At 53.1% G+C, this 57,671-nt stretch carries 47 protein-coding genes and 1 pseudogene (2 of these 48 cut by a window edge); 24 read left to right on the plus strand and 24 right to left on the minus strand.

Annotated features, from left to right (window positions below; translation table 11 throughout):
* On the plus strand, window positions 1–336 hold the 3' portion of the coding sequence (locus H6G13_RS09940; RefSeq protein WP_190483052.1) for an amino acid ABC transporter ATP-binding protein. It extends 444 nt beyond the left edge of the window; only the last 336 of its 780 coding nucleotides appear in the window; the start codon falls outside the window, past its left edge; its stop codon occupies window positions 334–336.
* A 152-nt stretch (window positions 337–488) separates the two neighbouring features.
* Here H6G13_RS09940 and H6G13_RS09945 read toward each other — a convergent pair whose 3' ends face one another.
* Complete coding sequence (locus H6G13_RS09945; RefSeq protein ID WP_190483053.1) at window positions 489–1,166, minus strand: type 1 glutamine amidotransferase domain-containing protein; 678 nt, start codon at window positions 1,164–1,166, stop codon at window positions 489–491.
* 195 nt (window positions 1,167–1,361) lie between these two features.
* Between H6G13_RS09945 and H6G13_RS09950 the strand changes: the two genes are divergently transcribed.
* Window positions 1,362–2,108: an HpsJ family protein gene (locus H6G13_RS09950; RefSeq protein ID WP_242028246.1), complete on the plus strand. Its 747-nt coding sequence runs from the start codon at window positions 1,362–1,364 to the stop codon at window positions 2,106–2,108.
* Between the two features lie 16 nt (window positions 2,109–2,124).
* On the opposite strand, the gene H6G13_RS09955 is transcribed toward H6G13_RS09950, so the two are convergent.
* The 7 genes from H6G13_RS09955 to H6G13_RS09985 all read right to left on the minus strand — a co-directional run bounded on the left by H6G13_RS09955 (window position 2,125) and on the right by H6G13_RS09985 (window position 9,362).
* Entirely contained in the window at window positions 2,125–2,886 is a 762-nt protein-coding gene (locus H6G13_RS09955; protein WP_190483055.1) for a polysaccharide deacetylase family protein, read from the minus strand.
* A gap of 110 nt (window positions 2,887–2,996) precedes the next feature.
* Window positions 2,997–3,701: an FHA domain-containing protein gene (locus tag H6G13_RS09960; RefSeq protein ID WP_190483056.1), complete on the minus strand. Its 705-nt coding sequence runs from the start codon at window positions 3,699–3,701 to the stop codon at window positions 2,997–2,999.
* 178 nt (window positions 3,702–3,879) lie between these two features.
* On the minus strand, window positions 3,880–4,758 hold the full coding sequence (locus H6G13_RS09965) for an alpha/beta hydrolase (RefSeq protein ID WP_190483057.1): 879 nt from the start codon (window positions 4,756–4,758) through the stop codon (window positions 3,880–3,882).
* A 360-nt stretch (window positions 4,759–5,118) separates the two neighbouring features.
* Window positions 5,119–5,463, minus strand: coding sequence for a DUF1815 family protein (locus tag H6G13_RS09970; protein ID WP_190483058.1), 345 nt, complete (start codon window positions 5,461–5,463; stop codon window positions 5,119–5,121).
* A gap of 424 nt (window positions 5,464–5,887) precedes the next feature.
* Window positions 5,888–6,103: a DUF2839 domain-containing protein gene (locus H6G13_RS09975; protein ID WP_190483059.1), complete on the minus strand. Its 216-nt coding sequence runs from the start codon at window positions 6,101–6,103 to the stop codon at window positions 5,888–5,890.
* A gap of 73 nt (window positions 6,104–6,176) precedes the next feature.
* Window positions 6,177–7,760, minus strand: coding sequence for a helicase C-terminal domain-containing protein (locus H6G13_RS09980; protein ID WP_199305835.1), 1,584 nt, complete (start codon window positions 7,758–7,760; stop codon window positions 6,177–6,179).
* A 27-nt stretch (window positions 7,761–7,787) separates the two neighbouring features.
* Window positions 7,788–9,362: a pentapeptide repeat-containing protein gene (locus tag H6G13_RS09985; protein WP_190483060.1), complete on the minus strand. Its 1,575-nt coding sequence runs from the start codon at window positions 9,360–9,362 to the stop codon at window positions 7,788–7,790.
* 95 nt (window positions 9,363–9,457) lie between these two features.
* Between H6G13_RS09985 and H6G13_RS09990 the strand changes: the two genes are divergently transcribed.
* The gene (locus H6G13_RS09990) at window positions 9,458–10,297 is read left to right on the plus strand and encodes a prephenate/arogenate dehydrogenase (protein ID WP_190483061.1); all 840 of its coding nucleotides are present in this window, start codon (window positions 9,458–9,460) and stop codon (window positions 10,295–10,297) included.
* 45 nt (window positions 10,298–10,342) lie between these two features.
* On the opposite strand, the gene H6G13_RS09995 is transcribed toward H6G13_RS09990, so the two are convergent.
* Both H6G13_RS09995 and H6G13_RS10000 read right to left on the minus strand, forming a co-directional pair.
* On the minus strand, window positions 10,343–12,172 hold the full coding sequence (locus tag H6G13_RS09995; RefSeq protein ID WP_190483062.1) for an ATP-binding protein: 1,830 nt from the start codon (window positions 12,170–12,172) through the stop codon (window positions 10,343–10,345).
* A gap of 230 nt (window positions 12,173–12,402) precedes the next feature.
* On the minus strand, window positions 12,403–12,609 hold the full coding sequence (locus H6G13_RS10000; RefSeq protein WP_190483063.1) for a type II toxin-antitoxin system CcdA family antitoxin: 207 nt from the start codon (window positions 12,607–12,609) through the stop codon (window positions 12,403–12,405).
* Window positions 12,610–13,003: 394 nt separating this feature from the next.
* On the opposite strand from H6G13_RS10000, the gene lepA reads away from it, so the two are divergent.
* From lepA to H6G13_RS10015, 3 genes are all read left to right on the plus strand, one after another.
* On the plus strand, window positions 13,004–14,809 hold the full coding sequence (gene lepA / locus H6G13_RS10005; protein ID WP_190483064.1) for a translation elongation factor 4: 1,806 nt from the start codon (window positions 13,004–13,006) through the stop codon (window positions 14,807–14,809).
* A 490-nt stretch (window positions 14,810–15,299) separates the two neighbouring features.
* Window positions 15,300–16,289 (plus strand): UDP-glucuronic acid decarboxylase family protein, encoded by a 990-nt coding sequence (locus H6G13_RS10010; RefSeq protein ID WP_190483065.1) that lies wholly within the window; start codon window positions 15,300–15,302, stop codon window positions 16,287–16,289.
* Window positions 16,290–16,386: 97 nt separating this feature from the next.
* Window positions 16,387–17,775, plus strand: a complete 1,389-nt coding sequence (locus H6G13_RS10015) for a UDP-glucose/GDP-mannose dehydrogenase family protein (RefSeq protein WP_190483066.1) — start codon at window positions 16,387–16,389, stop codon at window positions 17,773–17,775.
* A gap of 90 nt (window positions 17,776–17,865) precedes the next feature.
* Here H6G13_RS10015 and H6G13_RS10020 read toward each other — a convergent pair whose 3' ends face one another.
* Both H6G13_RS10020 and H6G13_RS10025 read right to left on the minus strand, forming a co-directional pair.
* The gene (locus H6G13_RS10020) at window positions 17,866–18,519 is read right to left on the minus strand and encodes a MotA/TolQ/ExbB proton channel family protein (RefSeq protein WP_190483067.1); all 654 of its coding nucleotides are present in this window, start codon (window positions 18,517–18,519) and stop codon (window positions 17,866–17,868) included.
* Between the two features lie 234 nt (window positions 18,520–18,753).
* Window positions 18,754–19,536 (minus strand): DUF2993 domain-containing protein, encoded by a 783-nt coding sequence (locus tag H6G13_RS10025; protein ID WP_242028247.1) that lies wholly within the window; start codon window positions 19,534–19,536, stop codon window positions 18,754–18,756.
* 913 nt (window positions 19,537–20,449) lie between these two features.
* Between H6G13_RS10025 and H6G13_RS10030 the strand changes: the two genes are divergently transcribed.
* Both H6G13_RS10030 and lptC read left to right on the plus strand, forming a co-directional pair.
* A complete protein-coding gene (locus H6G13_RS10030; protein WP_190483069.1) occupies window positions 20,450–21,094 on the plus strand; it encodes an NYN domain-containing protein in 645 nt (214 codons plus the stop codon).
* Window positions 21,095–21,187: 93 nt separating this feature from the next.
* On the plus strand, window positions 21,188–22,360 hold the full coding sequence (gene lptC, locus H6G13_RS10035; protein ID WP_190483070.1) for an LPS export ABC transporter periplasmic protein LptC: 1,173 nt from the start codon (window positions 21,188–21,190) through the stop codon (window positions 22,358–22,360).
* Here the strand turns inward: lptC and cobS are convergent.
* Complete coding sequence (gene cobS, locus H6G13_RS10040; RefSeq protein WP_190483230.1) at window positions 22,344–23,087, minus strand: adenosylcobinamide-GDP ribazoletransferase; 744 nt, start codon at window positions 23,085–23,087, stop codon at window positions 22,344–22,346. The two genes, lptC and cobS, sit on opposite strands and share 17 nt — an antisense overlap.
* Before the next feature lie 341 nt (window positions 23,088–23,428).
* Between cobS and H6G13_RS10045 the strand changes: the two genes are divergently transcribed.
* From H6G13_RS10045 to surE, 6 genes are all read left to right on the plus strand, one after another.
* The gene (locus H6G13_RS10045) at window positions 23,429–23,884 is read left to right on the plus strand and encodes a hypothetical protein (RefSeq protein WP_190483071.1); all 456 of its coding nucleotides are present in this window, start codon (window positions 23,429–23,431) and stop codon (window positions 23,882–23,884) included.
* 287 nt (window positions 23,885–24,171) lie between these two features.
* The gene (locus tag H6G13_RS10050) at window positions 24,172–25,860 is read left to right on the plus strand and encodes an NAD(P)H-quinone oxidoreductase subunit 4 (RefSeq protein ID WP_190483072.1); all 1,689 of its coding nucleotides are present in this window, start codon (window positions 24,172–24,174) and stop codon (window positions 25,858–25,860) included.
* 292 nt (window positions 25,861–26,152) lie between these two features.
* Entirely contained in the window at window positions 26,153–28,519 is a 2,367-nt protein-coding gene (locus H6G13_RS10055; protein ID WP_190483073.1) for an ATP-binding protein, read from the plus strand.
* A gap of 8 nt (window positions 28,520–28,527) precedes the next feature.
* Window positions 28,528–30,957 (plus strand): response regulator, encoded by a 2,430-nt coding sequence (locus tag H6G13_RS10060; RefSeq protein ID WP_190483074.1) that lies wholly within the window; start codon window positions 28,528–28,530, stop codon window positions 30,955–30,957.
* A 531-nt stretch (window positions 30,958–31,488) separates the two neighbouring features.
* On the plus strand, window positions 31,489–32,346 hold the full coding sequence (aroF, locus tag H6G13_RS10065) for a 3-deoxy-7-phosphoheptulonate synthase (RefSeq protein WP_190483075.1): 858 nt from the start codon (window positions 31,489–31,491) through the stop codon (window positions 32,344–32,346).
* A gap of 9 nt (window positions 32,347–32,355) precedes the next feature.
* Window positions 32,356–33,045: a 5'/3'-nucleotidase SurE gene (gene surE / locus H6G13_RS10070; RefSeq protein ID WP_190483076.1), complete on the plus strand. Its 690-nt coding sequence runs from the start codon at window positions 32,356–32,358 to the stop codon at window positions 33,043–33,045.
* 105 nt (window positions 33,046–33,150) lie between these two features.
* Here surE and H6G13_RS10075 read toward each other — a convergent pair whose 3' ends face one another.
* Window positions 33,151–33,768 (minus strand): TetR/AcrR family transcriptional regulator, encoded by a 618-nt coding sequence (locus H6G13_RS10075; protein WP_190483077.1) that lies wholly within the window; start codon window positions 33,766–33,768, stop codon window positions 33,151–33,153.
* 420 nt (window positions 33,769–34,188) lie between these two features.
* Between H6G13_RS10075 and H6G13_RS29390 the strand changes: the two are divergent.
* Window positions 34,189–34,625 (plus strand): annotated as a pseudogene (locus tag H6G13_RS29390) (Hsp20/alpha crystallin family protein).
* A 217-nt stretch (window positions 34,626–34,842) separates the two neighbouring features.
* Window positions 34,843–35,193, plus strand: coding sequence for a hypothetical protein (locus H6G13_RS10085; protein WP_190483078.1), 351 nt, complete (start codon window positions 34,843–34,845; stop codon window positions 35,191–35,193).
* A gap of 297 nt (window positions 35,194–35,490) precedes the next feature.
* Here H6G13_RS10085 and H6G13_RS10090 read toward each other — a convergent pair whose 3' ends face one another.
* Window positions 35,491–36,783: an ATP-binding protein gene (locus H6G13_RS10090; RefSeq protein ID WP_190483079.1), complete on the minus strand. Its 1,293-nt coding sequence runs from the start codon at window positions 36,781–36,783 to the stop codon at window positions 35,491–35,493.
* A 104-nt stretch (window positions 36,784–36,887) separates the two neighbouring features.
* Here H6G13_RS10090 and H6G13_RS10095 point away from each other — a divergent pair, with 104 nt between their 5' ends.
* Together H6G13_RS10095 and H6G13_RS10100 are read left to right on the plus strand one after the other, a co-directional pair.
* Window positions 36,888–37,211, plus strand: coding sequence for a TMEM14 family protein (locus H6G13_RS10095; RefSeq protein ID WP_242028249.1), 324 nt, complete (start codon window positions 36,888–36,890; stop codon window positions 37,209–37,211).
* Window positions 37,212–37,329: 118 nt separating this feature from the next.
* Window positions 37,330–38,208 carry an SPFH domain-containing protein gene (locus H6G13_RS10100; RefSeq protein WP_190483080.1) on the plus strand — a complete coding sequence of 293 codons (879 nt, stop codon included), beginning with the start codon at window positions 37,330–37,332 and terminating at the stop codon, window positions 38,206–38,208.
* Window positions 38,209–38,422: 214 nt separating this feature from the next.
* Here the strand turns inward: H6G13_RS10100 and clpB are convergent, their stop codons facing one another.
* Both clpB and gloA read right to left on the minus strand, forming a co-directional pair.
* Window positions 38,423–41,104 (minus strand): ATP-dependent chaperone ClpB, encoded by a 2,682-nt coding sequence (gene clpB / locus H6G13_RS10105; RefSeq protein WP_190483081.1) that lies wholly within the window; start codon window positions 41,102–41,104, stop codon window positions 38,423–38,425.
* Between the two features lie 189 nt (window positions 41,105–41,293).
* The gene (gene gloA, locus H6G13_RS10110) at window positions 41,294–41,731 is read right to left on the minus strand and encodes a lactoylglutathione lyase (RefSeq protein WP_190483082.1); all 438 of its coding nucleotides are present in this window, start codon (window positions 41,729–41,731) and stop codon (window positions 41,294–41,296) included.
* Between the two features lie 131 nt (window positions 41,732–41,862).
* Between gloA and ltaE the strand changes: the two genes are divergently transcribed.
* Entirely contained in the window at window positions 41,863–42,903 is a 1,041-nt protein-coding gene (ltaE, locus tag H6G13_RS10115; RefSeq protein ID WP_190483083.1) for a low-specificity L-threonine aldolase, read from the plus strand.
* Window positions 42,904–43,041: 138 nt separating this feature from the next.
* Window positions 43,042–44,040: a cysteine synthase A gene (locus H6G13_RS10120; protein WP_190483084.1), complete on the plus strand. Its 999-nt coding sequence runs from the start codon at window positions 43,042–43,044 to the stop codon at window positions 44,038–44,040.
* A gap of 135 nt (window positions 44,041–44,175) precedes the next feature.
* On the opposite strand, the gene H6G13_RS10125 is transcribed toward H6G13_RS10120, so the two are convergent.
* The 6 genes from H6G13_RS10125 to H6G13_RS10150 all read right to left on the minus strand — a co-directional run bounded on the left by H6G13_RS10125 (window position 44,176) and on the right by H6G13_RS10150 (window position 51,568).
* Window positions 44,176–44,598, minus strand: coding sequence for a RidA family protein (locus tag H6G13_RS10125; protein WP_190483085.1), 423 nt, complete (start codon window positions 44,596–44,598; stop codon window positions 44,176–44,178).
* A gap of 374 nt (window positions 44,599–44,972) precedes the next feature.
* On the minus strand, window positions 44,973–46,427 hold the full coding sequence (locus H6G13_RS10130; RefSeq protein WP_190483086.1) for a polysaccharide biosynthesis/export family protein: 1,455 nt from the start codon (window positions 46,425–46,427) through the stop codon (window positions 44,973–44,975).
* A 66-nt stretch (window positions 46,428–46,493) separates the two neighbouring features.
* Complete coding sequence (locus tag H6G13_RS10135; protein WP_190483087.1) at window positions 46,494–48,725, minus strand: polysaccharide biosynthesis tyrosine autokinase; 2,232 nt, start codon at window positions 48,723–48,725, stop codon at window positions 46,494–46,496.
* A 206-nt stretch (window positions 48,726–48,931) separates the two neighbouring features.
* Window positions 48,932–49,564, minus strand: coding sequence for a hormogonium polysaccharide biosynthesis acetyltransferase HpsU (hpsU, locus tag H6G13_RS10140; RefSeq protein ID WP_190483088.1), 633 nt, complete (start codon window positions 49,562–49,564; stop codon window positions 48,932–48,934).
* A complete protein-coding gene (locus H6G13_RS10145) occupies window positions 49,557–50,573 on the minus strand; it encodes a glycosyltransferase family 2 protein (RefSeq protein ID WP_190483089.1) in 1,017 nt (338 codons plus the stop codon). Before H6G13_RS10145 ends, hpsU begins: the two co-directional genes overlap by 8 nt.
* A 38-nt stretch (window positions 50,574–50,611) precedes the next feature.
* On the minus strand, window positions 50,612–51,568 hold the full coding sequence (locus H6G13_RS10150) for a glycosyltransferase family 2 protein (RefSeq protein WP_190483090.1): 957 nt from the start codon (window positions 51,566–51,568) through the stop codon (window positions 50,612–50,614).
* A 373-nt stretch (window positions 51,569–51,941) separates the two neighbouring features.
* On the opposite strand from H6G13_RS10150, the gene deoC reads away from it, so the two are divergent.
* From deoC to H6G13_RS10170, 4 genes are all read left to right on the plus strand, one after another.
* On the plus strand, window positions 51,942–52,622 hold the full coding sequence (gene deoC, locus H6G13_RS10155; protein WP_190483091.1) for a deoxyribose-phosphate aldolase: 681 nt from the start codon (window positions 51,942–51,944) through the stop codon (window positions 52,620–52,622).
* Between the two features lie 137 nt (window positions 52,623–52,759).
* A complete protein-coding gene (gene recO / locus H6G13_RS10160) occupies window positions 52,760–53,743 on the plus strand; it encodes a DNA repair protein RecO (RefSeq protein ID WP_242028250.1) in 984 nt (327 codons plus the stop codon).
* Between the two features lie 36 nt (window positions 53,744–53,779).
* The gene (locus H6G13_RS10165; protein ID WP_190483092.1) at window positions 53,780–55,267 is read left to right on the plus strand and encodes an MFS transporter; all 1,488 of its coding nucleotides are present in this window, start codon (window positions 53,780–53,782) and stop codon (window positions 55,265–55,267) included.
* A gap of 78 nt (window positions 55,268–55,345) precedes the next feature.
* On the plus strand, window positions 55,346–56,503 hold the full coding sequence (locus H6G13_RS10170; RefSeq protein WP_190483093.1) for a glycosyltransferase family 4 protein: 1,158 nt from the start codon (window positions 55,346–55,348) through the stop codon (window positions 56,501–56,503).
* Window positions 56,504–56,568: 65 nt separating this feature from the next.
* Here H6G13_RS10170 and pheT read toward each other — a convergent pair whose 3' ends face one another.
* On the minus strand, window positions 56,569–57,671 hold the 3' end of the coding sequence (gene pheT, locus H6G13_RS10175) for a phenylalanine--tRNA ligase subunit beta (protein ID WP_190483094.1). It continues 1,339 nt past the right edge of the window; the window shows 1,103 of its 2,442 coding nt (coding positions 1,340–2,442); its start codon lies beyond the right edge, outside the window; it ends in the stop codon at window positions 56,569–56,571.

Raw genomic sequence — 57,671 nt, forward strand, 5'->3', positions numbered from 1 at the left:
GCGCACAAGTATCCGGGGCAGCTCTCAGGCGGTCAGCAGCAGCGAGTTGCGATCGCACGTTCCCTAGCCATGCAGCCCAAAGTCATGCTCTTTGATGAGCCCACCTCCGCTCTCGACCCAGAAATGGTGCGCGAGGTCTTAGATGTAATGCGATCGCTGGCCGACTCGGGCATGACCATGGTCTGCGTCACCCACGAAGTTGGCTTTGCGCGGGAGGTGGCCGACCGAGTAGTGCTGATGGATGGCGGCTACCTGGTAGAAGAAAATACCCCCAACGAGTTCTTCAGCAATCCTCAAGAAGAGCGCACCCAGCGTTTCCTGTCACAGATTCTCTAGTGTCTCCCTCAACTAGCTCGTATTTAGCTTCCAGTCGTGTGTTGGGCTTCCAGCACACGATTTTTTTATTCGCCTTTTTTATTGGCCTACTAAACGTTAGGGCGTGATTGATCGCGCCCTAACCCCTGATGTTAAGCCCAGAAATATCAGACCTACTTCAACGCTTGAATGAGTGCTTTGGCTGCTGGCTCTGACGAGGCCGGGTTCTGGCCTGTGACCAGCCGCCCGTCCACCACCACCTTAGGCTCAAACTTAGCCCCACCAGAAAACTGCCCGCCCAGTTCAACCAACCGCGTCTCCAGCGCAAAGGGCACCACCTGATCGAGGTCTACGGCAACCTCTTCCTCATTTGTAAACCCTGTCACCTGCTTGCCCTTGAGAATCGACTGTCCTTGATCGTCTTGGGCTAGCACCAGAGCAGCAGGCCCGTGGCAAACAGCTCCAATCACCTTGCCCTGCTGGTAAAACGCTTCTACTAAACGAGCATTGCCCTCATCAGTGGCCAAGTCCCACATTGGCCCATGCCCGCCCGGAAAGAAAATAGCGTCATATTCCTCTGGTTTCACTGCAGACAGAGCCACCGTTTGGGCCAATAGGGCCTGGGCCTCAGAATCCTGCTCAAAACGTTGGGTCGCCTCTGTCTGGAACTCAGGTTCTGAGCTTCTGGGATCTACAGGCGGCTGTCCGCCAGCGGGAGAAGCTAGCGTAACGGTTGCTCCCGCATCAATAAAGGCATAGTAGGGGGCTGCAAATTCCTCCAGCCAGAATCCAGTTTTGTGACCTGTATCTCCCAGTTCAGCATGAGAGGTCAGCACCATCAGAATGTTCATAGGATTTTTGGCCTTGCTATCTGAGGTGATTGTAGCGATCCTGACGCGCGAAAAGCCGCTCCCCTCTCAGAGTCAAAAACACCAAAGACCAACTTTATTTCCAGAAGCGTGATGATTTGACCTAACACAGGGCAGAATGAGTAACTGTAACTTACGCCTAACGGTATGACGTCGGAATCAGCAGCCGGTAGTTTTATGTCCCCCCTTGCTGCCATTGCCCTCAAGCTAGTGGGCATTGTCACCATTGTTTCAGCCCTGCTGGACTATTTGATTTTGCTTATTCCCCCCAATCTGACTAACCCGCAGTGGCAGCTAGCCACCACGACTCAGATTGTCGATCGGGGGATTGTGCCCCTAGTGGGCATTGCCCTGCTGCTAACGGGTTTTTGGATTGATAACAGCGTAGGCCGGGCTGTGCGAGGTCGCAACCTAGTCACTGATCTGCGCTTTTGGGCCTGTCTTTTGGGCAGCTTCCTAGGTCTGGTCTACCTGATTCTGGCGATTCTGCACGTCAATAATGTGCGGCTTACCAGTCAACAAGCCCTAAGCCAAGTTGGCAATGAGGCCAATCAAGCTACCACTCAGCTAGAGCAGCAGCTTTCCACCGAACTCACCCAGCAGCAAACCCAGCTCTCGGCTCTACTGGAAAACGAAACCCTACTGCAGCAGGCCATTCAGTCTGGACAGTTGCCCCAAGATATCGAGCAGTTTAGGAACAACCCAGAAGCGCTGAATCAGTTTTTGCAGCAGCGGGCAGACGAGGCCCAACAGCGCCTCCAAACCGAAATTGGCTCACGCCGACAGCAAGCCGAGCAAAGAGTTAGAACCGAAGCCTGGAAGTCAGGTCTGCGCATCTCACTAAGCAGCTTGATTTTGGCCATTGGCTACTCCGTCATCGGCTGGATTGGCCTACGACGGTTAATGAGCCTAACCCGTTCCTAATACCAGCCCTCTGCCTTCAGCCTTTACTTTCCCCGGCCTCATCATCGCCTTCCCTCCGCTTCAAAATCGAAAGGGCACAGCGATCGTACAGTTCCGATAGCGATACGACTTCATACCCCTGCTCATCTAACAGCCGCAGCAGCACCGACAGCACCTGGGCTGTTTGTCGGGATCGCTCTGCTGACCCCCCATGCAGCAGCAAAATTGCCCCCGGAAAGACAAACTGAGACAGATACCAAAAAGTGAAGGTGGGGTCGTTGGTGGGCCGGAACGTATCAAAGGGAATCATAGAGGCCAGGGCAAAGCGTGACTCATACCCTGGGGTAAGCTGCAGGTGGCTGAGCATGGCTTGGTTGTAAAGGCCGCGACCGGGCCGATACCACCGTAAAGGCTGCTGAAATCGATCGGTAATGCGATCGTGGGCCTCTCGAAAATGGGCCGTAAAAGCATTGGGATAGAGCAGGGCCGCTGTAGTGTCGGCAGTGCCGTGGTTCGCCAATTCGTGACCTTGGGCCAGCGCGTCTTGAAATACTGTACTGCCCGAATTTAGATGGCTGGAAATGATGAAGAAGGTGGCGCGGGCCGAGTGAAGGGCGCTTTGGTTATGGACTGCGATCGCATCTAAAATTTGCCGGGTAGAGCGATCGTCAGCATCGCCAGGAGTGGGAACATCGTCAATCGTCAGTGCGACAACCCGTTCCTGAGTCGGCAAGAAAAAAAGCCCATCCGGAAACAAGCGAGAAACTTGCAGCAGCAAACTTTTTTGAGGCAGAAGCATAGCACCCCGCGAGAAAACCCCTGGCAGCAGACCAGCTATAAAGGCTCGACTAGGATAGGGACGCAAACCCTGCACTGAAACAATGAGCCTGACTATTAATGCTTACCTACTCAATTATGGCGAGAACGGTGCCGAATAAACCGGAGGGTTTCCTCAAAGACGAAGGGAGGAATTTCTGCCTCCTCTGCACAGGAAAACGCTTCGATAATACTTTCATGATCAGGCAGCGTTTCAGGCAGCTGAGTCTGTTTGAGGTGAGACAACACCTCCGGATCAACCGGCGGCAATTCTTGTCCCGAATTGCAGGCAAAGAAGGTAAACGTCATACTGCCCAAGCGCACACGATCCCCGTCTTGAAGAAATAGGGGGTGCCGAATCCGCTCGCCATTGACGAAGGTGCCGTTGGTGCTGCCCAAATCAGTTATATAAAATCCATCGTCTCGATACTGAATAGCAGCATGACGGCGAGACAGACGTTTATCTCTAACGGATAGGGAAACTTGGCTGGTGTCGCGACCAATGACCCAGATATGCTGCGGCTGTACCAGGATCTGCGACTGCCCCTGCAGCAGGTTAGTCATTAGAAAAGCCTGACGGTCGAGCACCACACCCTGAATGTAGTTGAAAAGCCCCAACTGCCCCGGAATTTTGGCCCCTGTTTGCTCCAGTGCCAAAATCTCGTTTAGGAGGTCTCGGTGTCGTTCGTACAGCCTGGAGAACACCTGGAAAAGCTCCAACCGCTTCTGCAGTTCTCGATCTTCAAAGGAGTCTTTCAAGGACAAAGAATACTCGTAAAGACTGTGGGGATCCAGCATTATAGCCACTGCACACTTTCGATCATTATTCCAGTATTACGCGATTCCAGAAGGCACAAAGGATGCTCTTCACACAAGCTTCGGTAAAGTCTAAAGGAAAGACTTAGTTGAACCTATAGCAAATATCTGTCGTGGGTTCGCGATAGATCATACCTTGGGTAGAGTATACCCAGGTCAGCTAGGCCTCACACAGAAACTTTAGGAGTTCTCGGTTAACAACTTGGGGGGCCTCCTGCTGGATCCAGTGGCCACATTGAGGAATTTGCCGCAGCTGTAGGGGAGCTGTGACCAGAGTCGCCAAGTTATCTAGCAAGGCCTCACTAAAGAAAGTGTCTTCTTCTCCCCAGAGCACCAGAGTTGGTATGTCGATTGGCTCGATAGGAGTGCCCCAGCCCTTCATCCAGGTTGGCAGAGACAGCAGCTGGCGGTAGTAGTTAAGGGCAGCTGCGATCGCGCCCGGCTTGCCCAGCGCAGCCTGGTAGAGTTCTGCGTTTTGAGCGGAAAAAGCGCCCTTACGAACTGCCTGATTTTGAAAAAAGGATCGCACAAATCCCGGTAAATTCTGCTCAATCATCCATTCTGGAAGTGCCGGCAGCTGCAGCGCCACCAGCCGCCAGCTACGCCGCAGCTGATCTAAGTTGCTGACCAGCAACCTGCGAAACTGCTGAGGATGGGCCCCATTGAGAATAGCGAGCCGACTGACTGACTCCGGCATTGTCTGAGCCAAGTGCCAAGCAAGCGTGCCTCCCCAAGCATGGCCAATAATGTGGGCACGGGAATAGCCAAGCGACATCATCAGCCCCAGAATATCCTGACTGAGCGTGTCCAGGTCGTATCCAGTAGCAGGCTTTTCCGAGTCGTTGCAGCCCCGCAGGTCGGGCACAACAACCCGAAACTGCCGAGACAGCGCCGGAATTTGAAATCGCCAAGAATACCAAAACTCCAGCACACTGTGCAGCAAAATCACTAGCTCCCCTTCCCCCTGGGTCACATAGTGCAGCCGGACATGATTGGTTTCAACGTACTGGTGGTGCCACCCAGAAAAAGCCGTTGTCATCGAGCCCACAATCCCTAAGGTCTACCTTCAGGCCCTCTACTCCCAGGTGACCTGCTACCCTGTTTTGTGGCACTACAAGTTCCAAAGTCTAGGTCTTGAACGGCAGCATGAAGCTAGAGCACACCGAATCAACCCTTGAAGTTAGCAGACCCAAAGCAATGCCAGAGTGTAATCTAGGATACCCTATCAACCTGGCAAAAGTGACAGGACTCTGTCCTGCTCTAAAAACTATCTTGTAAAGGCTTTCTATTCTAAAGCTTGGGCCTCTGCAAAACACACCAGTCTGGCCCAAAAACACTTTTATAGGCTAAAAACTACCAAAGCTTCACTTCCCTGAGCCATCTACCCTGGCAGGATCTGCTAGACCGGGTGCAGGAGAGACTGCTGAGAGTTGGAAGGCTTGATCTGATACTTTACTAGATTAGCCAGTTCCTGGAGCTGGTTGATGGCTTCAGCCCCCTCTAGCTTCATCAATTCGCGGTCATCGCGCATCTCAGTCCAAGTGATCCCGTAGTCAGAAACCAAGAACCGAATCAAATGGTCGTCTCCTAGACTGACCATGAAGGAGGCGCTATTCATTTGGCCGCCACAGGTATAGCAGGAAGCCAAATAGCCTCTGTTTTCCAAAACAGTTGCCAAAGCCTGAAGGTTCATTACCAGGTCTTGGACAAACTGCCTATGTTGCTCTGCCAATCTGACAAACATACCCAATTCTCCTCTACACCACACCCTATTGTAAGGGCAATTATTAACAATCTCTTAAGGTTTTGCAGTGAACAGTATGAAATTCTGCGAAACAATGAATGGATCTATCCTAGCGAGCGAATTCAAAAATGAGCAGGCTCGTGAAGGAACGTGAATGCAACCCCTGGTTTCTAGACCTTTCTACAGCCAGCTAACTTGGTTTTCCTGACGATTTGGCAAAAAGTGAGGCTAAATGGCTAATCGTCAGGCACAGTCCAACCAAAGACCGGATTTGCCTAACGGTAGTGCGAAGTTCTAAAAGCTGCAGTAGCCAGTCGAACACTTTTAGCGGTCAGGAACTCAGAATAATCCTTTTTTGGCCTCTTTTGGTTAGGGAAGCCTCACAAGCGAGTAGCTTAGCTATCGGCAGGACTAATCAGGGTACTTAGTCGGCCAATTCCCACCAGCCCAATCCTGGGCCAACAAAGCGTAGCGTAATCCAGAAGCCGATGGTTAGTATGATGGCTATCCAGGTGGCCTGGGTCGTCCAACGCACAAACTGCTCAGATTGCTTCTTAGTAATCGGCAGCATTGGCAGAATCGGCTGATCTTTGCCGTATTCTTCTCCGAGCTGCTCCTTACGGCGCTTAGCTTCCCCCATAAGGGTTTTAAATCTCGACGCTACTCCTTCATACTACCTTGTCTGAAGGGGCTTAACTCTTGCCTGAGGGAGATTACTCGGGATCAAACAACCAGTTTTGGTGTAGGTGGCGAGTACAGACAGCCGGTCCCAGCGCCTCTAAGATCTGATGGCCATAGCTGCGGTAGTGGACTCGAGTATCTAGTAGAGCCACGGCTCCCTGAGATTTCCGTACTGAAGCAAGGGCTCTCTGGAGCTCGTTGAGGGCCGTTGGCAGCAGGTACAGGCGAAACCAGTCTTGTCGTTTGCCCTTGTAGTAAGCAACCCGTCCGGCCACTAGGGGGTTTTCTAGAGACGGAATGGGCAGGGTGGTCATAATTAACAGGGAGGGAGCTGGCAGATGGCTCTGCTGGGCCTGCCAGAATGACCAGCCAGTGACCAGAATGCTGTGGGGAGCTAGCTGGGTTCGCTCTACCTGCACTCTGGAGCCAAACTCGGCCGCTAAAGTAGCTCCTAGCTGCGCCTTTAGCGGAGAGTCTCCAACCAGGATGACAGTAAAGCCTGAGGTAGGTGCATTGAAATAAAGCAGCTGCCGAATCTCTGAGTGCAGTACAGTCTGAAACTGCGGCGTGTTGGGCAGAGGCAGGTGATCGGGCAGGTAAAGCTGAATCAGCTCATTTTGCCGATCGGGGGAGAACTTGAGACAGGTCATCTCGCCCAATCCTAGGCGTTGTCGGTAGGTGCCTGCTTGGGCATCTTGGTCGAGGGCTGCGCCCATCAGCACCAGCGACTGCTGCTCCCAGATAGGCTGCAGTAGAGGGGCTAGGTCGATAGGGCTACAATGTAGGCAAAATTGCCCTTGGGAGCGGTTGAGGGAGAGCCACAGAAGACGCTCTGCGATCGCAAACTGCTGCCAAAACCGCTGCCAATTGACGGGCATGGCTGCCGCTGCCTGTACTGGCTGAGGATGGTGCCCAACCAGTTCCTGGTACAGCGCCTGCAGCAGCGTCTGTTCTGGATTGTCCAGCAGGTGGCACTGGTAGGGGTTCTCAGGATGCTGAAAAGCAATGTGAGTGAGCCGCACCCGAGTATCTCGAATAAAAGTCTGCTGATCGGGGTAGGCCAGCGCCAGCGCTTCCCAGTCGGCAGCGCCAATGGCGATGGTTAGCTGCGATCGCACCCAGTCTTCCAGGTCATCTACACCATCTAGCAAGGTCGGTATACCCACAGGAAAAGCAGTCTGTGGGCCTAGGCGATCAGCCAGCCAAGCTTCAGGGGAGGTAATCAGCACCCCAGTAAAGTGGGGATCGGGCCACCGATCTCCTACCTGCACAGATTTGTAGGTAGGCACCCACTCACGTATCCGGGGCAGGTCGATCATGAGCAGCTGCTGACGGATCAGGTCGGGAACCACTATCACCACAGGCCCTGGCCAAAGCAGCGAAGACATGAGATAGCCTAGGCGGTAGCGCCCGTGGTAAGCAGCAACACTGCCTGTCTGCAGCAGGGCGCTGCGATCCAGCCGAAGCGCCCGGGCAACTAGACGAGCCAGGGTGAGATGATGCGGCCAGACAGGTTCGTCCTGCTGTCGCAGAAAGGCTCGCAAGTGCTGGTGAACTTCAGCTTCGATCACGGGTTTGATCCGGGCTTGGGAGGTTGACTTCCCATTTTGACACATGCCGCCTTGTCTCTGGGGTAGATCAAATCACTGAATAGCTTGAGAAGTCACGGTTTCAGGCGGCCGACATCCTTTAAAGAAAGTGAGTACGTCAGAGAGCAACGGCAGTTGAATCGACAGTTCAGGCGCTGCCAGTAAGGGCTCCTCCTGGGAAAGCGAAGGCCGCAGGCCAAACCGAGGATTTTGATAAATGTCTAGCCGTTGATTACTAGAGTTGATGAGTTCAATTTGGATAGGGGCTTGGAAGAAGGGATCGCCTTCCCCAGCAGCAGGCTGGGCAGCGGCTATCGCTCCTAGCCGCTGAGCGGTAATGGTTAAGGCTCCACTAATGGGGCTCAACATGGGTCGGCTCAGACTGTCTTCAGGATGGTCTGCCAAATACTGCTGCAGCTGCTTGAGAACATCTAGAATGCTGTGCTGTGCCGTTTCTCTATCTTGGAAAGGAAAGGCTGCACCGTAAGCCAGCGCAGGCAGCAGCATATCGTGGGCACTGGTATAGGTCTGCACAGTCTTGCGACTAGTGACTTCTAAACTAGGAGGCGATTCGAATAGGGGGCTGAGGGTAGAGAGCTGGTAGCCAACAGCCGCCAGAGTTTGATGCGCTGCCGTAGACAGAGGGCTATCAATGGTGATCCGCACCTGGGCGGGAGAGCGATTAAAGAATCTGTCCAGCTTCTCCAAAGCCCCAAACTGGATGGTTCGGCTTTGATCGCCATTGGGGCTAAGGTCGATCCACTCGCAAATGGTTTCGTTTGAGAAAGTCAAGCTGTAGCGCACTGTACCAAACAGCTTAGCCCCCGTTAGAGTCGCTCCAGACAAATCTGATCCTACCCAGGTAGCCTGCATCAGGTTGGCATGGGTCAAATCTGCGTGCACCAGCACTGTATTTACCAAGTTGGCACCCTCCAGAGAAGCCCCTGTTAAGTTGGCTCCACTGAGTTTGGCATCGGTGAGGTCGGCATCGCGTAGATTTGCGCCGCTGAGATCCGCCCACCGCAAATTTGCGCCCTTGAGATTAGCGCCCCGCAAATCGGCCTGGCTCAGGTTTCCCTGGCGCAACTCCACGTCCTTCAAGACTGCGCCATTGAAGTTAGCTCGGCTGGCATCTACCCCGTTTAGAATGGCCTGAGTGAGGTTGGCTCCCGCCAAAACGCTGCCCCGTAGATCAGCGCGAGTCAGGTTGGCATAGTGAAGATCGGCCCGGTCTAGATGCGCTTCCCGCAGGTCGGCCTCACTGCAGTTGGCAGACACTAAACGACCCTGGCTTAAAGTAGCTCTGACCATCTCAGCCCGGATCAACGAGGCCCCGGTTAAATTGGCGCTGGTCAAAATCACTCGAATGAGGTTGGCAACGTTGAGCTTGCTGCCGCTCAAATCAGCGTGGCTTAGGTTGGCCCCACTCAGGCGAGTAACGTTGAGTTGTGCCCCTTTAAAGTCGCTATGGTTCAAGTTAGCGCTGCTGAGATTAGCCACGTTTAAAGAAGCATCCTGCAGGATGATCTCAGAAAGATTGGCCCCAATCAGGCTACATTCATTCAGGTTGGCTCCGGTAAAGTCCCGGATACCCTGAGCATATTTGCCAAGCAGTTCTTGTCCGTTCATGATGCAGATTCTAGCCAAGGACTCGGCAATAGCTGAAGATGAAGGGATGGGGTTTTGACCATAGCACGAGTCTCCCTGGGGAGGAACAGTCAGCCATGAGGATTGGAATTGTAGGGTTAGGGCTAATTGGGGGATCTCTAGGGATCGATTTTAGCCAGCAGGGCCATCAGGTAGTTGGAATTGGCAGACGCTCTGAAGTTTGCCAAGCTGCTCTGGAGCGCAAGGTGGTTCACCAAGCTGGTTGCGATTATAGTCTGCTCAGCGGGGTGGATGCCGTTTTCGTTTGCACGCCAATTGCTGCGATCGCACCCACAGTAGCTGCGATCGCACCCTACCTAAACCCGCAGACTGTCGTTACCGATGTCGGCTCAGTCAAAGCAGCCATTGTCGATGCTGCTACCCATCACTGGCCTCGATTTGTCGGCGGGCACCCAATGGCTGGTAAAACAGAAGTCGGGCTAGAAGCCGCTGAGCTAGGTCTCTACGTCGATCGGGCCTATGTCCTCACTCCACTGACTCAGACCCCTGCTGATGCCGTAGAGACTGTTGCTGGTTTGGTCAAAGATCTCCGGGCCAAACTGTACCAGTGTTCCCCTGAGATCCATGACCGGGCCGTGGCTTGGATATCGCATTTGCCGGTCATGGTCAGCAGCAGCCTGATTCAGTCTTGTCTAAGTGAGCCTGACGCAGAAGTGGCTCAGCTGACTCGGGCACTGGCCAGCTCAGGGTTTCGAGATACCAGCCGGGTAGGAGGCGGGCCGCCGGAGCTGGGCCTGATGATGGCCCGCTACAACCGGAACTCAATTTTGCAGAGCCTGCACGGTTACCGGAACCAGCTAGACCAGGTAATCGCTCTAATCCAGGCTGAGGACTGGGAGGGGGTACAGCAGCACCTGCGCCAAACGCAGGCAGCCCGGTCTGAGTTTGTCTCGTAGGACTAACGCCAGATCTAACTTTAGGACTGCCTAGCTGAATTTGGGCTAGGAGACCGGCTGAAGCGGCTCTGTCGAAACCACAACGGGCTCTTGATAGAGCAACACCGTAAAAGTGACAGTCGATCCCAAGCCCTCGCCCATGCTGATGAACTGAACAATGCCCCCCATTGCCTCCACCAGCTTCTGGGAGATCGCCAGACCCAGGCCTGTGCCGCCATACTGACGGGTGCGCTCTCCATCCACCTGGCTGAAGGTCTGAAATAGCCGATCCTGTTTCTCCAGAGAAACACCAATGCCTGTATCAGATACGCTGACCTTGACCTGTCCCGGCCAAGTTTTATCCTGGAAGGTCATTTTTTGAGGCTTGATCTCAGCCGTAATTCTGACTTCTCCAATGTGGGTAAATTTAATAGCATTGCCCACCAGATTCAACAGCACTTGGAGTAGTCTCTGGTAATTGCCGTTGAGAACAATTTCATCTCGGGTTGGGGGCAGCAGGATGTTGAAGTCTAGATTCTTTTGCTCGGCTTGAGGTCGGATAAAGTTTTCGACATCGTTCAACAGCTCACGCAGGCTAATCGGCCCCATCTCGATCTTCATCTTGCCAGCTTCAATCTTGGCAATATCGAGAACGTCGTTGATTAGGTTCAGTAGGTGAATAGCCGATTTGTGGGCTTCTTGAATAAATTCTTCCTGCTCAGCAGGGTCGTCAGCCATGCCGTCTAACACCAGCTTGAGGAAGCCGATCATGCCGTTGAGAGGGGTTCTCAATTCATGGGAGGTATTGGCCAAAAACTCACTCTTTAGTCGGGAGGCTTCTTCGGCCTGCTTGCGGGTTTCCTCTGCCTGCCGCCGAGCCTCTTCCAGCTCCCGGTGCTTTTCCACTAGGCGAGCATTGGCCTGCTGCAGTTGAGAAGCCAAAGCATGGCTCTCCCCAAAGAGGCGAGCGTGGGCGATCGCAGTACCAACCTGGTCGGCCAGTTCGTTGACCAGATCTAGCTCAACTGCCGACCAGGTTCGATCAGCTGGGGCAAACAGCAGGATCAGGCCATTGATTTGCTCCTGGTAGCGAGTTGCGATCGCAAGCAGACTAGATCGGCCCTCGGGTTGTTCTAGCTGGGTAGTGACTGGGGAGGGGGTTGCGATCGCACGTCGCAAATGAGGCCAATCTGCCAAATGTAGGACCTGACCCTGCCAGGAGCTAAGCTGATCAGACTGGCAAAACTCTGCCGCTACCGTCACGCTACCGGCCGTTACTTGGTAAGCACAGACCCAGCACCGCTCTACTTTAAACAGCTGACCTAGTCCATCTACCGTCTGCCGCCAGATCGTCTCTAGATCCAAAGTTCGGCGAATGTTTCGCGTAATCTGGCTCAGCTGAATTGCATATCCCTGTAGCTCCGAGCAGGTCGATAATGTCTGCCAATCTGAGGAGGCCTCTGCAGCACTTGTCCAAGCCGACACATCTTCCAGCGCATAAGCCAGTGCCACGACGCACCGAGATCCCGACTCTACGCCGATGACAGGGTTAAGAATCCAATGAGCTGCCACCCCCCCTTTCTTAAGAGCAATGCGGGCCGCGAATTGGCCCTGCTCAGCCGTCGTCCCAACCTGGTGTAGAGAGCTTTCAAAGACAGCAGTCTCTGCTTGACAGAGAAACTTGACCAAGGGTTGACCGATCCAAGACTGAAAAATTCCCTGCTGCCTAGAGGGTAATAAAGGGCTAAATGCAGACAGAACAATCCCCTCTCGATCCAGCGTCAGAACAAGCAAAGGCTCATCCAAGGCAGCAGAAATCGATCCGGAACCTTCATCCACATGAGTTTCCTGAGAGAGGACGTGAATCGGGGAGTCGGAACTGACAGACCGAGCCATGAAACCAAATCCAAAATGATTGAAGCGGATAGAAGGATTTTCAGGAACTCATGAGATTCGTAGGCATAGCGCCAGAGTTAACTCTCGTTGCCAGCCCATCATCAGACAGGGTTTGAAATAACTAGGCATGACCCAGCCTTTCAAGCCACCCATGTCACCCCTAGCGTACCCTCAGACTACTGAACAAGTTAACTTAATAAAGCTCCATTAGGAATTTTGCTGAAGTCAGGTTAATCGTTCCATTCCCCTTTGGGAGGAATTGTCGGGTTGCGCTGGAGCGAGCGGGCCAACTCATCTTCTCGTTGTCTGCCGCCTTTCAGCCATTGCCTCAGAGCTACTTCAATCACCTTGCTAGGATCGGATGTGAGGTGGCTCACCTCCTCAAGCAGTTCTCGATCTAACTGAATGGACAGATCTACCTTGTCGTCAGTTGTCATTAGGGTTGTCCTTGGTTCGCAAGCTGAGGTGGGTTTACTCAACGGGTTAGTTGCTCAAAAGTCAGAGCGTGCAATGCTATTGGCGTTTAAGCCGGGCCGACTGGGGCCAGAAACCCCTGCAGCCCTTTCCAGCAGCAAAACACGCGCCTAGCAAAGCTTCTTCATATTCTATGATCCTAAATAATAGGCGGTCATTAACCCTTTGTCCTTGAGATTGGTTGGTCAATCGGGAATAAATTAGAAATACAGAGCACACTGGGGTAGTGGTGAACCGCCCTAACTGCGGTCAGCCTCTGCCAGCACAATCTTGGCTTACCGACAACCGCCAATACAGCTGAAGACATCGCATTACAATTAGTTAAGTTCCAAGTTTTTCCGCCTGGGTACTGCTTTTATGACCGACGTTCCCGTTTCTCGCATCCGCAATTTCTCCATCATTGCCCACATCGACCACGGCAAATCGACCCTGGCCGATCGCCTGCTTCAGCGTACCGGCACCGTCAGCGATCGGGACATGAAAGAGCAGTTTCTGGACAGTATGGACTTGGAGCGGGAGCGGGGGATCACCATCAAGCTTCAGGCCGCTCGCATGAATTATCAGGCGCAAGACGGCAATACCTATGTCCTCAACCTGATCGATACGCCCGGCCACGTCGACTTTTCCTACGAAGTATCGCGCTCTTTGGCAGCCTGCGAAGGGGCCCTGCTAGTGGTAGATGCCTCCCAAGGAGTAGAGGCCCAAACCCTGGCCAACGTTTACCTGGCTCTAGAGCACAACCTCGAAGTCATTCCAGTGCTGAACAAAATTGATCTGCCTGGTGCCGAACCTGAACGAATTAAGCAGGAAATCGAGGAGATCATTGGCCTGGACTGCAGTAATGCCGTCTTGGCCTCTGCCAAACAAGGCATTGGCATTGATGAGATTCTTGAGGCCATTGTATACCTCACACCCCCCCCTCAAGACACTGTTGATCAACCCCTGCGAGCGCTGATTTTCGACAGCTACTACGACAGCTACCGGGGTGTCATTGTCTATTTTCGGGTCATGGATGGCACTATTCGCAAGCGCGATCGCGTGCGGCTGATGGTTTCAGGCAAAGAGTATGAGATCGATGAGTTGGGCGTCCTCTCTCCTAATCAGATCCAGGTGGAGGCGCTTCATGCTGGAGAGGTAGGGTACCTGGCAGCTTCCATTAAATCGGTAGAAGATGCCCGTGTCGGCGACACCATCACTCTGGTTAAACATCCCGCACCCACTCCCCTTCCCGGTTACGTTGAGGCGAAGCCGGTGGTGTTTTGCGGCCTCTTCCCCACCGATGCTGACCAGTTCGAGGAGCTGCGCGAAGCTTTAGAAAGGCTGCGGCTAAGCGATGCTGCCCTACAGTATGAACCGGAAACCTCCAGCGCCATGGGCTTTGGCTTTCGCTGCGGCTTTTTGGGCCTGCTGCACATGGAAATCGTGCAGGAGCGCCTGGAGCGAGAGTACGATCTCGACCTAATCACCACTGCGCCTTCCGTTATTTACAAAGTGACCACAGTCCAAGGTGAGGATATCTATATTGATAACCCCAGCACCTTGCCCCCGCCGCAGGAGCGGGAAAAGATTGAGGAGCCCTACGTTAAGGTCGAGATGATTACGCCTGAGGAGTTCGTCGGTACGCTCATGGAACTTTGCCAGAGCCGCCGGGGAGACTTTAAGGACATGAAGTATTTGACCCAGGGCCGCACGACCCTAGTCTATGAGCTGCCCCTAGCTGAGGTAGTCACTGACTTTTTTGACCAGATGAAGTCCCGTAGTCGGGGCTATGCCAGCATGGAGTATCACCTGATTGGCTACCGAGAAAATCCGTTAGTCCGGTTGGACGTTTTGATCAACGGGGATCGAGTCGATCCTCTGGCCACGATTGTTCACCGGGATAAGGCCTACTACGTCGGTAAGGCTTTGGTGGAAAAGCTAAAGGAATTGATTCCCCGACACCAGTTCAAAATTCCCCTGCAGGCTTCTATCGGCACCCGCATCGTTGCTAGTGAAAGCATTCCGGCTTTGCGGAAGGACGTGCTAGCCAAGTGCTACGGTGGCGATATTTCCCGTAAGAAAAAGCTGCTGCAGAAGCAGGCAAAGGGTAAAAAGAGGTTAAAAGCCATCGGTACGGTAGATGTACCCCAGGAAGCCTTTATGGCAGTGCTAAAGCTGACTTAGCCTCATTAACGCCAGAATTGCCTCTGTATAGACGCAATTCTGGCAACAATCCGGAAAATCGCTTCAGATCCAAGCTTATATTAGGGAAATTTTAAGATTGAGTGAGGAACCCAGAGCTGGCTCAACGGCTCCACTGGGTTCAGATATTCTTTTGAGAGTTTGACTTGCAGCTAAGGCGAATGGATTAAAAGCACTGGTCTAGACAAGGGATCTCGTCTTATGAATTTTTTACTTATTTAAAGAATCTGTGAAGTTTAGGAGCACAGCTAGGGCTGTAACCAAGATTATTTTGCCCCAACCCCTTGTAATAGCAGGGTGCCGCCTATACTTGGTTTCTGGCAGAGCGGCTTAGATCTTCTAGGAACACAAAAGCTGTTTTTAGAATCTCTTAGGTTATCTTTACAAAAAGCAACCACAGCGTACTCTCACATCCCTCAAACAGCCTACAGGGCGAAGTTCGGACAGCAGTACTGTACGAGGTAAGGTATCTATGCGAATTTTGGTAACTGGCGGTGCGGGTTTTATTGGCTCTCACCTAATCGATCGCTTAATGGCCAATGGGCATGAGGTGGTCTGCCTAGACAACTTTTATACAGGTCACAAGCGCAATATTCTGAAGTGGCTTGATAATCCTTATTTTGAATTGATTCGTCACGATATTACTGAACCGATTCGGTTAGAAGTTGATCAGATTTACCATCTAGCCTGTCCGGCTTCTCCAGTTCACTACCAGTACAACCCGGTTAAGACCATCAAGACTAACGTGATGGGGACTCTCAATATGCTGGGTTTAGCTAAGCGGGTCAAGGCCCGCTTCCTGCTGGCGTCAACCTCAGAGGTGTATGGCGATCCGGAGGTGCATCCCCAGTCTGAAGAGTATCGGGGCAACGTGAATCCAATTGGTATTCGCAGCTGCTACGACGAGGGCAAACGGGTTGCTGAGACCCTGTCCTTTGACTATCACCGCCAAAACGATGTCGAGATCCGAGTGGCCCGCATCTTCAACACCTACGGCCCTCGCATGCTGGAGAACGATGGTCGAGTTGTTAGCAACTTTGTGGTGCAGGCGCTGCAAGGCATTCCCCTAACGGTATATGGAGAAGGGTCGCAGACTCGCAGCTTCTGCTATGTCTCCGACCTAGTTGAGGGGTTGATTCGTCTCATGGAGGGGGATCAGCAAGGGCCAATCAATTTGGGGAACCCTGATGAGTATACGATTTTGCAGCTAGCCCAAACGGTTCAGGCTATGGTCAACCCAGATGTGCCGATAAAGTTCGAATCGTTGCCCCTAGACGATCCCAAGCGCCGGAAGCCGGATATCACTCGGGCTCAATCTTGGTTGGAATGGAACCCGACTGTTCCTCTATCAGAGGGGCTCAAACTCACGATCGAGGATTTTCGAGCGCGTTTGGGAGAGCGGGTTGTTGCGCAAGGGACAAAGACCGGCTCTTTGGGCTCATCGCAGCTGCCCTTAGCTTAGAAAGGTGCCCCTAGAGAGGCCTACCCCTCCTGGGGAACTTTTCTATGAATGTTTTTCATCCATCTGTACTGTCCAATAGCACTAAGGATTAAGGTTTATGCAAGTATGCGTTATCGGAACAGGTTACGTAGGACTGGTGACGGGTGTTTGCCTGGCTCATGTTGGACACGATGTGATTTGTGTCGACGTTAACGAGGAAAAAGTAAAGCTCATGCAGTCGGGCCAGTCCCCAATCTATGAACCGGGCCTGTCTGACCTAATGAAATCTTCGATGGCGGCCGGCCATCTAGAATTCACAACCGATCTCAAGTATGGGGTTGAGCAGGGAGAGGTGCTGTTTATTGCGGTTGGCACTCCTGCCCTACCTACAGGCGAGAGCGACACTCGTTACGTAGAGGCAGTAGCCCGGGGCATCGGCAGCCATTTAACCGGCAACGACTATAAAGTGATTGTCAATAAGTCTACGGTGCCCATTGGCTCTGGAGACTGGGTGCGGATGATTGTTCTAGATGGCGTGGTCGAACAGCAAAAGACGCTAGTGACCGCAGGCGGTGGTGCTGTTGAAGCCCCACCCAAGGTACCCCAGTTTGACGTGGTCAGCAATCCTGAGTTTCTGCGTGAAGGATCGGCTGTCTACGATACGTTCAACCCCGATCGCATCGTTCTCGGCAGCAATAATCCGAGGGCGATTGAGGTTATGCAGCGGCTCTACGCGCCAATCGTGGCTCGCACGTTTGCTGATAATCCGGCTCTGCCTCCGGTGCCAGTATTGACGACGGATCTGAGTTCGGCGGAAATGGTGAAGTACGCTTCTAACTCATTTCTGGCCACCAAAATCAGCTTTATTAATGAGATCGCTAACATTTGCGATCGCGTTGGAGCCGATGTCACTCAAGTAGCCCAGGGCATTGGCCTTGACTCCCGAATTGGCCACAAGTTCTTGCAGGCGGGCATTGGCTGGGGCGGTTCCTGCTTCCCGAAAGACGTTGCAGCCCTAGTTCACACCGCTGAAGACTATGGCTACGAGAGTCAGCTACTCAAAGCCGCCGTTGAGGTCAACGACCGCCAGCGGCTAGTTGCCCTAGAGAAACTGCAGCAGGTGCTGAAGATTCTCAAAGGCAAGACCATCGGCCTGTTAGGTTTGACCTTCAAGCCCGACACCGACGACATGCGAGATGCGCCCTCTCTAATCTTGATTGAGCAGCTCAACCGACTGGGCGCAAAGGTAAAAGCCTACGACCCAATTGTGGCTCAAAGCGGCATGCGTCACGGCCTGACCGGAGTCAACGTCGAGACAGACCCCGAAATGATGGCTGACGGCTGTGATGCCCTAGTGCTCGTGACAGACTGGCAGCAGTTTAAGACGCTAAACTTCCCCCGCATGGCTCAGCTAATGAACGCTCCTGTCATCATTGACGGCCGCAACTTCCTTGACCGGGCTGTTCTTTTAGAGGCTGGCTTTCAATACCTGGGCATTGGCCGCTAACACCTAAGCGCTATCAAGTGCATTGGCAGGGACGAAGGAATCCTTCGTCCCTGCTTTTTTAGTATTGAATTAGTTGAATTTAGTGTTGCACTATCGCAGCCGATCCGAGTATCGCTCTGGATCTACAGCAACGCCGCGAGAAAACTGACGTCGGTGAAGAATTTCGAGCTTGCCACCCACTTCTTGAATCAAGGCCCGCTGGCGACGGTAGAGCCCCTGGAACAGATTAGCAAACAGCAGCGTGACAATAGCTACAACCAGCCCTGCAGCCGTAGAGATCAGGGCCTCACCAATGCCCAGGGTAACCCCGCTGCTGCCCGGTATGTCCCCTAGCTGCAGTGATGAAAGAGCCTGAATCAGACCCAGAACCGTTCCCAAGAGACCTAACAGTGGGGCAACTCCTACCACCGTCTCCAGCGCAGTTTGAAACCGCTTGAGCAGAGGGAGTTCTGCCTGGGCGGCACTTTCTAACGCCAAACGAAATTCCTCGGGCGTGGCTTCCCCTAAAGCTAGGGCCGCTAGGCAAATACGAGCAATCGGAAGTTGGCTGTGCTGTTTCAGTCGAGCCAGGGCTGCCGAAGGATTTTGGGAGTAATTTTCAAGCAGCTGCCTCACCACCGATTGCTGCTGACGCAGCAGTTTAGCCCAAAACCAGCAGCGCTCAAAAACCAAAGCTGTTGCCAATAGGGAAAACAGCAGCAGCGGCACCATAACGATACCGCCCGCGACAAAAAACTCAGGCATAGAAGAGATTCCGACGGATTAAGTGCGCCCCAAGGCCATGAACACTATAGCCGAGCTATGGGTGAGCGCAACTTGTACGGCAGGAAGAGTTAGGACGTTTTAGAAACAGTTATTGCCACAGGCTTTGTGGCAATAACTGTTAGAAAGCCTACTTAAACGAGGCATTCGACAAACTAGCGCTTATCTCAAGGCTGCTGGTCAACGTAATGGCTGCGGCCAAACTAGAGCAGGGCGCTACGGTATGCCTGGGAAATGGTCAATTTGAGCATAACCGCTGAAAACAAGCTGTTTACCTTGAGTTTCTAGTCGGTTGATCCGCAGCATGACCCCATCAAGGTTAAACCGCTCAAGGTCGACCATCTGGTTGAGCACTCCAGCAAAGCCCAGAGTCATCGTCTTGGAGAGGCTTTGAAGAGCCTCGGGAATGCCTTCGGGCTGAAACTGGGGATTGCCAAATAGAATGCGTCGCCGCTTCTCAACCTGAAGAGTCGCTGTAAACTGCAGCGGCAGATCCTTTCGATTAGGCAAGTCTGTTCGGGCAGAAATCGCAACCTGCTGCTGCGGCTGCAGCTCAAACGTGACATCTCGGAAGCTGACAGGTTCGCCCCCAGAAAGCCGGGTGAGTTCGGGCTGATCAACATTTTTCAGCCGCTGCTGCACTAGGTCGGCCTCGAAAGCCTGGTTAATTGCCGCTTCAGTCAAAACCACTTGAGCAATCGCCTGCGTGGGCTGGCGCAAGCGAATCTTACCTCCCAGCAAAGCTGCCGCATCAATGGCCACAGCATCCGTCTCGAACATCATCTCCGCTGTTTCAAACTGCTTGCGGATTACTAGCCCCCGCCCCTCCATACGAAAACTGTCGATCGTGCCCTGCAGAAGTTTGCTAGGGGGCGAACACCGCACGGACACATCCAGCCAATCGCACTTGGAAAACAGATGGCGAATAGACTGGGTCGCGACCGAGTTGATCATTCGGTCACTGAAATCATTGGCCCCCGCTGGCTTAAATCCGGTCATTCCGCCGAGCATGAAGGTAAACGCCTATCTCGCTTCATCCTCTATTTGTAACAAAACATGAAGCAATTTGACAAAACTTTGCTGTCTACTCCTTAGAAGCATAGCAGCAGGAGGAGAAACAGGCCCCTACTGCTAGCAAAACTTGAGCGCTGGAAAAGCCCTTGACAGAGGGGCGTTTCGGGGTCGGTTTTAGCTTTGAAAGGGTGAGGCAACCCTGGGGTTTCTATCTCATATTCTCTATAAGGAGTATAGAAAACAGATCACGTTAACAAAGCAGATAGCTCCTACGAAGGCACTCAAGCCATCTGCAAGGGCCAAAAACTCTCTGCCAACCTCTACAGCAATTCAACAACCCGCAGAACTCGGCAGTTTGTGTAGGTCTTTAGGCTCGGCAGGTGCAAAAGGATTAAACAAATGAGGAGAATGATTAAAAAAGAGAGATTTGCTAAGAGAATGTTCATGCAGCTTTAGACAAGAAAGGAGAAATTTACGATCTATCCGACGAAATATTTCTGTTCTTTTCAACGGCATTAAAAGTTGTCTAAGACGCTGTAGTTTTACGACTTAGCAAGGCTTTGACCCGCGCTTCACAAATTTATGTTTTCCCTTAGAAAAGAGGATGCTTCTTTTAGGGGATGTTATAAAAAGCTTTAGTTATCAACCTTTGAGGGCTCGGGCTTAGACCTGTCAGGCGGCTGAAATCGTTTGTTTACTATCAATCTTTGAACCTTGGTCTGCCTCTCAGCAGCCGGAAGTATCCCGGAAACTTCAAGGTGATTTTACCTAATATATGATTGAGACAGCATTGGCAGGCCGACGTCTTCAATTCTTGATTTATGGCTTCGAACCCCAGTGATAAAAAACGCTTTACTCAAACGGTCACACAACGCACATAACAAAGGAGACTATTAAAATGCTTAACCATCATTCTGTTAACCACCACTCTGCCTTGAGTGAAGATGCCGTTTTTACCCCTGAGCAGGTCTTAGACAACCGGGGCCGAGTAGGTATTTTCATTGATGGTTCTAACCTGTTCTATGCTGCTCTGCAGTTGGGTATAGAGATTGACTACACTAAGCTACTGTGCAAGTTGACCTCAGGGTCACGCTTGTTTCGCTCCTTTTTCTATACTGGCGTAGACCGAACCAATGAGAAGCAGCAGGGCTTTTTACTGTGGATGCGGCGCAACGGGTATCGAGTAATTGCCAAGGATCTGGTACAGCTGCCCGATGGCTCGAAGAAAGCCAACCTAGATGTTGAGATTGCCGTTGATATGATGGCCTTAGTGAAGTACTACGATACGGCTGTGCTGGTTAGCGGGGATGGGGATCTGGCCTATGCTGCCGATGCTGCCAGCTACCGGGGAGCCCGAATTGAGGTGGTTAGCCTGCGCTCGATGACCAGCGATAGCCTGATTAATGTCTCGGATCGCTACATCGATCTGGAAATGATTAAAGACGACATCAAAAAGACCCCTCGTAACTCCACTAGTAACTACACCTACCGTCCGCTCTCTACCCTAGGTATTCCTGGTGAGCTAGAGGAAGAAGACCTTTAAGCCCTATCGGTTGACTGTGCGAGAGTGTCTGGCTGAGTGCCATGGGGATAGCTAAAATCGACTAGGATCGGCTGGACATTACTGGCAGGAGCAATGGCAAAGGGGTATCGGCTAGCCGTAGCACTGCTGACGTTAGCAGTCATTTTGGGGAGTGTACGGGCCTGCCAACTGGTTCGTCAGTCGGGACAGCCTGTGGGAGAGGCTCAAGAGGACATTGATCCTGGAGAGGTGGGCCTGACTTTGCGGGATGTGACTCTGGAGCAGCCTGATGAAACGGGGCAACTGCTCTGGCGGGTCAAGGCCAAGGAAGTAACTTATAGCCCTGACCGGGAAGTGGCTCAGCTTAAGGAACCGGATGGGGAGCTGTTTCAAGACGGCGAAATTATTCATCGGGTGCAGGCCGATCAGGGTGAGATTCGAGAGAATGGCAAGGTCGTTTTTTTGTGGGGCAACATTGTTGCCACTGGGGTTCAGAACCAGGCGGTGCTGAGGGGCAATGAGCTGGAGTGGCGGCCCGATGAGGATATGTTGGTCGTGCGCGATCGCATCACGGGCACCCACCCCCAGTTGCGAGCTGCTGCCCAGGAAGTGCGGGTCTACAACCGAGAAGCGCGAATGGAGCTAGAGGGCAACGTCGTTGCCAACACGGTGGTTAAAGACCCGCAAGCTGAGCCCTGGCTCAAGCTGCAGGCCGATCAGATGGTTTGGTTTTGGCAGCAAGAGCGGGTTGAAACCGACCGACCGCTACGGGTTGAGCAGTTTAAGGCGAACAGTATCACAGATGTTGTGACGGGCCAGCGCGGCACAGTAGACCTGGCCCAGCGAATTGTCACCCTAAATCAGAATGTGGCCCTACAGCTGCTGGAATTTCCGCTCCAGGTCAACAGCGATGTGGCTGTCTGGAATGTCGCTCAGCAAACGGTGCAAATTGACTCGCCTGTGCGGATGATTCAGCCGCGCGAGCAGGTGGTGGTCACGGCTGACCGGGGCCAAATGGATTTGGGTCAGCAGACCGTTCTTTTGACTCAAAATGTCAGAGCCCAGGGAGAGCGCAACCAATCCCAATTGACGACTAACCGCCTAAGCTGGAATGTTGAGGACCAGACGATTGTGGCCGAAGGCGACGTGAACTATCAGCAAGGCGACCCTGCAGTTCAGGTGACTGGCCCTCGTGCCGTTGGCCAGCTGCGCGATCAGACGATTGTGGTCAGCGGTGGTCGTGTAGTCACTCAGATTTTGCCCAATGGGACTATTGAACTACCGTAGCCAGACAGAGCAGCAGCGCCTCAGTCCACTCTACGATTGCGCCGTAGGTGTCGCCCGTATGGCCGCCTAGCTGACGGTTGAACCAGGCTCCGGTGAGCGTTGTGATCGCAATCCCCCCCAGCACCAAACCCACCCCCAGCGGCCACTGGGCTGGATTGAGCCTCAGGTAAAGGCCGCTGAGCGCCAGCAGGGCCCCGCTGCTCGGCAACAGATCCCAGGGCAGGCGCAGGTGAGGCTTGTGAAAAGCGCCCTTACCCGCCGGCCTCAGGTAGGGGTAGCAGCCGATCGCCACGACCTGTCCCCAACGCCCCCAGCCAGCCACCGCCATTAGCACCAGCCAGCGGCCTTGGGCCAACTCTGCCAGAGCCAGAGTCTTGAGGCCAAGAATAATGACTGCCGCCATCGCGCCAAAGGCCCCAGTTCGGCTATCGGCCATCACGTCTAACCGCCGCTGCGGATCTTGCACAGCTAGACCATCAGCAGCGTCCATCGCACCATCGAGGTGTAGGCCCCCGGTCAAGGCTAGCCAGCTAGCCACGATCAAAGCGCTGCGGGTCAACACGGGCATTTGGGCAGCCGCTAAAAGGCCGTCTCCAGCCGCTAGCAGTCCGCCAATGGCTAAACCCACTAGGGGCGCATAGCGGGCAATACCCCTAAACTCAAGGGGCCAGTCAGCCGGAACAGGGAGACAGGTATAGAATGCGATCGCAGCCGCTCCCCGCAGCATTCCTTGAGACAGTCTTTGAGAAAGCTTTTGGGACAGTTTTTGAGGCAGTTTTTTAGAAGGGTTTTTGGGAGGATTCGGGCCAACTGGGTGAGTAGGTTTTATCGCCAACGGACTGCTGCCTCCGCAACACTGCCTAAGTTCAGGGGGAAAACCAGAGACTTTCTGTATTCTGCCGGAACGTACGTCAGGTCAGGCACTGCCAGGATTAAACCGTATTCCAACCCACAAAAAAGCCCTATCAGATCGGATCAATCCAATTAATATCGAGTATCGTGGGAAAAGAGCCTGTTGGGGGCGAGGCTACTACCCGCCCATCACCTAACGTTACCTGGCTAAAGACCATGAACCACGAGTATCACGGAAATCTTGGTTTGCCTGCTCCTTGTTTGGTGGACGTGGGCACCGTTGTCAACAAAAACGACATGCTCAGACTGTTGCAGGATCTTGGCCAGGTTCGCTACATCCACACCCAGGATGAACGGGTCATTAGCAAAGGCGAAGGCTACATCATGGAGGTGTTTGCCGACCCTCAACAGTCTACTCTGGTTGCAAACCGAACTCTTTACCTCAACGTATTGAGCTTTGACTGCCTAGAGATGGGGCAGATCGACGACAACCAAACCCACTTTGATTTAATTCAAGACAACCGCCGTCTTCGCCTGGTTCCGCTGTCCAATCCACTACAGGATCAGACGGGCCGTAATCTCAACGTCGCTGCTTTTGAAGCGATAGTTGCAGAGGCCTTGTCGGCTAGCTGGGATGCTTGCCTGGATGATGAAGGCAACTTCCCCGACTAAGCTCTATAAGTTTTTACAATCTAGCCGTCAAGCTGTCAATCCTCTAGTAGGGCATTTTGCTGACTTGAGTTAGGCACTGGCGTCAACCTCGCAGCTCGCTCTGCAAAGAGTAAGCCGCAGCGTACAGCTTAAATGGCCTGCTGCGGAAGAATCTGCTGCCAAATCTCCGCTAGGTGCGAAGTGAAATATTTACCTTATTCATACCAAGGCCGGGTAAATATTTATGAATAATTCCACTCACGGAGGAGTATGATAAGGCTAATTCCAAGCCTTAAGTATTTTTGCTCATGTTTTCGGACGGATTTCCCTGGCTCACCGCGATTGTCCTGCTGCCCCTGGTAGCCGCGTTGCTGATTCCTGTGCTGCCCGACGAGGGAGGTAAGCGCCTACGATGGTATGCACTCGGTGTAGGTATTGTGGATCTGGCCCTGATGGCCTATGCCTTTTTCACCCACTACGACCCCAGTAATTCCTCGTTTCAGCTAGTAGAGAACTATGCCTGGGTACCCCAGATTGGGTTCAGCTGGGCAGTTTCGGTCGATGGTTTGTCTGTTCCGCTGGTGCTGCTAGCTGGGCTGGTGACAACGCTCGCCTTGTTCTCAGCCTGGCAGGTTGACTACCGGCCTCGGCTATTTTACTTCCTCATGCTGGTGCTATACGCTGCCCAGATTGGGGTGTTTGTAGCCCAAGATATGCTGCTGCTCTTCATCATGTGGGAGCTGGAGCTGATTCCGGTATATCTGCTGGTGTCAATCTGGGGCGGCCAAAAACGCCGTTATGCAGCAACTAAGTTTCTTCTTTATACGGCGGCTTCTTCATTATTTATCTTGGTGGCGGCTCTGGGTCTGGCCCTTTATGGCGATGGCCCCGTTACCTTTGACATAGTAGAGCTGGGTCTAAAGCAGTATCCGCTGCTGTTGGAAGTTTTGCTCTACGGCGGACTGCTGGTAGCCTTTGGGGTCAAGCTAGCAGTTTTTCCGATGCACACCTGGCTGCCCGATGCCCACGGTGAAGCGTCTGCCCCAGTATCGATGATTCTGGCCGGGGTACTGCTGAAGATGGGGGGTTATGGGCTAATTCGCCTGAACTTAAATCTACTCTCCGACGCTCATGTCTACTTTGCTCCCGTCCTGGTCATTTTGGGCGTGATCAATATTGTGTATGGAGCCTTAAATTCCTTTGCCCAAACCAACATGAAGCGGCGACTGGCCTATTCGTCGGTTTCCCATATGGGGTTTGTGCTGCTAGGGATTGCCTCCTTCACCGACCTAGGGATCAGCGGAGCAATGCTGCAGATGATTTCCCACGGTCTGATTGCAGCGGTGCTGTTTTTCCTGGCTGGTGTGACCTACGATCGCACCCACACTATGGCTATGCAGGAGATGAGCGGTGTTGGGCAGGCAATGCCCAAGGTGTTTGCCCTGTTTACCGCTGCGGCAATGGCTTCCCTAGCGCTTCCCGGTATGAGTGGCTTCGTTAGCGAACTGGCAGTTTTCATGGGCCTGGCTAACAGCGATGTCTACAGCACCGGCTTTCGGACGGCAGCGGTGGTGCTGTCGGCGGTCGGTCTAATTCTTACGCCCATCTATCTGCTCTCCATGCTGCGGCAGGTGTTCTTTGATACCGGAGCTGCGCCAGTTTGTGATTTGGGTAAGGGCGGTGCTGCTGGCGTGATTACTGAGGACATGGTTTGTTTTGGCACCAGCTGCGTATTACCTGAAGACGCCGACTTTACAGATGCTAGGCCAAGAGAAGTCTTCATTGCCGCCTGTTTTCTGGTGCTGATTATCGGCATTGGGTTTTACCCTCGGTTGACAACTCAGGTCTATGATGTGACCACTGTGGCACTCAACACCCAAATTCGCGAGTCTTACGGCGAGGTAGCTCAGAGCAGCCCTCAACTCTATGCTCGTGTCTTTGCCGTGCCGAACCTGAGCGGATCTGAAGTGGCCACAATTTCCGGAGTGGCTCGGTAATCTAACTGTGAGTTTGAATGGCAACCTCAAAGCGGTCTCGATTACGAGGCCGCTTTTCTTGTGCGACGAACAGCTCAAATTTGCCCGTCTGCTAGTGCAAAAGCCCCCAAACATCTAAGCTGCAAAGCTTTTAGATAGCAGCCTGGGATGCCTCAGCCTGGAAAAATTCTTCAAAGAAAATCAGCACATTCTATCAGGTGGGGAGACAGGGTTTGGGATTATGCTCAAGAAATGGCGGCTGCAGATGTTAGCCCACTGAATTTCGTCCATTGCCCGCTGTTCGTCCAACTCTATGCCTATAAACGGTTCTCCAACCGGTTCTAGCCCTTCCCCTAAAACTGAGAGACTATACATCGAAGAGCAATACCGCAGCCTGTTTGAAAATGCTCCAGACGGCATTTTTCAAACAGATTTTGAAGGGCGCTATTTACGGGTTAATTTGGCCCTAACCCGTATTTATGGCTATTCCTCAACGGCGGCGCTGCTGGCCGCTCAACCCAATTTGAGTGGGCAGCTATATGTCGATACCAGCCGCCGAGACGAATTTGTGGCGCTGATGTCTTGTCAGGATGTGGTGCAGGATTTTGAATCCCAGATTTATCGCCACGACGGCAGCACTATCTGGATTGCGGAGACGTGCCGGGCTGTGCGGGATGAGCAGGGCCAACTGCTTTACTACGAAGGTTTTGTCAGAGATATTAGCGATCGCAAGTGCGTTGAAGACGAACGCAAGCGCGCCGAGATTGAGTGTAAGGGGATGCAGGCTGACTGGGAGAGAACTGCTGCGGCGCTGCTGCAAAGTGAATCCCGCAACCGGGCCATGCTGGCAGCGATTCCGGATCTCATGTTTCAGGTCAATAGCCAGGGTATCTACACCGACTACCTCAATAAAGATCCAAAGGCCGATCTGCTGCCCACCGATTTTCAGCCCCTTGGTCAGCACCTCTCAGAGCATTTGCCAATAGAAGTAGCCCAGCGCCACCTCCATCACTTGCGGCAGGCGTTGAGTACCGGACAAACCCAGGTTTACGAGCAGCAGTTTCAGTTTCACGGCAAGGCACACTCTGAGGAGGTGCGGGTAGTGCAAAGCGGGGAAAGCGAAGCCCTGTTTATGATCCGCGATATCAGCGAACGCAAACAGGCGGAGCAGGCCCTCCTGCAAAAGCATCAGGAACTGATGGATACGCTAGCGCAGCTACAGCAGGCCAAGCAGGCAGCAGAGGTGGCTAACCAGGCTAAAAGTGCTTTTCTGGCCAATATGAGCCATGAGCTACGCACCCCACTCAACGGTATTTTGGGCTACACCCAGGTGCTGATGCGCGATCGCACCTGCACTCCCAAGCAGCTAGATGGGGTGCGCACCATTCATCAGTGCGGCTCCCACCTGCTGACGTTGATCAACGACATTCTCGATCTCTCTAAAATTGAGGCCCAAAAAATTGAGCTGACCCCCCAAGAATTTCACCTAGGGGCTTTTTTGGAAGATGTTGCCAGCATTTGTCTAATTCGAGCCGAGCAGAAGCGGCTACAGTTTATCTACAAACCGGTGGGCACCCTGCCTGAGGGCGTTCGTGCCGACGAGAAGCGGCTGCGCCAGATTTTGCTCAATCTGCTGAGCAATGCTGTGAAGTTCACTGTGCAGGGCCAAGTCACCTTTCGGGTTACCGGTCTGCAGCAGGCAGATACCTGGATTGAAGATGAAGCGGTAGATGCAGAGCGGACACCGCTTTACCGGCTGCGGTTTGAAGTAATCGATAGCGGCATCGGCATTGATGCCGATCAGCTCGTTCGCGTTTTTCAGCCCTTTGAGCAGGTTGGTGATTATGCCCGAAGGGCGGAGGGCACGGGCCTTGGGCTGACCATCACCCAACGGCTAGTGGCGCTGATGGGGGGCACCCTGCAGGTTGAAAGTCAGCCAGAGCAGGGCAGCCGGTTCTGGTTTGAGATCGATTTACCAGGGCATGTAGGCACGCTCGCGCCACTCCTAACCGGGTCTAGCCAAGACATTATTGGCTATGAAGGCCCCCGCCACACGATCTTGGTTGTCGACGATCGCACCGACAACCGCGCTGTCGTGCTGGGTCTGCTAGAGGCACTGAATTTTCGCCTGATTGAGGCCGAAAATGGCGTCGAAGGTCTGTCGAAGGCGGTAGAGTACCGCCCCAATCTAATTATTGCTGATTTGGTAATGCCTATAATGGACGGGTTTGAAATGACCCGCCGCCTCCGCAAGCTAGAGGGCTTTGAGCGCATTCCTATCATTGCCTCCTCAGCCAGCGTGTTTGAGTTTGATCGGCAGCGGAGTCAGCAGGCAGGCTATGACGACTTCTTGCCCAAGCCTATTCAGGCTGAAGAGCTGTTGAACAAGCTAGCAATCTACCTCAATCTGGTTTGGGTGCGAGAACAGGCTTTGGAAAAACCAACCGAAACCACGGACTTCTCAGTAAACCCCGCCGAGATTGTCATGCCTCCGGTAGCCGAACTGCAAGACCTCTTTGCCGCAACTCAAATTGGTCATATTGAACGCATTATTCGGGAGGCCAACCGTATCAAGGCACTGGGCACTAGCTTTGCCCCTTTTGCCGATCAGGTCTTGTTTTTAGCTGATCAGTTTGATGATGTTGCGATCGCTCAGCTGCTTGAACCGTATTTTTCCTGAACCTCGTCATGAATTTTTCTGCCAAACCTCAAATTCTGATTGTGGATGACTATCCCACCAACATTAAAGTGCTGTCAGATCTGCTGATTGAGTACGGGTTTGAGGTATTGATTGCGCGAGATGGGGAAAATGCTCTGCAAAAGCTGCAGCGAATCTTGCCCGATCTGATTTTGCTGGATGTGCTGATGCCTGGCATCGATGGTTTTGAAACTTGTCGCCAGCTCAAGGCCCAGGCCACAACCCGCGACATTCCTATAATTTTCATGACCGCTCTAGCCGACCCAATAGACAAAATCAAGGGGCTGACGCTGGGGGCGGTTGACTACATCACCAAGCCCTTTCAACAGGAGGAGGTGCTTGCCCGTATCAACTCCCACCTGAAGCTGCGGCATCTGACCCGACAGCTAGAGCAGCAAAATTCCCGGCTGCAGGAAGAGATTCGCTCTCGCCAAATTGCCGAGTCAGCCCTGCGTGTGTCAGAAGAGAAATTTGCCAAAGCTTTTCGCTCGAACCCTAGTCCCATGATGATCCTGACCCTGGAGGAGGGCCGAGTCACCGATATTAACCAAAATTGCTGTAAGGTTTTAGGCTGCCTGCCCGAGGCCGTTTTGGGCAGAACCTTTGATGATCTGCACCTATGGGGGAGGGAGGATTGCGATCGCTTCCTAGCCGATCTGCGCGAAAGTGGGGCCATGCACCGCCAGGAGTACCAGTTCTACACCGTGACTGGCGATGTTCGCAGCCTGCTGATCTCCGCCGAAGTGATCCAGGTGCGAGAGCGGCTTTGCGTTCTGACAATGGCGCTAGATATCACGGACTCCAAGCAGGCCACCGCTGAACTGCAGCAGGCCAAAACCACCGCTGAACTCGCCAATCAGGCCAAAAGCCAGTTTTTAGCCAATATCAGCCATGAACTGCGAACGCCGCTAAACACCATTTTGGGCTATACCCAACTCATGGCTCGCGATGCAGCGTTAACGATGGAACAGCAGGCAAGTCTCAACATCATCAGTCGCAGCAGTGACCACCTACTGACCCTGATCAACGATGTTTTGGAGATGACCAAGATTGAGTCGGGGCAGCTCAGCCTGCGCCCCACAGACTTTAATCTCCACAGCCTGCTCGATGCCCTTTCCGAAATGCTAGAGCCTAAGGTGCAGGCTAAGGGCCTGCACTTAATCGTAGAGCGCAGCCCCGATGTGCCGCCCTACGTGTGTACCGACGCGACAAAGCTGCGGCAGGTACTGATCAACATTGTCGGCAACGGCATTAAGTTTACAGAGTCGGGCCGGGTCAGTTTGCGGGTGTCGGTGAGCCAGCCTGATCCTCAACTGCCTAACAGCTCTCAGCTAACTTTGCGCTTCGAAGTCGAAGATACCGGACCCGGCATTGCTACCGACGAGATTGACCTGCTGTTTGATCCCTTTATCCAAACAGAGAGCGGGCGACAGTCGCAGGAAGGAACCGGCTTAGGGCTGCCGATCAGCCAGCGGTTTGTGGAGCTTTTGGGGGGAGCCATTCAAGTTAACAGCGTAGTCGGAGTCGGCTCAACCTTTAGCTTTGAAATTCCGGTAAAGCGGGCGGCAGCACCAGAGACAGGCGGCAGCCCAGGAGTAGGGCAGCGAGTAGTGGGCTTGGCGGCAGGGCAGCCCACCTATCGGCTGCTGGTGGTAGAAGATCAAACGGCCAACCGTCAGCTCTTGGTCCAACTCTTTTCAAAGGTGGGCTTTGAGGTGCAGCAGGCAGTAAATGGGGAAGATGCGATCGCACAGGCCCAGATCTGGCAGCCTCACCTGATCTGGATGGATGTGCGTATGCCAGTGCTAGACGGCTACGAAGCCACTCGACGGATTAAGCAGCAAGCAGGAACTGAATCAACCCCCAAGATTATCGCCCTTACAGCCAATGCCTTTGAGGAAGAACGGGCAGCAGCCCTAACAGCAGGCTGCGACGACTTCTTACGTAAACCGATCCAGGAAGAGAGCCTATTTAATAAAATGGCCGAGCATCTAGGGGTGCGCTACGCCTATCAAGACTTGCACCACCTCCCCTCAACAGCAACCCAAACAGCAGCATCCCCAGCTTCCCCCTTCCGCATCAAGCAAGCAAGCCGCGCTGAGCTGTGGGACATGGTCAACGGCGATACCCACTTTTTGGCCGACTACCTAAGCCTCCACCTAGAACAGCTGCCCCAGCTGATGCAGGCTTTACGAGATGCGATCGCACAGCAGCAGCCAGAAGCCCTATCCCTAGCTGCTCACACTCTTAAGGGCATGGGCATGACCTTTGGAGCCAGCCGGTTCACCGACCTCTGCTTCAGCATCGAACGCGCTGCCAAAGCCGGAAATACCGACATTGCCCCAGCCCAGATGCAGCAGCTAGAAGCTGAACTAACTGGGTTAATGGCGGCTATTGGGTTAGAGGTTGGTAGTCTTTGAGGGACGCAGAGACACGGGAAATGAGGAAGCCGGGGAACCAAAACGAAGAGTTCTTTCACATCTTTGCACTCATCCACCCATCCACCCATCCCCATATCTGCATTTCCCTCTTTCCAAACAGAGTTGACGCTTTTGGTCGGGCTTGCTACAGTTCTAAACAGGTAATTAAATTTTGCAATGGTTTCTGCAGCCCGGCAGTTTTATTTTTGGTTTATGGAGGTTCACCGGCGGTGAATTCAGTTTTTGCTGAAGACCTCCGGTGAACCGCAGAGCGTGACCTCTGCGGTTTTGTTTTTACCCCACTTTCTCAATTAGCTTTAACAATGACTGCTGCTAAGTATTGGTTTTTTGGATTTTTCTTTACCACCGGGTCAGGAACCGGAGGATAGGACTTCCTATGCCAACGACCTGACCCGGAGCTAACCCCTCCGGGTTTTTTAATGCCAGGTTTCTAACGTTTTGCAGTTCCGTTTTTCGCAGATCCTTTGCAGATTCAAGTTCCAGCCCAGTTCACTCCCTTTAGGACTCAACATGAAAGACGCCAACCTTACCCTAAAAACCCACGCCGAGCACCAGACCCTGGTGAACATCAGTCCCTCTGTCACAGTCGGAGGAGATGACCTGCTGATTGTGGGCGGCCCCTGCACTGTTGAGAGCCTAGAACAAATGCAGCAGGTCGCCGCTCACCTCGTTAACGCCCCGGTTCAGGCTCTTCGAGGCGGCGTTTACAAGCCCCGCACCTCCCCCTATGCATTTCAGGGACATGGAGAAGCGGGGCTTCGAATTTTAGATGAAGTTCGACAGACTCATCAGGTGCCGGTAGTTTCTGAGGTGATGGCGATTCACCAGATTGAGTCAATGCTGGCCCATGTGGACGTGCTTCAGGTGGGCAGCCGCAACATGCAAAATTTCGATCTCCTGCGGGCTTTGGGTCAGACCAACAAGCCCATACTGCTAAAGCGAGGTCTGGCCGCTACGATTGAAGAATTTGTCATGGCAGCTGAGTACATTGTCAGCCACGGCAACCCCAACGTTATGCTCTGTGAGCGAGGTATTCGCAGCTTCGATACCTACACTCGCAACGTGCTGGACTTAGGAGCAGTGGTTGCCCTCAAGCAGTTGAGCCACCTGCCGGTGATTGTAGATCCCAGCCACGCTGCGGGTAAGCGAGAGCTGGTGCCAAACTTAGCCAAAGCTGCGATCGCAGCCGGAGCCGATGGCCTGATCATTGAGTGCCACCCTGTTCCTGAGGAATCTGTCTCCGATGCACGGCAGGCTCTCTCCTTGGAAGATATGGTCAGCCTAGTTCACAGCCTGCGCCCCATTGCCGCCGCTGTTGGTCGTAGAATTCCAGAAGCTGGTCCTATCCGTCAACCCGTTTTGGTTTGAGCCCCACTTATGACTATTGTTCTCACCAATGATGACGGGATCGATGCTCCCGGCATCTATGCGCTGCAGCGGGCGTTAAACGGTCGTTCCAGCGGCATTGTCGCCCCAGATGCTCCGCTCTCTGGGTGCAGCCATCAGATCAATCGTGGGGGGCCCATTTCCATCCTTCAGCGGGCTGAGCATGCCTACGCCATCGGTGGCACCCCTGCCGACTGCACCCGAGTTGCCCTCAGCCATCTGTATCCCGAAGCTGACTGGGTGCTCTCTGGCATCAATGCAGGCGGCAATTTGGGAGCAGACGTATACGTTTCTGGTACCGTTGCCGCCGTACGAGAAGCTGCCCTGCTGCGCAAGCCTGGCATTGCCCTATCTCACTACATCCAGCGGGGACGGCCCATCGATTGGGATGTGGCCACCCGCCTGGTAAGTAAGGTGCTGGAAAAGCTGCTATTAAAGCCGCTAGAACCTGGCTGCTTCTGGAACGTCAACTTGCCTCACCTCAGCGCTGACGATCCTGACCCGGCAATGGTTGAGTGTGCCTGCTGCACCCAACCGCTGCCCACCGATTTCGTCGTTGAAAATAATCAATTTCGCTATGTCGGAGAGTATGGAATGCGATCGCGCGATCCTGGTTCTGACGTAGAGGTATGCTTCTCAGGGCAGATTAGCCTGACCAAGATCTGCCTTTGGCCCGCGTGAAGCGGGAGAGAGGGGAGTTGTGCTTTGCTGCTACCGGCTGATCTTCTGTTGGGTCACGCTGTGCTTGACGCCAACCTACAAAACCCTTCGCATTCCCCCTTTACCCTACTTCTCCTTAACCAAAACCCCATTCAAAAACACGTCTGCCAGTCCTTCAGCCAGTTCCTGCATGGCCTGAATCGAGCTGCCCTCATCCCCTAAGGTTTCCTGGCTAAATCCAGCGACAGCAAACATACCCAAAAAAATCCGGGCCACTACCCGAGGATTCATGGGGCGGTAGATACCTTTATCCATAGCAGTTTGAAAAAAAGCTTCGGCTACGTCAGTCATTTTGCCAATGACTTGGCCCTGAATCTGCTCGCGCAGCTCTGGATGAAACTGAGCTTCCATGAAGCAGACTCGCATCATGTCGGTGTTTTTGCGCAAGTTGAGCATTCGCCGGCGCATCACCTGCCCAATCGCTTTGTAGCTGCCCATTTCGCTAAGCTCAGTCAGCAAATCGGTCAGCAGTTCTACCCATCCTTGAGTAGCAACCTCCACCAAGATTGCCTTTTTGTTTTCAAAGTGCCGAAATAGTGTTCCCTCTGCAACACCTGCTGCCTGGGCCAGTTCCCGTGTAGTTGTTCCACCGTACCCCCGTTGGGAAAAAAGCCGCAGGGCTGCATCCAAAATCTTGGTCTGGGTATCAGCTTCAGTGGGAGCGGTCCTAAAATAGGCAGCCATAATTTGAACCCATAAAAAATCAGGGAGCACTCCCTGTAGCGCCATTGTGGACTGAATGCTCGGAGAATGCAGGCTCAGATTCACATAACCTCACAAAAATGAGCGTGTTCGTCACAAAAACATTTCGAGAAGAAACATTTTCGGCAGTTAGAAGAAGCTAAAATCTTCCTTCTCCTAACAAGTTCGGGAATCTTAGAAGGCAAAGTTGAGCCACCCGAATCAGCTTCTACACAGAGCTTTGATATCTTGAAATCAACTAGAGAAAACAAGCATTTATCCTTTCCGCAAAAGGATAAATTTCTCTAGAGAACAATTCATTGCTGCATAAAACCAAGTTAAAAAAGCAACTTGTTGACCGGAGCAGGCTTCCTCTACTCTAATCAGTTAGCTACTTTTGCCTTAATTAAAGGAGGAAACGATATGATACTCATTCGTTGGGAACCTCTTCGAGAAATTGAAACCTTACAAAAAGAAATGAACCGTCTTTTTGATCAGTTAGGCTCGTCTGAGTTAAGCCAAGTCGGCAGTGGCGCTTTCTTGCCAGCAGCTGAAATGAACAAAACCGAAGAAGCTATTGACCTGAGGGTTGAGATTCCGGGTGTAGTCCGTGAAGATATCAATTTCAGGTCTCAGTTGCCTCTGTAGCTATCAGCGGGGAGCGCAGAACAGAGACTAAGACTGAACAGGATGGAATGACCCGGAGCGAATTTCATTACGGTAAATTTGAGCGGGTGATTTCTCTGTCCAGTCGCATCCAGAATACTCATGTCGATGCTCAGTACAAAGACGGCATCTTAACGCTTCACCTACCTAAAGAAGAGGAGCAAAGCAAAGCCGTTAAGGTCAATCTTAGCTAGCGCCTATTTGCCTTTATCAGGCAAATAGGCGCTAGGCGCTAGAGGGACAATTCTCTTGAAAGAGAATTGTCCCTCTAGGTTTATAGGAAAGTATTTGGGTTCTCTATCGTGAGTAGGGATTTTTCTGTACCCAACCCAGAAGAAAGCTATCTCTTCTGTAAGAGGTGGCTTTCTTCGGTAGTCGGTAAGTTGAATGAGAACTCATGGAGACCAATTTATGATTAATATAATTTCCGGCGCTATCACTCGCGTCAGTTCTTTGCTAAAAGCCCTTCAAGTTAAGCGTTTTCTGGCCGCTGTTTTAGTTGGATTTATTTTACTGTCAACCACCGTTGGTTCTGAGCCAGTGGGTCGTGACGTCACTAAAAAAGTTGATAAGATTATTCATCAAGGCGATTCTGATCGGCCCAAAACAACTGGGGAATGGAATAGAGAAGCTCGTGCTACGGAAGATGCCCCTGGCAAACGGGCCGCAAGAATTGGGGAAGAAACCAAGGAAGCTGTGAAGGATTGGGCGGGTCTGTATCCTGATGTAGCTAAGAGAACTATTCCTGGCGTAGGCGACTAAGCTAACTGAGCCGGGTTGAAGCAATCCGATGCTGCTTAGTTAGGCTTGTTTTAAGTAATTAGCACCAGGATTAGCAGCCGAGGAATGATGAGAGTTCTGCTAGTTCCTTCTACACAGAACTGCCTATAGGGAATGACAGGTGCTGCACTGGACGTGTAGGTACGTGCCTAGTGTGGCACCTGTTAAGCAGACTTTTGGAAACTGGTATTAGCTTTGGAATGAAAGGCTCGTAAAGAACTCCCTATAGGGGCGCAAGACCTTAATGCCCCTATAGGGAGTTTCGTGTTTGAAATCGGGTTAAGTGGGGCTGCCGAGCTTCAGCTCTGCATTGAGAAAATCAACAAATTGCCGCGCCGTTCTCCCTGATCGCCCGTTGTGGCGAGTCGCCCACTGTAAGGCTCGCTGAGTCAGATCTTCGTCAGGCAGGCTGATGCCTGCTTGTCTGCCCAGGTGCCGGACAATCTCCAGATAGGTGGGCTGATCGGCAGGCTCAAAGGTCAGGGTGAGGCCAAAGCGATCGCTAAACGACAGCTTCTCCTGAAGCGTGTCCCACGCCTGAATTTCGTCTTGATCGCTGGGCTTGGGTCGTTCGCTAAAGTATTCCCGCACCAGATGGCGGCGGTTTGAGGTGGCATAAACCACTACGTTTTGGGGCCGAGCCGTAACGCTGCCCTCCAAAACGACTTTTAAGGCTTTAAAGGCTTCATCGTCTTCTTCAAAAGACAGATCATCTACAAAGACGATAAACTTCAAGGGAACGGCCCGCAATTGATCCACAATCAGGGGCAGGTTCCGCAGATCGGCCTTGGCCACCTCCACGAGGCGCAGCCCTTGATCGCTATATTCGTTCAACAGAGCTTTGACTAGAGAAGACTTGCCTGATCCTCTGCTGCCGTACAGCAGCACGTGTAGAGCCGGGTAGCCTGCCAACAAAAACCGCGTGTTTTTAATTAGTTCACTGCGAGGAATTTCATAGGCAGCTAGCTGGGACAACCGCGCCGGATCCGGGGTAGCGATGCCTACTAGCTGATCTTGCTGCCAGCGAAAGGCTCGATGCTGACCAAACAGCCCCGTGCCGTGTCGTTGGTAGTATTGAGCCAACTCGGTTAAGCCCTCGGCCCAGTCTGAGAGGCTCGGAAACTGAACGGGCAGGGGCAGTTCGCTGATGTGCCAATCGATGGGAGCTTGGGGCAATTGGCAAACTGTCTGCACCCAGCGGCTCAGCTTATCGCTGGGAAATTCATGGAGCTTTTGTAGCGTTCTGAGATCTTGACGGGCTGCATCTAAAAGAGCATTGGGCAGCTCTAAAGAGTTGTACTGCTGAGCCTGCAGACTAAAAGGATTATCGGCTCTGAGGATCTGTTGAACCAGGTGGGAGCGCCAGCTCTGTTGAGCTGTTGCCAGCGCTTGAAACCACTGAGCATAAGCTCCCAAACACTCCTCTGAATTGCCTCGGCAAAGGGTCTCTAGCAAGGTTAAAAAAGCCTGTCCTACAGCGCTATCAAACACGCTGCGGTAGAGCAAAAGAGAATAGATGCACTGGCGATAGCGCTGTACTTCAGAGATGACTTGGGAGGCGAGTCCACTCATGGCAGTCAGTTAATGTAACAATTCCCGGATAAGCGAACGAAGTTTTTTAGAAACCTGGCAGGATGGAAGACGAACTTTAGACACGATACCTGGATTTGTAACGCATGATGTCTCTGGGCGCTTTGGCTGCGATCGCATACGGTATTCTCGCCATCGTAGGTGGAGCCATAGGCTATGCTCAAGTCCGCAGCAAAGCCTCCTTGATTTCGGGCCTGGTTAGCGGTGCTCTGCTGATTTTAGGTGGCTGGCTCTGGAGCCGAGATCTGCCAGGGGGTGTTTTCCTCAGTCTAATCGTGACAATTGCGCTGGTGATCGTATTTATTGGGCGGTTTCGCAAGACGGGCAAGTTCATGCCAGCAGGGCTCATGATTGGCCTGGGCGCTCTGACCCTGGGGCTAATGGTATTTACTCTAGTCAGCCAAGTTTAGAAAGTTTGACGGTTTGGCCCGTCAATTTTGGCTCAGGAAAAGGAAGATTTTCGACCAATTCTGCTAGAACCTTTTAGACTTGTGGGTAGATCAGCCTTATTACCCGGAGCATACCGTCATGGGTCCCTCAATTTTTGGTGTTCTGGCATTTCTCATTGTGGGATACACTGTCGGCTCCGTCCGTATTATCAACCAAGGCAACGAAGCACTCGTTGAGCGATTGGGCCGCTACCACCGAAAACTGAAGCCGGGCCTAAATTTTGTCGTCCCGCTGATGGATTCTATTGTGCTGGAAGACAGCGTGCGGGAGCGATTGCTCGACGTCGAACCCCAGTCTGCTATTACCCGCGACAACGTCTCCCTCGAAGTCGATGCGATCGTGTACTGGAAGATCCTTGATCTGGAGCGAACCTACTACTCCATTGAAGATGTGGAGGCAGCCATCCGGGAGCTGGTAATTACAACCGTGCGATCAGAAATCGGCAAGATGGAGTTTGAGCGCACCTTCTCCTCCCGCGATGAGCTGAATAAGGCGCTGCTAGATCAGCTCGACGACGCTACCGAACCTTGGGGTGTGAAAGTTACTCGGGTAGAGGTGCAGCGGATTCAGCCGCCCCCAGACGTAATCGAGTCCATGCAGATGCAGCAGGCGGCGGAGCTAAAGCGGCGGGCCACTGTTCTAGAGGCCCAAGGTGACCAAGAAGCCAGCATCAAGCGAGCCGAAGGCACCGTTCAGTCCATTCGGATGTTGTCAGATGCGCTTAGAAGTCGCGGCGACGCCCGAGAAATCATGCAGTTCCTAATCGCCCAGCGGTACGTTGATGCCAGTCAGAAGCTAGGGGAAAGCGAAAACTCCAAAGTCGTGTTCATGGATCCTAAAGTCCTATCCGAAGGCATCATGGATCTGATGAACTCCCCCACGACGCCAGAGCAACCCGAGGACCATTTTGACCCTCCTCAAAACAACAACAACAAGCCTCGTCGCTCCACTCGCTAGACCCGGATGAGTTAGGCATCAGGAGTAGCTAGGAATTGGAAACAGTGAGGGTGTCTAGTCCCTTTTTGTAGGTTGGTGTCGAGCTTGCAGGGGCCAGCAACCTCTTGCGTAAATTGAATTTCGCTGAGCTTCGACCCAATCTACGCAAGCCCGCAATTTTAGTCTAGACACGCCAATGGATGGGCACGCTTTACTTTGCCCATCCCATGACGAACTAACTTACAGCAGACTCTACCTTTTCGCTTGCTTCTGCAGGCTCTGGTAGGCTCTCGGATTCTTTAACCTTAAATACCAGTTCTCCCTCGCCTAGCTCGACCTGGAGAATAGAGTCTTCAGGCAAAACGTTCTCCAAGATCTTGGTAGCGATGGGGTTTTCTAGCTCCCGCTGAATGGCCCGCTTGAGTGGACGAGCCCCATAAACCGGATCGTAGCCACGCTCGGCAATCAGATCGAGGGCAGCCGCCGCAATCTGCAGGCCGATCTTCTGCTCTGCCAACCGCTTCTGTACTCGCCGCACCTGAAGCGCCACAATATTCCGCAGCTCTTTCTTGCTGAGGGGGTGGAACAAAATCAGATCATCAACCCGGTTGAGAAATTCGGGGCGGAAATGCTTACGCAGGGCCACAAGCACGCGCGATCTCATCTCGTCATACCGCGAATCATCGCCCGCCACATCCAGAATGTGTTCACTCCCGATATTGCTGGTCATGATCACCACCGTGTTGCGGAAGTCTACTAGGTGCCCTTGGGAGTCGGTAATGCGGCCATCGTCAAGCACCTGCAGCAAAATATTGAACACATCGGGATGCGCTTTCTCGACTTCATCGAGCAGCACTACGGAGTAAGGATGGCGGCGCACAGATTCAGACAGCTGGCCCCCTTCCTCGTACCCTACATAGCCCGGAGGAGCCCCGACCAACCGAGAAACGGCGTGCTTCTCCATGTACTCTGACATGTCGATCCGGATCAAGGAGTCTTCTGTATCAAAGAGAAAGGCAGCCAGCGCCCGCGCCAGCTCAGTCTTGCCAACTCCGGTTGGCCCCATGAACAAAAACGAACCTAAAGGCCGCCCCTGATCGTTCATCCCGGCCCGCGCTCGCCGAATTGCCGCCGCGACTGCTTCCACTGCTTCCTGCTGACCGATCACCCGGTTGTGCAAATGGCCTTCTAGCTGCAGCAGCTTTTGCCGCTCTGACTCCATCAGCCGGTTTACTGGAATGCCGGTCCACTTAGCCACAATCTCAGCAATGTCAGCCTCTGTCACCTGCTCTCGCAGTAGGGTTGCCCCCCCAGCATGCATCTCAATCAGCCGAGCTTCCTTGGTTTCCCGTTCACGCTGCAGTGCTTCTAGCTTGCCGTACTTGAGCTTAGCTGCCTTATTGAGATCATAGGCCCGCTCGGCCTGATCTATCTGCAGGCGCAGCTGGTCTTCCTCCTCTTTCAAGGCGTTGATTGCATCAATCACCTCTTTTTCACCCTGCCACTGATCGTTCAGTTCCTGCTGCTTAGCGGCTAAGTCCAAGATTTCTTGGCGAATGCGGGTTAACCGCTCCTGGGAAGTGCGGTAGGCAGGGCCAGAGCCATCTTCGGCCTCTAGAGAGAGCTTTTCCATCTCTAGCTGCATCATCCGTCGGTCGATGATTTCCAATTCCTCAGGTTTGGAGGTGATCTCCATCTTCAGCTTGGCGGCAGCTTCGTCTACCAGATCAATTGCCTTGTCTGGCAAGAAGCGATCGCTAATGTAGCGATCTGACAGCACTGCTGCCGCTACCAAGGCAGAGTCGGCTATTTTCACCCCGTGATGGACCTCGTAGCGCTCTTTCAGTCCCCGCAGAATGGAGATAGTGTCTTCGGCGCTGGGCTGACCTACGTAAACTTGCTGAAACCGACGCTCTAGAGCCGCATCTTTTTCAATGTGCTTGCGGTATTCGTCTAGCGTGGTTGCGCCAATGCAGCGCAGTTCTCCCCGCGCCAGCATCGGCTTGAGCAGGTTGCCTGCATCCATTGTGCCCTGTCCTGCACCGGCTCCGACTACGGTGTGCAGTTCGTCGATAAAGAGCACAATTTGCCCTTCTGACTCGGTGACTTCTCGCAGCACCGAGCGCAGCCGGTCTTCAAACTCACCCCGGTACTTAGCCCCGGCAATCAGAGCGCCAATATCTAGAGAGATTAGCTGGCGGCCTTTGAGCGACTCGGGTACGTCGCCATTGATGATGCGTTGGGCTAGGGCTTCTGCGATCGCAGTTTTTCCCACCCCCGGTTCGCCAATCAGCACCGGATTATTTTTGGTACGGCGCGAGAGCACCTGAATCACTCGGCGAATCTCTTCATCTCGGCCAATCACCGGATCGAGCTTGCCGTCTCGTGCCTGTTCCGTCAGGTCGCGCCCGAACTTCTCTAGCGCCTCGTACTGCGTCTCCGGGTTCTGGTCTGTTACCTTCTGCGTGCCTCGAACCGACTTGATCGCCGCCATCAATTCTGGCGTCTCGACGTTAAAGCCCCGCAGCAGCCGTCGGCCGATGCGCTCGTCTTCCTGAAAGCCCAACAGCAGGTGTTCAACCGAAATAAACTTGTCCTGCAGGGTTTGCCGCGCCGCCTCAGCCTTGTCCAGCATCCGATCCAGACTCTGGCCCAGGTAGAGATTATTGTCAGCCGCCGCCCGCACCCGCGCCTGGCGCTGGGCAAAGGTGTCTAGCTCTTCTACCAGCAGATCTGGATCTAGCTTTGCCCTCTTCAGAATGTTGTGAGCTAGTCCCTCTTCCTCTTGATCTAGCAGCGCAATGATAACGTGCTCTACCTCCATGTACTGATGCTTGTACTGGCGGGTGACATCTTGAGCTTCAGCAATGGCAGACCAGGCTTTATCAGTAAACTTGTTGGGATCCGTCGGCTGCATGATTTAGGTGACGTACGCGTGCAAAAGGCGCTGTGTAGTTTTATAAACAGAGAATGTTTCAGTATATCAGGGGAGTTGAGAGGGGGCAGACAGCAACCAGAGGAAGGATTTTAAGTTCCCAGCTTCGAGTTCTTGCGTCTGAATTTAGAACTCAAAACTCGACCAAAACCCTTCTCCCGCTCCAATGTTTTACCCCGCAACAGTCTGCGGTTCCTCGGTCTTTTGAGGCTGGGCCGAGCTCTGAGTGCCCAACTGAATCAGCTCCACTTTATACCCATCGGGGTCTTCGACAAAGGCGATCACGGTGCTCCCGTGCTTCATGGGGCCAGGCTCGCGGGTGACCTTACCGCCCTGCGCCTTGATCTGCTCACAGGTGCCGTAGATGTCGTCAACGCCTAGAGCGATATGGCCGTAAGCGTTGCCCAGTTCATACTGATCGACGCCCCAGTTGTAGGTGAGTTCAATTACGGCATGGTCAGACTCATCGCCATAGCCTACAAAGGCAAGGGTAAATTGGCCGCCGGGATACTCTTTCTGGCGGAGCAATTTCATGCCCAGCACATCACAATAGAACTTTAGAGACTCTTCCAGGTTGCCCACTCGGAGCATGGTGTGGAGTAAACGCATAGATTCATCGCCTCTTGCTTCGCCTTCCTTCTATTGTGACGGAAAACCTGAGTTCCGAGGGTTGGTAGCGCACCAAACCCCTTGATCCTGCCAATTTGCGATCATTCTTTAAGTAAAGAACAAGCTGCCCTATGGACACCCTCGACTTTCGCTCCGATACGGTTACTTGGCCCACGCCTGCCATGAGAGAAGCGATGGCGACAGCTGCTGTGGGAGACGATGTGTATGGTGAAGACCCAACTGTTAATGAGCTAGAGGCGTTTGCTGCCGATCTCCTAGGCAAGGAAGCGGGGCTGTTTGTCAGTAGTGGCACTCAGGGCAACTTGATTGCCGCTCTGACCCACGCTCAGCGCGGTGATGAGGCAATTTTAGGAGAAGATGCCCACATCTTCTGTTGGGAGGCGGGCGGCCTAGCAGTGCTGGGCGGCATCACACCCCGTCCTTTGCCCACAGATTCCCAAGGCCGTATGAATTTGGATCAGATTCGATCGGCTGTTCGTGGCGACGACCCTCACTGGCCTCGCAGCCGCCTGATCCTGACCGAGAACAGTTCTGGGGGCAATCATGGAGCTGCTATTGAGCCAGCGTATTTTGCTGCAATTCAGGAAATTGCGGCAGAGTATGGGTTGCGATCGCACCTCGATGGAGCCCGTCTGTTCAACGCCACCACCGCCCTCCAGATCAACCCTAAAGCCATTGCTCAACACGTAGATTCTGTCAGCCTTTGCCTCAGTAAGGGCCTCTGCGCTCCAGCGGGGTCTGTCCTAGTCGGCAGCCGAGATTTTATCCATCAGGCCCGCCGCACCCGCAAACTTCTGGGGGGCGGTATGCGGCAGGCAGGCATCTTAGCGGCGGCTGGGCTGATTGCCCTTAAAGAAATGACCCAGCGGCTATCGTCAGATCACGCCAATGCCCAACGGTTGGCCCAGGGACTGGCTCAGATTCCGGGCATCCTCATCAACCCGGAGCAGGTGCAGACCAACATGGTCTTTTTCTCACTGGCCGATACTGCGCCCGTCTTACCTGAAGATCTGGTGACTAAACTCTTCGACACCTACAACATCCGCTTAGGCAGTTACGGCGGGCAAAAGTTCCGAGCCGTTACCCACTACTGGATTCAGCCAGACCATGTGGATACCCTACTGTCTGCCCTCAGACAGATTTTGAGCTAACTCTTTACTTCTAGAAGCCTTGCCTACCAGCCTTACCCGCCAGATTCGTAGGGCCCAAGCAAATAACTGCGCTGCTTGAGCCTCCTCATTTCACCTTAGGATGATAACTGTGTGATTGCAGTCAACCCAAAGCTCGCAATGGATATCAAAAACGGTTTCGTCGCCGCCATCGGTAATACTCCCCTGATTCGCCTTAACAGCTTCAGCGAGGAAACAGGCTGCGAAATCCTCGGCAAAGCAGAATTTCTCAATCCTGGTGGCTCCGTTAAAGACCGGGCAGCACTCTACATCATCAAGGATGCAGAAGAGCGAGGGCTGCTCAAACCAGGCGGCACTGTAGTTGAGGGTACTGCGGGCAATACCGGCATTGGGCTAGCTCACATCTGCAACGCCAAAGGCTACCGCTGCCTAATCATTATTCCCGAAACTCAGTCTCAAGAAAAAATCGACCTGCTGCGCACCCTAGGAGCAGAAGTCAGAACCGTACCTGCCGTCCCTTACAAAGACCCTAATAACTACGTTAGGCTCTCCGGTCGGCTGGCTGCAGAAATGGAGAACGCCATCTGGGCTAACCAGTTCGACAACCTATCCAACCGCCGCGCCCACTACGAAACCACCGCACCCGAGATCTGGGCTCAAACAGAGGGTAAGGTTGATGCTTGGGTCACCGCAACCGGCACAGGCGGCACCTACGCTGGGGCTGCAATGTTCTTCAAAGAGCAAAACCCCAACATCAAGTGCGTTTTGGCTGACCCGATGGGCAGCGGCCTGTATAGCTATGTCAAAACGGGCGAAATTTCCACCGAGGGCAACTCAGTAACCGAAGGCATTGGCAACAGCCGCGTCACCGCTAACATGGAAAACGCTCCGGCTGACGATGCCATTCGCATTGACGACCCCGAAGCGTTGAGAGTACTTTACCAACTGCTCTATAAAGACGGCCTATTTATGGGCGGCTCGGTAGGAATTAACGTCGCAGCTGCGGTCAAATTGGCCAAAGAAATGGGGCCAGGGCACACCATCGTCACTATTTTGTGCGATGGCGGCACTCGCTACCAGTCCCGCCTCTACAGTAAACAGTGGCTAGAAGAGCGCGGCCTCTGGTCAGATACCCTAGCTCCGGCTCAAGCTGAATAACCTGTCCTCAGAACGAGTCAGCTATCTTGCCAAGTCAATAAAGGCCTGTGGGGCAAAGCTCAACGCTCAGGCTCAGGATTTGAGGTGCGATCGCATCAAGCGCACCTCATGAGCATGTTCACTGCACCGCTTAAATTACTCAACGCTCTGCTTTGGGCTATCAGAAGTATTATCTTTTATCGCTACTCCTGTTACTTTGATTTTGCCACCAAACGGCAGAGCTGAAGCTTGGTAAATAGTACGTGCTGGTCGTTTCCCCTCCGCAAAGAGCTCTGCAAACAACACATTTACCCCGTCAACATCTGCGAGATTAATGAAAGCAATATCAACAAATACAACATCATCTTTTGAGAAACCAGCAGCTTTAACCACCGCAAGGAAGTTGGTGAAGGCACGATCTGCCTCTTCATAGGCAGTTCCAGCTATGTACTTCCCAGAAATATCAACCGATAGTTGGCCACTAATATGACATGTGTTGCCGACAACAACTGCATGGCTGATGGGTGAAGACCACTGCGGCAGTCCCTCACCTTGCGTGATAAACCTGCGTGAACTCACGGCAAAACTTTCTCCTAAATGGTGTTTCTGCTGATTGAGTAAACCTCCGGCAGTAGGTTATACCGAAGCTCAATAGCCCTAGGCATCCCCCACCTTACAAAACCTTTACGGGCAAATGCTGTTGAGGCCGCTGCAGGGACTTTTGTAGAGCGGTTTAGATGGCCTGCTAATCCTTAAGAAGCAGACGGTTGCGATCGCATTTAATCTGTTTCAACCCTTACCCGCAAATAAACATGACCCCATTGTGCTGCGACGCCTGACACCTGGCACACTCAACGCAAAAGCAGGGCGGTTACCACCCTGCTTCATAAGCGCAATCTCCAGGAGGCTAGCTAAACAGTGCATCATAGCGTGATACACCAAGCTGTCCACCGCTAATCGTTGTCAAAGAAAAGGTCGTTGAGCGTGTTGATGATGCCAAAGGGAGCCAGGAGTGGGCTAAAGATACGGCCAACGGCATCCAAAGCGCCGAGATAGCCTCGCTTAGGCACAACCACAACATCGCCATCTTGAATCTGATAATCATCAATCAGATTACTGAGGTCAATGGCCTGCCTTTCAATCTGGCCATCTTCAGTGAGTCGAACCAGAGTAACATTCCGCAGTTGAGCCGTATCCATTAGCGGCCCACCGGCAGCAGCAACCGCACTGGAAACAGAGCTATTCGGCTGCACCGTCACCTCTCCAGGCCGAGTAACTTCTCCGACGACCCGAACCCGAACATTGGTCGGAGCAAAGCTAGAACTGGCAATCAGGCGCGGGTCTAGATTCTCTCCGCTTCGAGCTACCGGTACATATACCGAATCTCCGTCTGCCAGAACCACAATGCCCGGATCCTGACCATTCGTCAGCACATCCCACAGGTTAATTGTGAACTCCCGCGTTACCCCGTTTGGCAAGCGGCGTTGAACAACAATACTGCGGATGTCCGCCGTACGCTTAATCCCACCAGCTGCCGTTAACGCCGAACTTAGAGTGGGGGTGTTGGTTGCATTAGTAATGTTGGCAGACGGATTGACGATGGTATTAACCTGCGTCAAGCTGCTGAGCTGAACCGGCCCCGGACGATATACTTCGCCTGCGATATTGACAACAACCGGCCTCAGAACGGTTAAGTTAGCATCTACAACCGGGTCGGTGAGGAAAACTCTCAGCCGGCTCTGAACATCCTGAGCCAAGTCATCGATGCTTCTACCGGCAGCAGGCACAGAGCCAATCAGAGGCACGGTGATGGTGCCATCTGGTAGGACAACTCGGGCTCCTGTAAATTCCTCATATCCTAGAACCAGGAGCAGGATCTGATCGCCAGGCCCCAACACATAATTCGTCAGCAGATCCTGCGGAAGATTAGAAAACCCTGGATCATTAAAATCCATTGTCTCCGACTGAGGATTCATAAAATCCGCCGGAGGCGGAGAAAAAGGCAGCGTTTGGGCAGACGCAGGAGCCTGGGGCGTAGCGGTTTGAGGTTCTGGGGTTAACGCAATCTCATCAACCTCAGCAGCCTCTACTAATGTTGCTGGCTCTGGCGTTGCTAGCTCAGCAGCAGGTGCATCGGCTGTAGGGTCTGGTGCGACGGTCAAAGACTGGTCTGTAGGGACCACCGCATCAGCACTAGTCGTACCTAGATCAACATCAGCATCAGCACTGAGATCGGCTGCAGCAACCGGCTCAAACTGAGCAGGGGCAACTGTATCTAGCTGAGCGGACGAGGACAAAGGTAGTTCTGGCTCTGCCTGGGCTTGGGCAGGTACCTGAGCTGCCCACAAACTACACAGAACAGCGGAACCAGAGAGTAAAGGCAGCAGGTACTGACGGGATGAGGCCATGTTCATATGTTCTCGTGAGGCGAGTCGAGGTGTAGACAGCAGAGAATTGAGAAAAGGTGGACTAGACTAGAGGCTGACTGGTGCGCCTTTGCGCGCTATTGCCTTATCGCTATACCCGTAAGGGCGAGACTTCGCCAGAGAAACGTAGTCATCATGCTCGTTTCGAACATCAACCCCGTTCGCAATAAAGCCCAAGATATTGGCCCCCGAACGAGACAGTAGGGACTTAGAAGCCGCTACGCTAGCAGAATCAACCTGTCTGGGTCGGACAACCATCAAAATACCGTCGGCAGATTTCCCTAAAACCGCTGCGTCAGCGGCTCCTACTAGAGGAGGTGTATCGAAGATGACGTAGTCAAACTGCTGAGCCAAGCTGCCAATCAGCGACGCCATCCGCTCAGAATCTAGCAGGGCTAACGGGTTGGGTGGAATCACACCCGCTGGCAACAAGGTTAAATTTTGGGCTACCGGGATTAAGGCTCGGTTGAGGTCACCCTCACCCACCAGGACATGGCTCAGACCAATTGTGTTTAGCACGTTCCAAAGATGATGCTGGGAAGGCGCTCGCATATCAGCATCTACCAGAAGCACCTGCTTGCCTGCCTGGGCCATCGTGGCAGCTAAGTTAGCACAAACCTCAGACTTGCCTTCCTGCTCAACTGAGCTGGTAATTGCAATCGAGCGCAAGGGCTTGTCAGAGCTAATAAATTTCAGGTTTGCCTGCAGCATCTGATACGCCCCACAAATGAAGGGCTGGTTGCCTCGCATTGCCACAATCCGAGGAGAAAACTGGTCACCATCGAAGCCAGACTGGTCATCTGTTGGGGTTGAGAACCGAGGAATTAACCCCAGAAGGGTATATCCCAGTAGAGCCTCAGCATCCTTGACGGTCTTAACAGATCTATCAACCAGGTCTAGTAAGAAGGCAGTCGCCACCGCAGCCAGTCCTCCAGCAACTAGCCCTCCGGCAAGATACAGGGACAGGCCCTGGCCACTAGGATCAGTCGGGAGCAGTGCTGTTTCAATAATCTGAGCACTACCGACAGTTTGGCTTTCGGCTAACTGAGCTTCCTGCAGGCTATTTAGCAGAGCTTCGAAGGAAGTTCGAGCCACAGCCAGTCTCTGCTCTAGCTCTAGCTGCTGCTTTTCTAGAGAGGGAAACGTCTGGGAGCGTTGGATGTAGGCGTTACGAGCCTGGGCCAAAGCCTGGATTTGGCTGACAGCACTCAGACGATCAATTTCGGCTTTAGCTAGCTGGCCCGTCAGGTCGCGAGACAAGTCGCTCATCTGGAGCGCATCAGGGACAAAGCTCACCTCGGTATTCAGCACTTGTGCAACCCGATTGCGGAGCAGAGCCTGCAGCGCTGCTTCTTGCCTTTCAAATGCCTGAACTGTGTGGTGGTTGCTGGTGTAGCGGGTTCTCTGGTTAGCGAGATCTGTCTGAACCGTCTGCAGATCAGTGAGTGCCTGCTGGATACCCGGTGCTTGGCTTAGGGTTTCTAGCTGGAGCGCCTGTTCTACCGTCATTCCTAGCTGCTGACGTAGATTGGCTGCTCGGGTGTCGGCATCGGCCAGAGCGGCTTGGGTAGTGTTGATTTGTGAGTTAAGGTTGTTAATTGCTTCGACGGTAGCATTTGTCTCTACCTCAAGTGCTACAACCTGGTTTTGAGCCTTGAACTGCCGTAGGGCCTCTGCTGCTTCCTCAACTTCGCCTTCGGCTTTTGGCAGCTGCCTTTGTACGAACTCCCTAGCGGCAGTCGCTTCCGAACGGTTCATAGATACATTGAACCGAACATACGAGTTCATCACCTGGTTGACGATATTGGCCGCTTCTCGCGGGTCTTCTCCCTGATAGGCAATTGAAATGGTGTCTGAGGTGTCGGCGGGCGTCACGGACAGGTTTTGCCTGAGGGTTTCGGGATTGAGGAGCTGATTGTTGCTATCCCGCAGGTTGAGCTCACGAACCGTCTCTTCCATTACAGGCAAAGACTTAATAATGTCAGCCTGAGTTGCCAGAACGTTCCCAGGAGAAAAGGGGCTAATGCTCTGAGGTTGGCCTAGCGCAGTACCAAAGCCAGTCAAGTTTGTAGAGCGGTCTGGCTGGATTAGGAGTTTGCCTCCGGCTTCATAAATAGGTTTCTGCTGGGCCCCGTAATACGCTGCTGCTACAACAGTTGCTAGCAGAACCGTCATTGCAGGCAACCAGCGGCGCTTGAGAACTAACCAGTATCTTTGAAGATCGATATCTTCACTGGAGTCTCTGTAATCGATTGTATTAATGATGCTTTTATCTTCCATGGCTAGGTGCGAATGATTTGTTTCAAGCGCCAACGCACATCCTAAGTGGAGGGAGATGTTCCTGCCAAAACTAGCCAATAGGGGGCTGGAGGATGTGCAATTTCAACTTTAGCTTACCGATGTAGGCTTCCCACTTGGCTCTCCCGTTACTTCACAAGGATTTCAAGTTGGTAAATCTGCAGCTAAATCCTGAGCGACAGGCGAACTTATGTGGGGAATAGGTTGTCTAATGTTGGGTTTTGATAACTTCTAGCCTGTTTGGGCTGGCAGGGGTTGCCAAAACAAATGTAGCCTGATGGTAAAGATTTGAAAACGCTGCTGCGAGCGCCCACAATGGTGTTGGCCCCGATGCTGACGCCTGGGCCGACAAAGCAGTCTGTCGCCAGCCAGGCTCCATTGCCAATAACAACCGGGGATGTTTCTAGGCGAAAGGTCGGATCTTGAATATCGTGGCTACCTGTGCATAGGTAGCTTTTTTGAGAGATGACACAATTGCACCCCACCGTAATCCTGTCAAGACTATAGAACACAACATCATCTCCAATCCAGCTATAGTCTCCGATGCTGACCTTCCAGGGATAGGTGAAGCGAGCGGTAGGTCGAATAACGACAGCCTGCCCAATTTGAGCTCCAAACAGACGGAGCAGGAAGCGGCGAGGACTATGGGCAGCGTGTAGGGTCAGGGGAAAGACAATGGCCTGCACCAGCCACCAAAGCAGAATGACCCACTTAGGCCGTCCTGGATCATACCAGGACTGGTCATAGCGCCTTAAGTCAATCCAGGAGGGCTCCTCAAGCACACCCAGATTTAAACTTTGGACAGGATAGTTTTTATCCATGTTTCTGGGGTTGAGGGGCGGTCTGAGGAGATTTGAGCTCTAGCTGGGGGGAAGGCTGTGCTGGCTGGTCTTTGAAATTAAGATGCCCTTTGAAGTGCCGCAGTTCGTAGAGTTTGACGCCGATTTGGTATTCGTACTGGCTCAACAGGCGGCCATAGATATAGCCAGCTCGTCCATCTAGAAAACCCAGTTGAAGAATATAGAAAAGAATGAACCTTAGCCAGGGCTTGAAGGGAAGACGGACCCAGATTTTTTTAAGAAACCGCTTGCGCTGTACAGCATTGCCCCAGAGGCTGGCCCCAATGGTACCTTCATCGCCCATGCCGGTGAGTAGGTTGTAGTAGACGCGGGCTTCCCAGTTGGAGTAGCGATTGTGTCGCTCTAGCCAGTGGAACAGATCCCGAAAGTCTTCATGAATCATGTCGTTTTTGAGATAGCCCACAGCCCCCGGCACGATTACGTGCTCGTGAACCTCGTTGTCTCCAGTATTGGGGATATCGCCGGTCTGGAGGTCTTCGTAGCGTCCCTGGCGGTGGCGAAAGAGCCTTAGGTTCCAGTCGGGGTATTTGCCGCCGTGGCGAATCCAGGTGCCCAGGAAAAAGACGCGTCGGTTTAAGTAGTAGCCGTCAAAGTCTGGGTTTTGAATGACTTGGGAAATTTCCTGCCAGAGTTCAGGGGGAATGCGCTCATCGCAATCGACAATCAGCACCCACTCATTGCGGAAAGGTAGGTTGTCGAGTGCCCAGTTTTTCTTTTTGGGCCAGTGCCCATTGAAATGAAACTGGACAACCTGGGCACCGGCCGCTTCTGCGATCGCAATGCTGCGATCGCAACTCTGAGAGTCAACCACAAAAATTTCGTCTGCGGGTAGCAGGCTAGCCAAGCAGTCAGGCAGGTTTTTCTCTTCATTTTTGGCCGGAATCAAGACTGAAACCGGAACCGAAGCCGGATCAGGGCCCAAGTTGAGGGCCAAATCGGGAACCGAAACAGAGCTAGATGGAGTAAGCATGCGTTTGCCGGGTAGTGCAGACGGTAGAACAGAAACAGTCACGAAACCGATGACTCACTAGGAGCAGCAGCACCTGGGGAAGAGGTGCTCAGCAGCCTGAGAGAGCTGAGTACGTAGCCCAGCTGGCCGTAAGCATAAACCAGGTTGTCAAAACACTGTGCCAGATCTCGCCAGTACCGAGCAGCCTTGTAAAGCCCTCGCAGCAGGCAAACTGATCGGCTACGAACCTTGCCGAGAGTCAAAGCCCCGTCCAAGCTTTCCCGATAGGCCTCGCTGATACCCTGCCACCAGCTGCGGCGAAGAAACCATCTGGGGTTTAACCGCTCGGGCGCAACCTGGTGAGCAACTAGGGCCTCCGGCAGATAAAGCACCTTAAAACCACGCTTTAGAGCCTGCTGCGTCATGTGAAGTTCTTCGTTAGAGAGCAGGTTCTTACCGACTCGGCCCAACTGTGGGTCAAAGCCACCGATTTGCTGTAGAAAGGCCTGGCGAATGGCATAGTTAAGGCCGCGTGGAGTCAAGCCGGGCTGAGTAATTAGCTGAGGTAGTTCGCCTAGATCATAGGCCCCTAGATTGCCCGCCAGAGCGGGAGAAAGCCATCGAGGTGGCAGCGTATTGGGCGGCCAGAGGAGGGTGACTTTGCCGCCTGCAATCGCAACCTCAGCATCCGCCGCAAAAGCCTGATTCAAAGCAGACAGCCAGCCTACACTGGCCTCAGCATCGTCATCTAAATAAGCCAAAAGTCTCCCCTGAGCTGCGACAGCTCCCCGGTTACGAGCCACCGATAGGCCCAGCACTGGTTCATACAAATAGCGCAGTCGAGCATGGCCAAGCCGCTGCTCGACCACCTGACGTGTAGCATCCGTTGAAGCATTGTCGATAACCAAGATTTCAAAAGGCTCAAAGTCTTGAGCCAGCAGGCTATCAATAGCAGCACCCAGATAAGCAGCTCGATTGTGGGTGCAAATGATCACAGATATCAAGGGTTCAGGCATGGCATCCTCTCACTGCAAACCCCAAACAGAACATAACACCGTCGCAGTATTAGGCACTGTCCCTAGCTTGCCCGACTCTGGCTAAGACGGCTACGGGTTTTGTCGTAATTTTCTACCTTTAACCACGGACGCATTGTTTTTTAGGAACGAATCTAAGACAAAAACATGGGGAAGACGTGGAGAAGGAAAGATGCAGGGACACGGCGAGCAAAGCTAACGCTATAGAGTTCCCCCATTTCTCTCACCTTCTCCGTCTCTCCAACTACTCCTCCCCCTGCCTCCACGTGCCGCAACTCACCGCTAACAAAGCACTACTATAAGAACCAGAGCCTTGTCGCCGCCTACCTAAGGACTGCCCTTCAGTGCATAGCCCATGAGAAACACTCTTATCGATGCCGAAACCATCGATCTTGCCTCGTATATCGACCATGCACTACTGCTACCAACGACTACAGCTGAGCAAGTAGCTCACGGCTGTGGCGAAGCCGACCGTTATAACTTTGCTGCTGTCTGTGTTTATCCAGTCCATGTCAGGCAAGCGGCTGAACTGCTGCGCAACCGTCCTGTCAAAGTGTGTAGCGTCATCGGGTTTCCCACGGGAGCCACGACTTCAGCCACCAAACTGTATGAAGCTCAAGAAGCCGTCGAAAACGGGGCTTCTGAATTGGATGTTGTGATTAATCTGGGGTGGCTAAAAGCCGGACAGACTGATGCGGTTCACCAAGAGCTGGCGATAATTTGTGAGGAAACCAATCTCCCTGTAAAGGCCATTTTAGAGACGGCTCTGCTGACACCGCCAGAGCTAGAGCTAGCCTGTGAAATTTGTATGGATGCAGGGGTTACCTTTCTCAAAACCAGCACTGGTTGGCAGGGTGGGGCCACCATCGAGGTGGTACAGCAGATGAGAGAGTTAACCAAAGGTAGAGTCGGCATCAAAGCCTCCGGGGGAATCCAAACCGTAGATCAGGCGGTGAGTCTCATTCAAGCGGGGGCAACTCGATTAGGCACCTCTCGTGGTCCCAATCTCATCCATCAGCAACAGGCCAAGGCTTAGGGTCATTGTTACAATAGGTTTATATGAAGATGTAGGTGTTCCTACCGCAACCGCAATCCCTGGGCGATTTGCTGCGACGTTTGTGATGGCTCGTCAGTTTTGATGTTGAGTCGTGACAAGGTGACCAGGTAGCGCCCTTGCCGCGATTTAAGTTGGGGGAACCGCAGCCATTTGCCGGGGTAAACCGTCTTTCCATGAGCCGCACCTATCGAGCTACTGCCATCAACCTTAAGGCGATGCCCATAGGGGAAACTGATCGGCTCTTGACACTGCTAACACCAGAGTTGGGCGTGTTGAGGGTGACTGCTCCAGGTGCCCGCAAACACCTATCCCAGCTAGGCGGACGCAGCGGTCTATTTGTCATTAATGACGTCTTGATCGCTAAGGGCAAACGCCTAGACAAGCTGGTTCAGGCAGAAACTTTACGCTCGTTTCCAGGGTTGAGTCAGCATTTAGGCAAGCTCACAGCCAGTCAATACCTGGCTGAACTGGTTTTACTCCAGGCCCTTGATGAGCAGCCCCAGCCTGATTTGTACTACCTGTTCGTGGAGCACCTAGAGCGGATAGAAGCCAGTTCACAGTCAGGTATTTTGGCCTGCCTGACCCATGGTATCTACCATCTCCTGGCTCTAGAAGGGGTAGCTCCCGATTTCCAAACCTGCTGCGTAACCCGTCGGCCCGTTGTTCCAGACCTGAGCAATCCAGATTGGCGGATTGGCTTTAGTGTTGCAGCTGGGGGAATCTTTCAGCTTTCTGAGTTGGGTCGCTTGGCCAGCGGCAGAGCTGCTGGAGTTTATACCCAATCCTCAGTAGTGGATAGCGCTTCTAAGCACTCAGTACGAAGTCACCGAGTCCAAGAGGTCGAGTCGGCAGCATCCTCCCAAAAGGCAATTGCGGTAACTCAGCTAACGGCTTTGGAGCTAGCGCTGCTGCAGCAGCTCAGTCGGGCCGATTTAGTGACAACGGCTCAGGGATTAGCCTCCCCGGTCGGCAGCGGGGTGAGACAACCCCACGAATTGTGGATGCGGATTGAACGGCTTCTGAGACAATATGCCCAGTACCAGTTTGATCAGCCAATCCGTTCAGCTGCCTTAATTGACACCTGTTTTTCCAGCAAATAGTCCAGCGAATAGTCCAGCCCCTGACGAGATAAACCCATGTGGCGTGAGTATGAGTCCGATTCTCCAAGTAACTGGGATAAGGATGGTTCAACCAGCCAACCGCCGTTTAATGCTTCAGAACTGACTCCGCCTAAGCTGGCGGGAAAACCAGCGAGCACTTTGGCTAAACCTGACATAGCAGAGCCAGTCTCCTCTAGCTCAGACGCAAAGGAAGACGAGCAGGGTTTTTGGCCTGTTCTGAGAAACCGCAATTTTCTGACTCTCTGGAGTGGCCAAGTCTTTTCCCAGATGGCGGACAAAGTCTATCTGGTGCTGATGATCGCCATCATTGCCAGCCAGTTCGATTCGCCGGGGCAAACCATCAGCGGCTGGGTCACGGGCGTGATGATTGCATTTACCATTCCAGCGGTACTGTTTGGTTCTGTGGCCGGAGTCTTTGTGGATCGCTGGCCTAAAAAGCCAGTACTGGTCATGACCAATCTGCTGCGGGGAGGGCTGGTTGTACTGCTGCCAGTGCTGCTGTGGCTGGCAAACGGCTGGTCTGGGTTTAGCGGTCTCCCAATGGGATTTATTCTGCTGCTGGTTGTGACGTTTTTAATATCGACGTTAACCCAGTTTTTTGCCCCGGCAGAGCAGGCAGTGATTCCACTCATTGTAGAAAAACGCCATCTGCTGATAGCTAACTCGCTTTACACCACAACCATGATGGGTTCGGTGATTATAGGGTTTGCGGTGGGGGAGCCGCTGCTTGCGATCGCAGATACCCTCCTATCACCCCTAGATGGAGGTTCTGGGTTAGGTAAAGATCTTCTGGTGGGGCTCAGCTACGGCATTGCCGGAGGCATTTTGCTGCTGCTGCGGCCACAGGAAGAGAGAAGCTACTCACCCGAAACCACTCCCCATGTTTGGCAAGACATCCGTGAGGGGTTTGCCTATTTGGGTAAACAGGCCCAGGTGCGTAGCGCCATCATTCAGCTGGTGCTGCTCTTTTCAGTGTTTGCGGCATTGGCAGTGCTAGCCGTTCGCCTGGCGGAAGTAATGCCCGCCTTGAAACCTTCGCAGTTTGGTTTCCTGCTGGCTGCTGGCGGTATCGGTATGGCCATTGGAGCCGCCTTTGTAGGCTACTTCGGTCAGCGGTTTGCCCGCAGACACCTAAGCTTCTACGGCTCCTTAGGCATCGCGGCCAGCCTGGCAGGATTGGCTTGGACCACTGAAAAACTCTGGTTTTCCCTCGTTCTGATTCTGCTGCTGGGACTTTTTGCTGCCTTAGTCGGCATTCCCATGCAAACTACAATTCAGGAAAAAACGCCGGAGGAGATGCGGGGCAAAGTATTTGGGCTGCAGAACAATCTGGCCAACATTGCCCTAAGCCTGCCGCTAGCCTTGGCTGGAGTCGCTGAAACGTTGATTGGGCTACCTAAGGTTTTCTTGAGCCTGGGCCTGATAGTGGCTGCGGGGGGGGTGTTGACCTGGTATATTGCCGATACGGGATCAGACTCAGCCGAGATTTCTTCTGAAAATTGAAATCTTTTGGCTTTGCTCACCCCGTTCCTCAATGCCTGGGTCTCTCCCTTCCGTTCTGGTTCAGTGAGCCTTTTTTGAATGCATATCGCGTGGCTTGGCAAAAAATCCCCCTTTTGTGGCAACGTCACCTACGGTAGAGAAATCACCAACGCCCTGCTAGAGAGGGGCCATCAGGTGACTTTTCTTCACTTTGCCCAGCCTCCCGAACCGGAAGCTAACTCTCAGCCTCCTGACTGTGCAGAGGTTTCGCTGCCCTTTTTGTTCAAATCCCAGATCCTCACTATTCCTTCTTTCAAATCTGGAAAGCTGCTGGTGCAGGCGCTGAAAAAGCTGCAGCCTGACCTTGTCCATGCTTCTTTAACCTTGTCCCCGCTTGACTTCCGGCTGCCAGAAATCTGTGCTGATCTGGGAATTCCGCTGGTGGCGACGTTTCACCCCCCTTTTGATCGCAAGGTCCGCAGCCTCACCTCAGGCACGCAACACCTGACCTACCAGCTTTATGCCTCCTGCCTGGCGAATTATGACCGAGTCATTGTCTTTTCACATCTGCAGCGAGATCTGCTGATTAAGCTAGGAGTTGCCCCAAACACCGTAGTGGTCATTCCCAATGGGGTAGATACGGCAAAATATTCTCCGGGACCGTCTTCCATCAAAGCTGAACTCGGAGCCCAAAAACTCTTTGTTTATCAGGGACGGCTTTCTCCGGAGAAGAACGTTGAGGCCCTGCTCCGGGGCTGGCGGCAGGCCCGCATGGGAGCGCACAGCCGATTGGCCATTGTTGGTAATGGGCCGCTAGCAGCCTCGCTGAAAATGTTTTACGGCGAAGACGATGGCATTATTTGGCTGGGCTTTATTGCCAATGAGCAGCGGCGCATTGAGATTCTCAGAGGTGCCGATGTTTTCATTTTGCCTTCCCTAGTAGAGGGACTGTCTCTGTCGCTGTTAGAGGCAATGGCCTGTGGAGCAGCCTGTATTGCAACTGATGCAGGAGCCGACGGCGAGGTATTGTCCAATGGCGCTGGCATCATTTTAGATACCCAGAAAGTCTCGACCCAGCTGCAAACGATTCTGCCTATCTTCCGCGATCATCCAGAAATGACCCAGCTACTAGGTCGTAAAGCTCGGCAGAGAGTGCTCGAACGCTATACGCTGAGGTCAAATCTTGCCTCTTTAGAGATTTTATATAAGCAGATGGTGGCTGAGAATACTCAGATTCTTCTCAGTCGAGGCGCTTAGCAGGCTTAAAACCTAGCTACCCGTAGAGACGCAGTCCCATCTCTACGGGTAGAATTGCGGCCTAGTTAGCTTCGTAGAGTGACTTTGAACTGTTTCTCTAAGGCTTGTCGGACTTTTTGGTGAATTGGCTCAATATCCTCATCGGTGAGGGTTTTATCTTGAGCCCGGTAAACTAGCCGAAAAGCTAAGCTACGTTGGCCTTCTGGGACATGTTCGCCGCGATACTCGTCAAACAGGGTCACCGACTCCAGCAATTTGCCGCCCGTGCGGGTCATTACTTTCTCCAAGTCTCCAACGGAAACAGAGAGGGGGGCGAAGAAGGCAATGTCTCGATCAGAGGCGGGGAAGGGGGAATAGGCTGAGAACTTAATGGTACCTTTGCGATCGCTCCCCAAACACAGGAGCAGCACGTCCCAGTTGAGTTGAAACATGTAAACCTCTGAGGGCAGTTCCCGCGCCTGCTGCACCTGCGGATGCAGCTGACCGAAAGTGCCCAAACGGGTCTTACCCCGTACCCAGAGCGAGGCCGTTCGTCCAGGGTGCAGACGAGAGTCTTCGTTGTCGGGGCGATAGTCTACGGCCAGCCCCAGGCGTTGAAATATTGCATCGAGCACGCCTTTAGCCTCGTACCAAGTCAGGGGTTGCTCGCGACCGCCGTTAACCCACAGCCCCTGACGAGGATCGCCGCCTAAAATACCGCCCACAGCTTCGGCTTCGTGCAGCCCGGCTTCATCTCGCCAGAAGATGCGACCTTTCTCAAACCCGTTGAGCGGTCCGTTGCCCTGGTTCAGGTTCAGCTCAAAGGCTTCGAGCATCCCGTCTAAAAGGTCGGTCCGCAGCGCCGAGTATTCGGGGAACAGCGGGTTGGCCAGCACCACCTGCCGATCAGACTTAGGCTTGGTCAGCGAGTAGTGAATCAGCTCGGTCAAACCGGCTCCTCGGAAGCTCTCCCGCAGCCGGCGAGCCAGCTCGGCTTCAGGCGTTAAAGCCCCGCCGCTGGTTTCCGCTGGCAGCGTATCAGCAAAATTGTTATAGCCGTAGAGTCGGGCGATCTCTTCCATTAAATCGATCTCCCGCTCTAGATCGCGGTAGCGGTAGGGCGGCACCTGTACCCGCCAGATCCGATCATGCTCCGTTGGCTCTACCTGGCAGCCTAAAGAAGTCAAAA

The organism is Pseudanabaena sp. FACHB-2040 (assembly GCF_014696715.1).
GTDB lineage: Bacteria > Cyanobacteriota > Cyanobacteriia > Phormidesmidales > Phormidesmidaceae > JACVSF01.

Bases quoted from the DNA above. Each gene is read 5' to 3' on its own strand.
- H6G13_RS10045 (WP_190483071.1), top strand. From the start codon at position 23,429: ATGAACCACGAGTATCACGGAAATCTTGGTTTGCCTGCTCCTTGTTTG.
- aroF (WP_190483075.1), top strand. From the start codon at position 31,489: ATGAAAGACGCCAACCTTACCCTAAAAACCCACGCCGAGCACCAGACC.
- H6G13_RS09970 (WP_190483058.1), bottom strand. From the start codon at position 5,463: ATGTTTGTCAGATTGGCAGAGCAACATAGGCAGTTTGTCCAAGACCTG.
- H6G13_RS10130 (WP_190483086.1), bottom strand. From the start codon at position 46,427: ATGGCCTCATCCCGTCAGTACCTGCTGCCTTTACTCTCTGGTTCCGCT.
- ltaE (WP_190483083.1), top strand. From the start codon at position 41,863: ATGGACACCCTCGACTTTCGCTCCGATACGGTTACTTGGCCCACGCCT.
- cobS (WP_190483230.1), bottom strand. From the start codon at position 23,087: ATGCTGCGGGGAGCGGCTGCGATCGCATTCTATACCTGTCTCCCTGTT.
- H6G13_RS09975 (WP_190483059.1), bottom strand. From the start codon at position 6,103: ATGGGGGAAGCTAAGCGCCGTAAGGAGCAGCTCGGAGAAGAATACGGC.
- H6G13_RS09960 (WP_190483056.1), bottom strand. From the start codon at position 3,701: ATGCTGGATCCCCACAGTCTTTACGAGTATTCTTTGTCCTTGAAAGAC.
- hpsU (WP_190483088.1), bottom strand. From the start codon at position 49,564: ATGGATAAAAACTATCCTGTCCAAAGTTTAAATCTGGGTGTGCTTGAG.
- H6G13_RS10020 (WP_190483067.1), bottom strand. From the start codon at position 18,519: ATGCCTGAGTTTTTTGTCGCGGGCGGTATCGTTATGGTGCCGCTGCTG.
- H6G13_RS10085 (WP_190483078.1), top strand. From the start codon at position 34,843: ATGATTAATATAATTTCCGGCGCTATCACTCGCGTCAGTTCTTTGCTA.
- H6G13_RS10025 (WP_242028247.1), bottom strand. From the start codon at position 19,536: ATGACCGGATTTAAGCCAGCGGGGGCCAATGATTTCAGTGACCGAATG.
- H6G13_RS10010 (WP_190483065.1), top strand. From the start codon at position 15,300: ATGCGAATTTTGGTAACTGGCGGTGCGGGTTTTATTGGCTCTCACCTA.
- H6G13_RS09985 (WP_190483060.1), bottom strand. From the start codon at position 9,362: ATGAACGGACAAGAACTGCTTGGCAAATATGCTCAGGGTATCCGGGAC.
- deoC (WP_190483091.1), top strand. From the start codon at position 51,942: ATGAGAAACACTCTTATCGATGCCGAAACCATCGATCTTGCCTCGTAT.
- H6G13_RS09950 (WP_242028246.1), top strand. From the start codon at position 1,362: ATGTCCCCCCTTGCTGCCATTGCCCTCAAGCTAGTGGGCATTGTCACC.
- H6G13_RS10145 (WP_190483089.1), bottom strand. From the start codon at position 50,573: ATGCTTACTCCATCTAGCTCTGTTTCGGTTCCCGATTTGGCCCTCAAC.
- H6G13_RS10165 (WP_190483092.1), top strand. From the start codon at position 53,780: ATGTGGCGTGAGTATGAGTCCGATTCTCCAAGTAACTGGGATAAGGAT.
- H6G13_RS10100 (WP_190483080.1), top strand. From the start codon at position 37,330: ATGGGTCCCTCAATTTTTGGTGTTCTGGCATTTCTCATTGTGGGATAC.
- H6G13_RS10095 (WP_242028249.1), top strand. From the start codon at position 36,888: ATGATGTCTCTGGGCGCTTTGGCTGCGATCGCATACGGTATTCTCGCC.
- H6G13_RS10060 (WP_190483074.1), top strand. From the start codon at position 28,528: ATGAATTTTTCTGCCAAACCTCAAATTCTGATTGTGGATGACTATCCC.
- H6G13_RS09980 (WP_199305835.1), bottom strand. From the start codon at position 7,760: ATGTGTCAAAATGGGAAGTCAACCTCCCAAGCCCGGATCAAACCCGTG.
- H6G13_RS10135 (WP_190483087.1), bottom strand. From the start codon at position 48,725: ATGGAAGATAAAAGCATCATTAATACAATCGATTACAGAGACTCCAGT.
- H6G13_RS10075 (WP_190483077.1), bottom strand. From the start codon at position 33,768: ATGGCTGCCTATTTTAGGACCGCTCCCACTGAAGCTGATACCCAGACC.
- H6G13_RS09995 (WP_190483062.1), bottom strand. From the start codon at position 12,172: ATGGCTCGGTCTGTCAGTTCCGACTCCCCGATTCACGTCCTCTCTCAG.
- H6G13_RS09955 (WP_190483055.1), bottom strand. From the start codon at position 2,886: ATGCTTCTGCCTCAAAAAAGTTTGCTGCTGCAAGTTTCTCGCTTGTTT.
- clpB (WP_190483081.1), bottom strand. From the start codon at position 41,104: ATGCAGCCGACGGATCCCAACAAGTTTACTGATAAAGCCTGGTCTGCC.
- H6G13_RS10055 (WP_190483073.1), top strand. From the start codon at position 26,153: ATGCCTATAAACGGTTCTCCAACCGGTTCTAGCCCTTCCCCTAAAACT.
- H6G13_RS10120 (WP_190483084.1), top strand. From the start codon at position 43,042: ATGGATATCAAAAACGGTTTCGTCGCCGCCATCGGTAATACTCCCCTG.
- surE (WP_190483076.1), top strand. From the start codon at position 32,356: ATGACTATTGTTCTCACCAATGATGACGGGATCGATGCTCCCGGCATC.
- H6G13_RS09990 (WP_190483061.1), top strand. From the start codon at position 9,458: ATGAGGATTGGAATTGTAGGGTTAGGGCTAATTGGGGGATCTCTAGGG.
- H6G13_RS10015 (WP_190483066.1), top strand. From the start codon at position 16,387: ATGCAAGTATGCGTTATCGGAACAGGTTACGTAGGACTGGTGACGGGT.
- lptC (WP_190483070.1), top strand. From the start codon at position 21,188: ATGGCAAAGGGGTATCGGCTAGCCGTAGCACTGCTGACGTTAGCAGTC.
- H6G13_RS10000 (WP_190483063.1), bottom strand. From the start codon at position 12,609: ATGACAACTGACGACAAGGTAGATCTGTCCATTCAGTTAGATCGAGAA.
- gloA (WP_190483082.1), bottom strand. From the start codon at position 41,731: ATGCGTTTACTCCACACCATGCTCCGAGTGGGCAACCTGGAAGAGTCT.
- H6G13_RS10050 (WP_190483072.1), top strand. From the start codon at position 24,172: ATGTTTTCGGACGGATTTCCCTGGCTCACCGCGATTGTCCTGCTGCCC.
- H6G13_RS09945 (WP_190483053.1), bottom strand. From the start codon at position 1,166: ATGAACATTCTGATGGTGCTGACCTCTCATGCTGAACTGGGAGATACA.
- H6G13_RS10150 (WP_190483090.1), bottom strand. From the start codon at position 51,568: ATGCCTGAACCCTTGATATCTGTGATCATTTGCACCCACAATCGAGCT.
- H6G13_RS09965 (WP_190483057.1), bottom strand. From the start codon at position 4,758: ATGACAACGGCTTTTTCTGGGTGGCACCACCAGTACGTTGAAACCAAT.
- H6G13_RS10030 (WP_190483069.1), top strand. From the start codon at position 20,450: ATGCTTAACCATCATTCTGTTAACCACCACTCTGCCTTGAGTGAAGAT.
- H6G13_RS10090 (WP_190483079.1), bottom strand. From the start codon at position 36,783: ATGAGTGGACTCGCCTCCCAAGTCATCTCTGAAGTACAGCGCTATCGC.
- H6G13_RS10170 (WP_190483093.1), top strand. From the start codon at position 55,346: ATGCATATCGCGTGGCTTGGCAAAAAATCCCCCTTTTGTGGCAACGTC.
- lepA (WP_190483064.1), top strand. From the start codon at position 13,004: ATGACCGACGTTCCCGTTTCTCGCATCCGCAATTTCTCCATCATTGCC.